This is a genomic window from Proteus sp. CA142267 (assembly GCF_003336825.1).
Taxonomy (GTDB): domain Bacteria; phylum Pseudomonadota; class Gammaproteobacteria; order Enterobacterales; family Enterobacteriaceae; genus Proteus; species Proteus terrae.
Genome location: NZ_QPMG01000005.1, coordinates 173,014 through 230,684 on the forward strand (window position 1 = coordinate 173,014; position 57,671 = coordinate 230,684).

Below are 57,671 nucleotides of genomic sequence, written 5' to 3' on the forward strand. Positions count from 1 at the left end.
AAACCAATAGTAATTTACAATTAACGGATACACTCTCAACCAGTTGGCAGGCATTAATTGCTAAAGACGGTAGTAACCGTAATATTTTTACTGCTAATTACTCCTTGCCTAAAGGAATTGGCGCATTATGGGTCAATCGAGAAAAAGGAAATATCAAAGATGATTTTCCTATGTATGACTCTGATAGCTACTCTTTTGGTACTACCCTGAATTTCTCTCAATTTTGGGAATATGCAGGCTCATTTACTTATTCTCACACTAAAGATTTAAGAGACAAAAATAAATCTAACAGTTTTGAATATGCAACTACACTTTATACGGGTCGTTACGGCAGTATGAGTTTGCGTACTGGTGTTCAACGCTATCACTACGATAACCAAAACAGCACCAACGAAAAATACATCACATTAGATTTCTCACTGCCGTTAGCAACATGGCTTAGTGCAGGTGTTTCTTCCAGCAATGGTAATCTGCGGGGCGAGTTATCTGCATCGAAAAGCTTTGAAGATTCCGCTATTCGTAATGCAGGCTTATCCATGTCCACTTTGTTACATGATAAAGATGGTACTGACAGTGATTTCTCTGTCAGCGGTTACGGCTCATTCGATACCAAATACAGCACCGGTACGTTAACCATGAGTCGCCCTAATAATGACCGTTTAAATACCACCTTAACGGCACGAGGCTCACTGGCTTATAGTGATATGAATTTCTCTGCCAGTGGAAAACAAGAAACATCAGGGGTAATTGTCAAAACTGGGATTGATGGTGAAGGCCAAATTGCCGCTAACGTCAATGGTCAACGCTTTGTGTTATCGGGTGGGAATAACTTTATTCCACTTTCCCCTTATGCCGAATATAAAGTCGAATTACTGAATGATAAGAACAGTGAAGATAGCTTTGACATTGCCTCGGGTCGTGTGAAAAACGTGGTGCTTTATCCGGGTAACGTGGCGGTGCATCAGCCTGAGTTAAAACAGATGGTTACCGTGTTTGGTCGAATGAAGTCACCTGACGGCACGCTGTTAGCCAGTGCACAAGTACGTAACCATATCGGGCGCACACAAACCGATACCCAAGGTCAGTTTGCGATGGATGTTGATAAACGTTATCCAGTGATTTCATTACAACAAGATGATAAACAAATTTGTGAAGCTGAATTAGATCTGTCGTCAGCTCGCGGTGTGCTGTGGGTAGGTGATGTAATTTGTGATCCGCAAACTACATTGGTAAACCGAAATTAAAGGAAAGCATATAATGTTTAAACATTATTTATTATTAATACTTACCCTTTTTGCTACATTTACTGCCAATGCAGCAACTTACACCAATGATATTGTTTTTATTGAAAACAATATTGATAATGAATATTTTATTACCCCACAAAAAACGGACCCTCGTTTTAGTGGTGCTAACGTTTTTACCAAATATAGTAGTGACCAACTTAGTTTAGGCTACATGGGATATACAGGTGCAGTTCCTCTCTACAATTATTTTGATATTTGGTTAGAAAACTCTCCAATTAAAATGCCATTTATTGGTAACCGTTGCTGGCGAACCTATAGAGATTGCCCTTCTGATGGTATACAAAGACCTGAACAAGTTTTAAATGACGGAATGTATCGTGCTTATATGAATACTCATGGCGGTGAAGCGGGTATTCCTAGAGCAATATTCTCTGATTCTTTTTATCAATATATGCAAAACTTGCCTGTTGGCAGTACTGAGAATTTTAGTTATTTTTTCTGCTATACAAAAAATGATTACAACCCTGCATTGGGTCAAACGTGCCGTTCTGTAAATGGTAAAGTAAATGAGCAAAGTTTTGCGATCACCAAAAATGGGCATATAAAGCTAAAATCAACCAATGCGTTACAAGAGATTTTTGTCGATAGCGAAGGTAATGCTGTTTTAGGCTTAGGGTCTAAGTTTTGCGAAATTGTAGGTGATAATGTTGTCTGTAAGATGGTCGATTATGAACTAAAAGGCGAAAACTTAAATGTTATGAGACTGGCGATGAAAGTCGATACAGCGACATTATCATTTACACCAACAGCGAGTGATATACTTCTTTCAGCAACACCTACATCAAGAACTTATTATTATTCATCAGCAACCATTGCTTCTTATTTAGTCACCCCTGGTAATGGTGGCGTTTATGTTCATTTTACAAAAAGTTTTTTTAAAAAATTAATTAAAAACAACGTAGATCTTTCTAAAAGCCAAGATTTATTTACCTTTAGTTTTACCAATGTTGCGGTACCTCAATCAGGGTTTTATGAATTTACGCCATCAAATACAATTATTATTAAACCTCGCGATTATGGCATTAGTATTGTTTCTAAAGACTTAACCAATAATCCGCATAGAGAAGGAAAAGTGGGCGATAAAGAGCCACCGCTAACCTTTGACTATATTGTAACCACCAGTGCATTTCGCCAAGCCAATAAAATTACAGCTGCCGTTGAAGGACCTAAAACAACAATCCGAGGTCAGTCTTACTGCTTATTTAGTTCTAAAGATAAAAAAATCAATGTGCCTTTTTCAGCCTATTTAATGTATACCGATGAAGGTGGCTCAAAAGTAAAAAGCCGTACTGCTTGCGATAATGTGCCTATCTCCATAAAAGAAGCATTATGGACAAAAACCACATGGCCTTACCCTTATCAGTTAGAAGGCAATTTCTATCGTACCGACTTACAATTAACCTTTCCTATGAATGAAAGTGCTTCTCTTTTCTCAATGGAAGGTGAAGACTGGATTGGTGTAGTAGAAGCTCGGGGCTATGTTAATGTCTTTGCAGAATGGTCAGGAACTGACATTCACTGAGTAAAATAAGAGCATCCTCTTTATATTAGGGATAATTTTCCTCTAATACATAAACAAAAAGTTGAAGATCAAGACAAGCATCCATGTTTGCTTGATCTTCGATTGCCGTTATTAACATCCGTTGTTCTAACGCTATATTGTCTCGATGCCATCCTTGAGCAATCCAACCCAAACTAAACGCCAGTAGTGCAATCCATGCATATAACGCTTGTGTGTTGAACATGACCGAATTCCTTAGTCATTCGAGACAAAACTGATTTTATCGACTTTTATTATGATGAAAATGTGTTGCACTTTTTACTTGGTATCATCTTTTCCTTTCCCTGAAAAAAATTGATTACCTCGTTTACGTAACCAGATTTCGACTAACTGATAGCCCACAATACCGAGCGCTGAGCCAATTCCCATTACTGCGACAGGATCAATTCCAGGCCATAAAATAAGCAGTGCACCAGCAACAACAGAAACCGCAGAGCCTAAAATAATTTTGCCGAAAAACAATCTTAATGTAATGGTTTCATTCGCAACGAGCATCTTTCCTAATGCAATAAAAGCGCCCACTATGACTAACGATATCAATGTGCTGTTATATTCATCCATGAATACACCTCATATCTGATTACACTTTTTTAACCGTAAAAAGAACTCTCACCTCCCAACATTCATCAGATAATCTGTAAAGAATTAGCAGTAAGCCACGACCCTGTGTAACTGAATAAATTCCCGATTGAGATAACGTAAGTTCCTTTTATTTCAACTACGCACAACATCCATTTGCGATAAACAACAGGCGATTCAGTTATATTACTGCTAACTTCCTTGTTAACTTGTAATAGACATCCTTATCTATTGCTTTCTACTTACACTGAAAATCAACAAAAGAATAAACAATAAATTCAATATCTTGCTTATCTCCGTATCATTTAACGTGAAGCTATTATCTACAAAGTTTGTATTTCAGGCTAGTAAGTTTGTTCGGTTAACGTCGGTTATCAATGCTTATCCGACAATAACCGAACTATTCACATCAATACAAACAAACAAACTTGTTTTAAGTATCTTTAAATAGCCTTAAAACAAGGATTTATATAAAAAAACAATAAATAGGCTGGTTATAATACAAATTTCAGCTAATATAGAAGCTATCTGATAGCCCATAGAAAAGAGAAAAACGATATGCGTGTCTTAACTATTTTTTGTCCTGAATGCGGTGAAAAAGCGCTTATAAAGAAAAGTAATCGTAAACACAAAGAGTTATCCGATCTCTATTGTGCTTGTCGTGATCCTGAATGCGGGCATACCTTTGTTTTAAACCTCACGTTTAGCCATACCCTTATGCCAAGTGCAAAAAACAAAGATACGTTGTTATTAGATGTGATTAAAAACCTTTCTCCAGAACAACGAGAGAAAGCACTCACTCTTTTGCAAGGCATGTAACCATCACTAACAGACACTCTTTTTTTCATTTATTTTTATGATCTTGCTCCCATTCTGACAGGTTATTTGACTAACCTATTCTTATAGAAAGATAAATGATGTAGATTCATTTTTAAGCTAAATAAAAATAATTCTTATGTTTTAAATAAAACAAACATGGCTTATTGATGCCCTGTTTGCCAATCCTTTAATAAATAATTTGTCAGCCACCCAAGCCAGAAAACCTATTTCTGGTTTGAAGACTAAACACAAATTTCAAATGGAGCATTTAAGATGAAAAAGCTGATTAATCGAGTTGATGATGTGTTATCTGAACAACTACAAGGCTTTGCAAAATCCCATCCTGAAATCAAACTTCATCCCTCCTCTTTTTATGTCACGCGAAAAGATGCTCCAATAAAAGGTAAAGTTGCTCTATTGTCCGGCGGTGGTAGCGGACATGAACCGATGCATGCAGGTTTTGTGGGCAAAGGAATGCTTGATGGTGCATGTCCGGGTGAAATATTTACGTCACCAACACCGGATAAAATGTATGACTGTGCCAAAGAGATCGATAGCGGTGAAGGTGTTTTAATGATCGTAAAAAACTACACCGGTGATGTGCTGAATTTTGAAACAGCAACAGAACTGCTTCATGACGATGGTATAAAAATTGCTACAATATTAGTTGATGATGATGTGGCAGTAAAAGATAGCTTATATACCGCAGGACGTCGTGGTGTTGCCAATACCGTATTAATTGAAAAACTACTGGGTGCGGCAGCTGAAAGAGGCGACTCTCTTGATGAACTGGTTAAATTAGGTCATCACATTAATAACAATGGTTTTTCTATCGGTATTGCCTTGGAAGCTTGTACAGTTCCAGCTGCAGGAAAACCCTCTTTTACTTTACCTGAAAATGAAATGGAGTTTGGCGTCGGTATTCACGGTGAACCAGGTATTGATCGTCGTAAATTTACTTCCCTGAATGATACCGTCGATGCCATGTTTAATACCTTAATTGAAAATGGCCACTATCAACGAGTGATCCGCAATTGGGATCGTGAAAACGGCACTTGGATTGATGAAAATCAAGAAAAACAGCCCTTAAAATCTGGTGATCGCGTCATTGTTTTAGTTAATAACTTGGGTGCCACACCACAATCTGAGCTTTATGGCGTTTATAACCGTTTAACTCAATGCTGTGAAAAATTTGGCTTAACCATCGAACGTTCCTTAATTGGTTCTTATTGTACTTCGCTCGATATGTCAGGGATCTCTATTACATTATTAAAAGTGGATAACGAATTACTTACCTTATGGGATGCCCCAGTGAATACACCTGCGATGGTGAAATAAGTCTTTAATAACAAGAAAAAGGAACAAAAAATGGCTTTAACTCACGCTCAAATTATTCTTTGGTTACAACAATGCGCACTGCTATTTGAACAAAAGAGTGATTATTTAACGGATTTAGATCGTGAAATTGGCGATGCTGACCATGGTTTAAATATGAACCGTGGCTTTAAAAAAGTGCAGGAAAAGTTACCTGAATTTGAAGGGCAAGATATTGGCACCATCCTCAAAACCACAGGCATGACATTGCTCTCAAATATTGGCGGAGCAAGTGGCCCTCTATTTGGCACCTTCTTTATTCGTGCTGCCAAACCCACTGCTTCATTGCAAAATCTAGAACTTAATCAACTCATTGAAATGGTAACAGAAGGTGTGGAAGGCATTGTAAGCCGAGGAAAAGCAGAGCCAAATGACAAAACAATGTGTGATGTTTGGTGGCCAGTAGTTGAGTCATTAAAACAATCTAATGAACAAAATCTTTCTATTAAAGAAACCCTCAACCAAGCACAAATTGTCGCTGAAAAAGCTGCTGAAAATACTATCCCGATGCAAGCTCGAAAAGGACGAGCAAGCTACTTAGGTGAGCGCAGTATCGGACATAAAGATCCCGGCAGTGCTTCTGTGGTACTGATGATACAAGCCCTTGCAAATAGTATTAATGCATAACTGACCAAACAACCAATACAAGCAACCAATAAAGGTCTACCATGATAAATATTGTTATTGTTTCTCATAGTAAACATCTCGCTGATGGTGTGGCAGAGCTTGCCAGTCAGATGCTTAATCCGGCTCATTGCCAACTTGCCGTTGCAGCAGGTATCAACGATGAAGAACATGCAATTGGTACTGATGCCGTTAAAATTATGACGGCGATAGAATCACTTTCTCAAGCACAATCTATTGTTGTGATGATGGATTTAGGCAGTGCAATATTAAGTGCAGAAACTGCGATTGAGTTACTTGATCCCGCTCTCGCTGAAAAAGTCACCCTCTGCTCTGCTCCCTTAGTTGAAGGTACGCTTGCTGCGGTTGTCGCCGCATCTTCAGGAGCGTCATTAGAGAAAGTGATTGAAGAAGCTTCAAATTCTTTATATCCAAAGAAAATCCAACTGGGTGAAAATTTCGTTCAGCCTAAAAATGATATTAATGCCTCTGTCAAAATTCACGGCAAAGAGGCAAGTTGGGTTGTTCGTAATCCTCATGGATTACATGTGAGACCGGCTGCAACTTTAGTTGAAGTACTTTCTGCTTTTCAGGTAGATTATCAACTCGTTAAAGGGGATAGACGTATTAATCCTCTCAGCTTAAATCAGCTTTCATTAATACAAATTCGCCAAGGTGATGAGATAACGCTAATTGCCTCTGGTGAGCAAGAAGATGAGGCGATTACCGCTTTTCTTGAACTTGCCAAAAATGGCTTTGGTGAAGAGCTACCTTCTGATTCTAATACCATCACATTAAAAGGTATTTTAGCCCCAGTGTCTCAAATTAAAGCCCCTGCTTTTATTTGGCATGAAATAGAGCTATCACCGATAGAAAACTTATCTGAACCGATTGATATCCATGCCCAAATTGGAAAACTTAATTTTGCAATAAAAGAGACGCTAAAAGCTCTAAAACAGACAGCCAATAAAGCGAGCCAGACATTAGGTGAGCATATTGGTGCTATTTTTAACGGCCATATCATGATGTTAGATGATGATGAGTTAATTACGAGTGTGGTTGATCGCATTAAAGAAGAGAAGATCAGCGCCCAACAAAGTTGGTCGGATGAAATGCAAGAAAGAACACAGCTGTATTGCGCCCTCACCGATCCTTATTTACGCGCACGTGAACTCGATCTTCGTGATCTACGTAATCAGGTGCTTTATCATTTACAAGATAAAACGCGCCCAAGTTTCACCCCTTCACAACCCGCTATTTTAGTCGCAAAAGAGCTTTTTCCTTCGACTTTAATTCAATTGGTTGATAGCCAATTAGTTGGTATTGCTTTAGCTAAAGGTGATAGTCGCTCTCACAGTGCCATTATCGCGGCAGAAATGCGCTTACCGATGTTAGTCAATTTAGGGCCTGCGTTATTAAAAGTCTCTGAATCTCAAAAGCTAAAATTAGATACAAATAAGGGTGAATTAGTTATTGAACCAACAACGTTATAAACCTCTTTTCACATTAACTGCATAAAAAAACCCGCACAATCATGTGCGGGCAAGTCAACGAAAAACGCTATCAATCTAGGTCATTATTGACTCTTCTAATTTTATTAAGGTATTGATAATACCAATGTCGTAGTACCACTGAAATTGCCTAAAGAAGGTGTACCATAAGTTTGGAGTTTGGATTTAATATTGACATACACATATTGATTTTTAATGGTGTCAACTCGAGTACCGATTGATGCAGGGGAACCATTTAAAGTTAAAAAAGAACGGATGCTACCATCTGGTTTTAAGTTTAAAAAATGATCATCCATTGAACTGGTAATTTTTACTGGCATATCTTCATTACAAATCAGTGCAAATTGCTCTTCGGCTTCATTGCCATTAACTTGAGTCACATCAAGAACACCATGTGAAATATTAAGATTACTAGAAACAAATGCACATTTGCCTTCTGGTGGTGGTGCAATGCCACAAACACCCCCTGGTACCATAAAACCACCACCATCATCAAATGACTTTGTCATAAAAAAAGCAATACACTCATCTACTTTAGGCTTTCCTAAATGGTCACTATAACCTGAGAATGGAAGAGACAATCCACATTGATTCATTGCTACATCACGAATTTCAGCCATACTATTTAAATGTTGTAAATCCACATTACATTTCCAAGCCACTCGTCGTTCTGTTTTTGTACCGCCAATATTAGGTAACCTATGGAAATGATTAATTTGAATATAACAACTTCTACTTAATCCTAAACTTTTACAAGGGTTTGGTGTATATCCTATTTCAGTCCAATATTCCATAACAAATTCATAACGAATATCACTATCCTTATCTGGTGATACTCCCGATTTAGTAATATAAGTAAAATAACCTGCCTGTGCGCTAAATAGCCAAAAACCATATACGACAATCAATAACTTTAAAATTTGCTGTATTCTTTTCATTATTTGTTACTCATATTTCAAAGAAAACACGGCGGTAGCAGAAAAATGCCCCGGTTTAATTGATTTATTTGCAATGGCAGCCGCCGTTGCTTGCAGATAAGCAATAAAATTAAGCTCAAAATTACCATTATTAGGAATATTATATAAACTGGTGTAATTCCCTAATATCACGGGTACACCTTCTTTAGTGGTAATTTTTATTCCTAGATCAGGGTTATTTGTACTGTCGTCCAATGCCAATAATCCAGCAAGTTCATTATGCGTTGCCCCTTCAAACTTAATTTTCACTTGCTTGGCAATAGAGATATCACACTCTGATAAAGTGATTTTGAAATCCTTTTTCTCAAATTCAAAATAACTTTTATAAATATCATCCAAGCGAATTTCATCAAATATCACATCAACCTGAGAGTGTTCAGGTAAGACTTTGCAAGGGGCGATAATTAATGAACCAAAAATATTAAGATTTTCAGCTGCAAAAACAGAAGAGGAAAATAATAAACAACTACCAATAATAGAGTGAAACACACTTAATCTATTCATTATTGGTACTCCACAAATAAAGTGCCACCTGAGGTAAAATTACCGGGCGTCAGTTCACTATTTTCTTTTTTAACCAGAACAGCCCAAATCTTTTCAGGATTATTTAAATTAACCGAATACTTTTTATTTAAATCAATAATAGAATCACCCATCATAAATTTTACGGCTAATTCATTAATATTGGTTCTCAATCCATTGGGATCGAAGCTGCTTTTTTTCCCATCTATTGATAAATACATATTCCAGTTATTTAAATTTTCTTCACAAGTAATTTGGTAATTAATCTCTCGTTTTTGGTCATAGCCTTTAATCGTTTTTATTGCCACAGGACCAAAATTCACCTCAATCATATTGCCATCATTCACTTTACAAGGAGGTGGAGTTAATAAATTACCTTTAATCAGTACCTGTGTTTCATTATCTTTTGCCAAACTGAGTGAAGAAAATACAGAAAATAAAAATAACATAATGAGGAATGGATAATAACGCATGTTGTTTATTCCTCCGTTAGTTGTAATAAATCTGCATAGTTGCAGTTGCAGTAAAAGCGCCTGTTGGTAACGTGGCACCACTTTTTTTCACGAGTACAGCATAAAGATCAGGTCTCGTTTTATAGTTAAACTTAAACGGTGTTGTCATATAGATATTGGTATCAGCGGTTTTAAATAACACCCCTAAATCTGTCACACTTGTTTTTAAATAACGTGTATCAAACCCTGCACCATCACCGGTAAATTTCAGCGACATACTCGGATCACCTGTTGTTTTACAATCCAAGGTGTAATCCATTTTTTGTTTATAATTTTCGTTTTCTATTCTTGTGGTCATCACATCATTAAAATTTACTTCGATAGGTTTACCATCGTTAATTTTGCAAGGACGTGATTCCACACTCCCGCTCACTGTCACTCTTAAAAAGCCAGAAACAGCCCATACAGAAGGAGCGAGAAAACTCATACAAAGAAAAAGTATTACACCTCGGAATATAAGCATAATATTACGCCTTCTTATCTTTGATATTTGCTGAACAAATATCTCCACGACATTGGAATGTTAATTCAACTAATCCACCAAAATCATTGAGATATTCAATGGCTGGCGTTATACCTAAATCACCTACTTTTGCCCCTAATGGACGTTGGCCAAAAGGCTCAATCATCACCGCTTCAAAGTCTTTTACTTCGGTATTGTTCTTTCTGACTTTGGTAATGGTTAAATAATAAGGTGAAGGATTTTTCACATTGTAATTAGCACCTTGTTTTTCAATCACAATGTCTTTTTCCATTGGATTAGCCTCTAAACGACTAGGTGCGACAATGCTTTTTGGTCGATAAAACACTTTAATTTTTGTCTGTAATGCAATTTGTAAAACATTAGGAGAATCACTACGAGGAGGAATTTCACGAACATTAAGGTAATAAATACTTTCTCTGTCTGTAGGTAACATATTGGTTGCAGGTAATGCCTGTATTTTAATTTGGCTTTTATTACCAGCTTCAATACGTTGAACTGGCGGTGTTACCACAAAAGGAGAATTAATTTTTTCATCTTTGCTATTCTCCAGCCAAGACTGTGCTAAATAAGGTTTAGATTCATTTTCATTTTCTAAAACCATACTGACTGAGCGCTCACCTTCATTATATAAAACGCGTGTTCTATCTAATGCGATAGCGGAATAAGCGGATTGAGAAAAAAGGCAAAGTGTAACGATAGCGCTTAATGTTTGTGTGTTGATATATTTCATTTCATTCACCGTTGACTTAAATTTAATCACTTACAAGGAAGCAACAACATGTTGCTTAAATTATTTTCTAGCACTTGAGGTAATTGGAATTGGCAAGTTTCGCCATTCCAAGCAAGATCTAAAGTTTCACCTGCTTTTACACCTGATAAATAAACAAAGCCTTCGTCTGAAATAATGCCTACTTCTAATTTATCTTTGTTATAAACACTGGCTCCAAAAGGAGGATGTTTCTTATCAGCCATGGTGATCACGGCTAAAACTTTCTCACCTTCAATCACATTAAATTTACGATAACCAATCGCTCCTTCGGTTAAAGTGGCATATTGTGACGATTGAACGGCATCGGCTTTTTCAGGAAGATTATTAATATCGATGGTGATATTGCTACGAGAGTAGTTTTGCACACCCATTAAAACCGCCTTACCATGTCGGTTAGTTTCAATGGGCGTTAAACCTGTTTTAATCGGAATATCTTGAACATTATTGGTATCAACCAATATGCGTGAATTTCCCATTGAAGTGATTCGGTGGAATGCGCCCCCTTCTGGAGTGACTGTTACTCCACCCATTAATTGCATTGATAATGCGCTTTGATTATTTTGGGTATAAGTACCACTTGTCGTCAGTTTTGCTAAATTACCGTCGTAATTATAGAAACCTGAAAGATTAACTTTATCGCTGTCCCATGTTCCCGCGGATAAATTATACGTACTACGATCATTAAGTCGTTCATAATAGCTAACGCTGTTATTAGTATTATGGCGATTAAACGATCCAGAATAACTAATATTGGCTTCATTACGCTCAAGTGGTACACCTAATGATACATAAACCCCTTCGTCATTATTGTGGCTCGATTCCACTTTATAAGCTGATAAGTTAATGGATAAATTTTTAAAATTAGCCCAATCAAAATAACTAGAAACCGTAAAGCTATAATTATCTGTTGAAGGTCGGTTCCAATAGGTTTGGCGAGAATAATTTAAGTAAGTATTGATATTATATTCAGGGAAAGCCGTACCAAAGATTGCGGTATAAAGCTCTTTACCGCTGTCAATATGGAGCCCTCTATAACGACCATCTAAAAACTGAGTCATGCTTAAATAGTCACGTTGAGAGAAACGATAACCCGCAAACGTAATCTGACTATTTATTTCATCGAATTGCTTTGAATAAGTAACGTTATAAGAAGTTCCTGATAGAGTTTTATCATCAAAGTTACTTCCCATTTCAGCCCGTGAAGCCGAAATATTAAAGGAGAGAACCCCGAATGGTGCTAAATCTTGCCCTAAACCTAAAGCTATATTTTGATATTCTGTTGAGGCTAATAACCCACCATAAATTGTGGTGTTATTCGCAGCCCCCCACGAGAAAGAACCTAAAGAAAATGCAGGACCGTCAGTATCGTGTTCATTTTTAGTGGGTTTACCCATCACCAACTTATATAAAAACTGTCCCGGTCTTGTTAGTGTGCCTAAACGCGATGTTTCCACTTTAAATGTTTGAACAGAACCATCTTGTTCTTCAATAGAAACATCTAAGGTACCACCACCAAATGTATTGACGTCTTGAATTCTAAATGGCCCTGGACTTACTTCATTTTGATAAACAATACGACCATCTTGACGCACAATAACTGTGGCATTAGTTCTTGCAACCCCCGCAATTTCAGGCGCATAGCCTTGTAAGCGAGGTGGGATCATCGCATTATCGCTCTCTAATGAAGCCCCTAAATAACGGAAGCTGTCAAAAAGCTCTGACGAGAGATATTGCTCACCTAAAGTTAATTTGGCACCCAAAGAACGAATCGCGCGGAAGATATAAAGCTGATTCCAACGCCATGATTTATCGTTATTATTTAAATTACCGCCAGAAGCTTGCCAATCGGAGCGAAAACGCCAAGCGCCCATATTAATGCCCATCACACCACTAATATTGGTACCCGTTTCAGTGCCTTTTCCATTATTTTCATATCGAATAAGGCGATTACTCATATTGTAATCAAGAAAAGATCCTGCAATACCATCATCCCAACGTGAAGGTGGATCCCAACTCGGATCTTGATATTCCATAAAAGCTTGAGGGACACTGATATTTAAAATACCGGTATAGAGATCACCCACTGCATTCATATTAGGAACAGAACGAAAATCAAGACACTGGGTATTATTAGTGGTTAACCAAGTGACTTTTTTTTCCCATTCAGACTTTAAACCTAAAATGGGATAAACCTCTGGGGTAATACAAGGAATAGATAATTCTGTGTTGTAATCTGGGGCAAAAAATAAAGTAGGCTCTTCGTTTCTTACTCTTTGTTTATTAACGTCGGTCGCCAGTAAATGAGTGCCCGGCTGAATATAGTTTGCGTAAGAAAATTTAGTAAAATCGGTATTTTCAATACCTTTATCTGTTAAGAAGTCGGTATTAAAATCGACTGCTTCTTCTGCAAAAATAGGCAACGAAAAAGGAACAAAGAATAAAAGCATTACTTTTGTGATCTTATTTATTTTCATGCTTTTCATTTTGCTATGCCATCCTCAGCATTATTAACAGAAGACAATATTGATGAGATGCATGGCGCCTAAACGCCACACATCTTATTAAAAAAACAACAATTATTCGTAGATAACCTTGAAGTTAGCTACTGTGTCGAAAGAACCAGTTGTTGCTTTCTTATCAACAGCTTCGTTACCTTTCACGTAAGCCGCGAATTGCAATGTCGTGATAGAACCGTCACCATTATTTAAAGCGTGGCCTGCTACTGGGAAGCCTTGACCAAAAGTAATTGGATTATTACCACGGTCAGTGATAACGATACCTGCGTTTTGTACTTTGCCACCTAAGCCCAGCAATTCGCCGGTATAACCATCAAAACCACTTACAGTTGCACCAGTGAATGATACTTTTGCAGTTTTGTAAGTTTCGGTTGAGCAGTTTTTCAGGATAATATCGAAGTTTTCGCTATCTGAACGGAATTTATTGCTAGTCAGTTCATGCAATGCGATTTCACCAAACTTAACAGTTTGATCTAAACTTTTGTCATCGATTGAGCATGGAACGTCATTGATAAAGCCAGTAAAACGTACTTTACCTTCACGGCTTTCCGCTGGATCTGCTGCAAAGCTAGGAGCAGCAACAACTAAAGACAACGCAACACCTAAAGCTAATTTAGTAAATTTCATAAAATTTCCTTTATATAAAATAAAGATATTGATGTTTCTTGGCTTCAGACTAAATAAGCGATAGGTAATAAAACCTCACCGCCTTTCTACAATTTAAATTTTACAGATCCATTGATATTGATTTATAAAACCAAGATAAGGGATATCCTACAAATGCGTCCTTTGTGCATTCATATTCAAATTAATTTATGGAATAAATTAATCGTATTCACTTTTTTAAACGTCAGTTTTAAATATTTTAAAAATTAAGTTCCTTAATTAATAAAAACATCTTAATTAGACATATAAATAAGTAATAAACTTTAATCAGAAAGTAAGAGTAAAAATTTAAAGCAAAAAAACAGATTTAAATTATGTTCTTTTACTTATTTTGCAATTAAATACTCGCAAAAGGCGTAAATTAAGTCAAAAGTCGAAAAATGATACCATTAGTAAAATCAAATGATAGTTATCAAATGAAATAAATCTTTAAAAGAGCAACTTAAGTTTTTAAATCTAAAATTTAATATTGATTGGATATTATTATCTAGGAAAGAAGATAGCCACCACAACTAACACTTTAAATAAGTAAATTAAACATAAAAACCAGATAAACAATCTCAACTGGTTTTTTATAATGCATTTTTAGTTATATGAGAAATATTATATATTGCTGGCACGATAAACCCAATATATACACAAAAACACCTAAGATTCATCTCAATTGAGAAATTATATTATATTCTCTAATTTATTTAAAATTTAGAGAATCCAATTTTGACAGTATATTTAAATATCGATAATTTATTTTTAATAAGAACTAAAAATAAATTACAAATAAAGATAAAATATGAGACTCTTTAAATGAGCACTCTTTATAATATAATCAATTATGGAATAAAATGACTTTTATCATAAATAAAAAAACAACCTCACAACAACCGAGATAATAACATTTATTAACTTTTTATTTACCTTTTATTTAAGTCATTTTATAAAAATACCAAGCTAGTTTATATACCAAAGAACACTATTATGACAGTCAAATAAAGACACTTCATTTTTATATTTAGCTCTTAATAAGATTTTAAGAAAAATAAATTAAAAATAGTTCATTACTTTGACTCATAAAAGGTGTAAATATCGAACATTTTAATAACAACGGAATTTTAAATAGCAGTAAAGTTTACGGGATGACTTATGGTAACAACTCATCATCTAAAGTTAATCATTCACAACTCTCACTCACTCCCATTACTGTTTTCTTACCTAGCGCAGGTGAAGTGCGTATTTATCGTGAAGGTAAGTTATTAAGCATTCAAAGTTTCCCAATGGGAAACTTTGAAGTCGATACCGCCCCGTTGCCTTTTGGTATTTATCAAGTTGAAGTTGAAGTGATGATTGATGGTAAAGTTCACGCCAAACAAACTCAAACCGTAAATAAAACCTTTAAAATGAAGGTACTTCTCTTTTCTCGATCGAAGGTGAAGACTGGATTGATGTCGTTGAAGCCAGCGGTTATGTCAATGTATTTGCTGAATGGTCTGGAACAGATGTTTACTAAAAATAGGATGAAGTAAGCAACGGGTATAAATTGAGTGTTTATACCCGTTTTATTATTCATAATACATGATGATTTTTGTATTGATGATATTATAGACTTTATTATTATCATTTATTAAAACAAGCTAATTAAAGAGATATAATGAAAAGAATATTAAAATTCATCAGTACATTAGCACTTTCAACACTGACATTTTCAGCTCATGCTCTTTATGTTGGTTCTGAAGTTTTTACCCTTGAATCTGATAAAACCTTTTTCTCTCGCACTTATCTTAATAATACAGACAGAACCAATCTTTATAAAATTCATGTTTATAAAATCGAAAAACCGGGAGGAAAAGAAAAAGATGAAAAACAACTTCCCATAGATGATGGTGAAATACTTTATACACCTTTGCAAAAAGTGTTATTACCAAATGAGCATGAATTTTTTAAATTATTTTATAAAGGTGCTAAAGATGATAAAGAGCGTTATTACCGTATTATTATTGAAGAAACCCCTGTTAACTTAGTACCTTACAAAGAAGACAGTAAACAGCCTTTGGTTGTTCCTACTGTTGGGTTAAATACTGTCATGGTGATCCGCCCTCGCGAAATGAAATTCACTTATGATCACAATAATATTGCTGGCACCATCAAAAATACTGGCAATACCTACTTCCGATTACTATTAAATGATCAGTGCGATTCTGACGAAGAAAATGCAAAAATATTACAACTCTTACCCGGTGAAAGTTACCAACATCCTTGGCTAAAGAAAGAGCATAAACAGTTTATTATCGCTTTTGATCGTTATATTGGATTAGAGAATAACTGCGCGAAAAACTAACCTAAATGCTAATTAAAAATATAAAGGTAGCCTAATCAGCTACCTTTTTATTATAAAATAAGTAATTCCACTTAATTTATAACCTTTCCTATTATTTCCTCTTATTTGAAAGAAAATATAACCTTGTTAAATATATAACTTTTATAAATACATAATTAATTAAATTAATTTATATTCTGTCATATTTATCATTTTTAACTTTTTAATATTAATCATAAAAAGATACACTAACAAATACAATTAACTGATAATAAACAAATTTACATTTTTAACGATAAAATTATTTTTATTACATTTTATTCCTATTTTTTTTCGATGTTTTAAATAAAATATTTTTTCAACTTACTCTATAATTTATCTAATGAGTAGTCGTTTTTAGATAGTCAAAATTTTATTTATAGACTCATGAAAAAGACTTTCTAGCCGATATTACTCTTAACATCGATAGACCCTATAGGAATATATAATGAAAAAATATCACGTCTTACTTAGCTTATTAATGACAGCTTTTACGGCAACTGTAGCCTTTGCTAATACCTCATCAATACAAACAGTCGCAAGTTGGCAAGCAACCGCAGTAAAAAAACCACAAAGTGAATTAGGTGTAACCCCTTTAAATGCCTTACGTTTTGAAGTCACAGAAAATAACCGTTTTAATGAGCAAAACGGTACATTTGATATCACCGTTAAAGATATTGAGGGCGCAACAGACTTTAAATTAACATCAAAAGTGATCAGTAATGAGCTTAGAAATACTGCTGATAATTCAGTATTAACGGTCAAAACAGACTGGAACGGTAAAACACTATCAAGCCATCAAGAAACAGTTATCCTTGATAATCAAAAAGGAATAAATAAAGGGCTGGTGGTTGAAACTAAAGCAACAGAAAAAAGTGAGCTAAAAAGCCTTCAAAGCGCATTTCTCTTTAATGTGATAAATGGCACACAACCAACAACATCCTTACCTGAAGGTTTATGGGAAGGTGTATTACGTATTGAATTTACTAGCAAATGGTCAGGTGACTTTGTGACTTTAGCGGCAAGATAATTCAAATGCTGTGACTTAAAAGAAAACCGTTAAAGAGCGCCAGTATGGCGCTTCTTTGTTATTTAATAGCGTGTAAATCAAACCTTCGGTTTATAGCTATCTTTATCGAGATCATGTTTTTTCATTCGTAAATACAGCTTTTTACGTGGAATACCCAAGTAATCTGCCACATCACTCACCCGCCCTGCAAATAAATATAATGCATCTTCAATTAACCGACGTTCATATTCATCAACTAAATTATCTAAAGGGCCTTCAGGTGGGATAATGGCTCGATGTTGTTCACTATCAACCATTTTCACAATGCCTACCGCATATAATTCAGCAACATTTCGTAGCTCACGAATATTACCCGGCCAATCGTAACGCTTTAAAATATCAAGATAATTGCGATCAATTTTCGGTACCGCAATACCAAGTCGCTGTGCACTTTGTCGTAAAAAAGCTCTAAATAGCGGAATAATATCGGGGCGTCTTGCACTTAACGGAGGCAATGAAAAAGTAATTTGTGAAAAATAGTAATAGAATTCAGGAATTAATTGCCCTTCTGTTACCAATTGCTGTGTATTATTTTCTAAAATTGCAATCGTTCTAAAATGACGCTTTCCTTGGCGTTCCATATCTAACAGATAAGAACTTAACCAGCGTTGTGCTTCTGAGGATAAATCATAAGGAGAACGTAAAATCAGAGTTCCTATTTCATCCGTTTCAATTTGAGCAATAACCTGTTTGATATCAGATAAATTTTGGCAATCCACAGTTTGGATCGCTTTATCGCTATGCGGACTTAATTCATGCAATAGTTGAGCGAGAAGGTGACGCCCTGTTCCCATCTCGCCTTCTATCATTAAGTCTTTATCGATATCGGCAATTTGTTGTACTTGCTCTCTGATCGCGGTGATTTGCGCACTCTCTCCGACTAGTCGCTCTTGTGTGGTGCTTATTACAGCATTTCTAAGAGAAAGAATAGATTGACGCTCTTTATGCGCTTTTGCCACTAGCTCTAAGAAAACAGGCGGATTAATCGGTTTTTCAATAAAATCATAAGCGCCTTTTTTTACTGCTTCCACCGCTAATGGTATATCGCCATGCCCTGTGATCATGATAACCGGAATGCGAACGTCAATTTGTTTAATACGCTCTAAAACTTCCATTCCATTCATTGCAGGCATATAGATATCAAGAACAACGGCACCCTGCCAAGCAGGTGTTAAAAGGCTTAATGCTTTTTCTGGTGAGTCGGTTACTCTAGCAACCATTCCCGCAAGATTGAGTAAATGGCGATAAGATTCAAGAATATCTTCATCGTCATCAATTAATAAAACATCGATATCAGGCATGTGTGATTGTGTCATCTGTAAACTCCAAAACAACCATGGCGCCACCATTTAATGTAGAGGCCAAGTAAATTTCATAACCAAACCGTTGCATAATTGAACGGCAAATGGATAACCCTAACCCAAGCCCCACATCTTTTGTGGTTGTAAATGGGGTAAATAGTTTTGGTAAAACGGCTGAATTAAACCCTTTTCCACTATCGGCGATCCCCACTAATTTTCGTTTAGGATCAACAGATAAAAGATCAATCGTGATCTGACTTTCACCAACGCCTGCAATGGCATCCATCGCATTAACAAACAAATTAACCAAGACTTGCTCAATTTGTGTCGGATCTGCACAAATGGTTAATTCATCTGGAATATTATTCGTAATGATGCACTGCTCTCGTTTAGAACGAGACTCCACCAGCACCATCGCGCTATCTACCAACTCTTTTAATGGCGCCGAAATAAAGCTAATTTCAGACGAAGATTTACGTGAGAAATTACGTAATGCTGTAATAATTCGATTCATTCGTGCGCATAGCTTTTCAATACGTTCGATAGAATCAGGTAACTGATCGTATTTTCCCATCTGTATAGTCAGTTTTGCACTGTACAGATAAGTGTTAATTGCAGAAAGTGGCTGATTAAGTTCATGCGCAAGACTAGTCATAGCCTGCCCTACGACCGCCATTTTAGCCGCTTGAACTAGCTCTTCTTGTGTCTGAATTAAGTGTTTTTGTGCCTGTTCACGGCGCAACATCTCTTCATTTAATTGCTGGTTTTTATCTTGTAAATCTTGTGTTTTTAATGCCACCAACCGTTGAAGCTCTAATCGGCTTAACTCTTGGCGCGTAATATCTGTGATAGTTACAATATATTTATGTTCATCTTTATGCGGATATTCTCGAATATTAAATTGTAAGAAATGAGGCTCACCTGCTTTTACCATGCGAATAGTGCATTCACTTTGCCCTAAGCGATAAAGTTGACTGCTTGAGCTAAATTGCGCTTTAAGCATTGTGCTCGCTTCACCACTAAACAGTAACCAAAGTGGTTTATTACTTTGCTCTTTTCCTGTTCCCAATAACATTGCCGCACTTGGATTGACCGTTTCCATTCTGCCATCGTGGTGACAGGTAATTAAACTCGCATCAGTATTATTGATAAGATTTAACGCATTACTGGTTTCAACTTCTTTCATTTGACGCCAAAATCGGCGAAGCCGCCGACTTAACAAACCAATTTCATCTTGCCCTTCAATCAGTACAGGCTCCGTTAAATTACCTTTGGCAACATGCGCTAAGTCATCACTGAGTTTATTCAATCTTGCGATAAGTCTTCTATCAATTAAGATTTTCATCACAATAATACTCAGCAATAGTGATGCAATAATAATCACAACAATAACGATTTTTCCCGTTGCCATTAGCTTACGGGTATTATCATTAAGCTTGTTTAGCGCTTCACTCGTGACCAAAACATTGCCTCTTACCGCATTATCAAACTGTGATAATTTTTCATTTAATTCAGGGGTTAATGCTTTGAGCTTTTTCTCGTTTTCTACATCATCAATCAGTGTCTGATAGATATCACCGTCATAACGAGTGATAGCGATAATCTCTTGTAATACCTGACGATGAGCAATGGTTGACGGGTAGCTTTTTAGCTTCTGATTTAAAGCGATAATTTCATCAATTTTAACGCTAATATAGTGGAAAGCGACATCAATATCACGGCTATAACGTTGATGCGCAATTTCCTCAACTAAACTGATTAACTCATTTTCTGTGGTGAATAATTCTTGTAACAGTGTCGATTCTAATAACAACTGTAAGCTATTTTCCTGTACATTTTTCTCATTAATCATTTGGCTGACATGCCACTCAATTTCATTAAGTAGTGGTTTAATATCTTCGCCAACGGCGTCATGCATCCACGCTAATTGCCCTAATAATTGAGCAAGACGATTCTCTAATTCACGCCGCTTATCCAGTAACACATCTTGTTTATTAATGAGTTCTGAAAGCTCATCGACAAGCTGAGTATAAAAATCACGTTGTGGTTTTTGCTCTATAGGAAACTCACGCAAATTATCTAATAACTGATGAATTTCCTGTTGTTGTTGCTCTGAAACTGATTTTCTCTGTGTCTGCTCTCGCTCTTTTAATAGCATTTGTAAATTGGTGCTATAACGCTCCATGTTGTAGCTGGTGGTTAACATCGGTAGAGATCCTCCCACTGACGCATTAATTTGTGTCGCCAGTTTTCCCCACATAAAAAAGATAACCACACCAATCAATAAGGTGAGTAAAGAACTAAAGATAAACGCCATATACAGGCGTCTACCTAGTTTGCCAAATTGTTTAGGCACTAATAATTTCATCCGTAATACCTTTCATAAAAACAGCGCTTCCTGCTGTATATTTGAACCACAAGGCGGTTAGGGTGATTTTGTCTCTTTCAATAAAACCAATGCCTGTTCAAGCCTTTCAGCTTCTAATGTACGCCATTGATACAACACAGCTAACGCTTGATCAGAGTACTCTCGCTGATCGGCTTCTTTCATAAATAATGCTTGTAATGTTGGTGAATTAGCCTCTTTTTCGCTAATAAGCACCGAACTTGCTATTTTTCGAGCTTTACTAATCGCAGAAATGCGTTCTGGGGTTTTATTTTCTTGTTTTTCTGCTTCATGGATATCATTCCAAACTTGGCGCATTAATGGGAAGTTATGGGTGATCATTTGATCAAATAACGCATTAACGACTTCACTACGACGATAAGCTTCATTGCTGTTTAAAATAAATTCCGTGTTATTAGCAAGTTCATCGTTATTACGTAAGATCTCTTTACTTAATGGGATCTTTGCCATATCACTTTTATAGATGATCTCTTGTCCTTCATCCGATAAAAGAAAGGCGATAAATTTGGCGGCTGTGTCTCTTTTACTGCTTTCTGCCACAATGGCGACATAAGCCGGTAAAATAATCGACTTATCAAAATAGCTAAACTCGACAAAATCAAAGCGTTTTTGATGGTTAAAAGCGTAGTTATCAATAATTGGCCCAGCGCCGACAATGCCTCTGGCAATAGCATCACTAACACGCGAACTACGTGCGGAAATGGAAGATAAATTGCCACTGGTTTCGAGTAAGATCTGCCATCCACGCTCCCAGCCATACTCTTGTAGCACATTTTCTACCATCAATTGCATCGTGCCAGAGTTTGCCGGCGTCGTCATGGTTAAGTGTCCTTGATAAATAGGATCACTTAAATCAACCCAACTTTTAGGTGCCGGAATACCGAGTTTTTGTAGATATTGTGTATTACTCATAATGCCAATGCCAGAATAGCCAACCGTAGTTATCTTATCGTTTAAGATATCACTATGACGTGTTAACCATTTTGGCGTTTCATACTTGACGGGTAATCGCGCTAGTAACCCTTCTCTATCTAGATGATGGAAAAAGTTAGCCGATGACGACATCACAATATCAACAGGCTGTGTTGGGTATTGTTTCATCATCCGTGTCGCAATCGCGACGCGACGATAAACCACTTGCACCTTAGTATCTGGATAACGCGCACTAAAGGCCTCAGTAAGTGGTCGCATTGGTGTATCTGAAAGTGTCGTCAGTATAACAAGTGGCTGCTCATCACTATGCACTGGTGTGATAAACAGCCAACTAAACAATAAACAGACGAGGCTTAGTGTTATTTTTATTCTCATGACATACCCCTGGTTTTGTTTTGAATAAACATAAAAATGTGTCGAACTTCAAACTTCTGATATTTAGCAATATTTATTATTTTGAGCTAATGAGTCCTTAGTGACCCATTTACAACAATGATACAGCGATATCTTCACTCATTTTTAAACCAACGCCTAATAGCGATGTTACAAATTTGACTCACCGATTCAGCAGAATGTGTCATCGATGACTCAAATTCCCTCTTTTGCACCAAGATGACCTAAATGAATAGCATCAGCTCTGAAAACCAAAATCAGCTTCAGACATGAATAATATTCGGAGTCATCTCTATGCTAAGTTTCTTTAAAACCAGAAAGGATCTGCCGCTAATAGAAGCGTCAAGTGAAAAGATCCGCGCAATATATAAAAAGCACCAATGGCAGGTCTTCTTTGGTCTTGTTCTTGGTTATGCCATGTTCTATGTGGTTCGTATGGCACTCGGTGTGGTGAAAAAACCTATGCTGGATGCAGGTATCGTAACCACCGCTGAACTCGGTTTAATGGGTTCTGCGTTCTTCTTTACCTACGCATTTGGTAAGTTCTCTAACGGCTTCTTGTCAGATTATGCCAATATTGGACGCTTTATGTCCATCTCGTTAATTGCCTCTTCCTTTGTTTGTATCTTCATGGGAATGTCAACGGCGAGCCTGTTCTTTATCCTGTTATGGGGTATTAACGGTTGGTTCCAATCTGTCGGTTCAGCACCTTCTTGTGTCTCTATCTTCCAGTGGTTCTCACCAAAACAGCGCGGTACGGTTTATTCCATCTGGGGTGGCTCGCGTAATATTGGTGAAGCAATTACATGGATCTTGACTGCAACCATAGTGAGCTTCTTTGGCTGGCGTGCAGGTTTTATCGGTGCCGGTATCGCAGGTATTGCTGCGGGTATCATCTTACTGATGATCTTAAAAGACCGTCCTCGTACTTATGGCTTACCTGATCCAGCAACTGCGTATGGCGAAGAGTCAGAAGCGGTTAAATCAAGTGATCCTAAAGAAACTCGTCGCGCTCAGTTATTCGTATTAAAACAACCAACAGTGTGGATCATCGCGGCAGCATGTGCGGCTATGTATATCTCTCGCTACGCAATCAGTTCATGGGCAGTTCTTTACCTACAAGGTTCAAAAGGTTACTCACTGATTGATGCAGGTTTCGCAATGTCTACTTACCCAATCGCTGGTTTCTTCGGCGCAATCTTAGCGGGTATGGCTTCTGACAAACTGTTTAACGCTAACCGTCATATTCCAACACTGATTTACGGTATCGCCAACATCGCTGGTTTTGCACTGATGTTCTGGGGTCCACAAAGCCGCGTTATGGATGCTGTTGCATTAAGTATGATTGGTTTTGCAATGGGTGGTCTGGTTGTGTTCTTAGCAGGCTTAACCGCTTGTGACCTGATGCCGAAAAACGCAGTAGGTGCAGTAAAAGGCTTTATCGGACTGTTTGCTTACATTGCAGCATCCGCTCAAGAACTGATTTCAGCATCACTGATTAAAGTGACTCAAGTAGGCGATATCACTAATTACGACTTCACCACAGTACAGTATTTCTGGATAGGTTCTGCCATCGTTTCCATGATTTTAGCGACGCTAGTCTGGAATGCGAAAAAAGTTACCATGGATTAATGAATTAATTAAGTTGTCATCAAGGGATACCATTAGGTATCCCTCTTTAAAAAGAGAATGTCATTATGCGTAAGACAAAAATTGTTGCGACTCTTGGCCCAGCTAGCTGTTCAGAACAGATGATTGAAAAGCTGATTATGGCGGGTGCTAACGTATTTCGTTTAAATTTTTCACATGGTACTCGCGAACAGCATCAGGCCACTGCCGCAACTATCCGTCAGGTCGCAGAAAAACATCGTGTATTTATCGGGATCTTAGCAGACCTACAGGGCCCGAAAATTCGTATCGCTAACTTTAAAAATGATTCAATTCAATTAAAACAAGGCGATAGCTTTATTCTAAATGCAGATTTAGACAGCACATTAGGCGACGAGCAACAAGTTGGTTTGGACTACCCACAACTTGTTCAAGAAGTCACACCAGGGAATATTCTTTTACTTGATGATGGCAATATTCAATTACAAGTCAGCGCTGTCAATAATAATAAAATAGAGACTGTCGTTACTGTTGGTGGAAAATTATCTAACCGTAAAGGCATTAACTTACTCGGTGGTGGTTTATCTGCACCTGCATTAACAGACAAAGATAAGCAAGACATACACACAGCAGCCGCTATTCAAGCAGACTATATCGCTGTTTCATTCCCGCGTAATGGTGCAGATATTGAATATGCCCGTGGTTTAGTGATTGCAGCAGGAAGTCACGCCAAAATCGTTGCTAAAGTTGAACGTGCAGAAGTGGTTTCTTGTGAAGAAAACATGGACGACATCATTAAAGCATCTGATGTCATTATGGTGGCACGAGGCGATTTAGCTGTAGAAATTGGTGATGCCAGCTTACCGGGCGCACAAAAACAATTGATTGCACGCTGTCGCGCATTAGGCTGCCCTGTGATCACGGCGACCCAAATGATGGAATCAATGATTGAAAGTCCAATGCCAACTCGTGCAGAAGTTATGGATATTGCGAATGCGGTCGGTGATGGAACAGATGCCGTCATGTTGTCAGCTGAAACGGCGGCAGGGAAATATCCAGTGGAAGCTGTTAGTGCAATGGCACGCGTAGCTGAAGGCGCAGAGCGCTCTTTTGCGGCTAATGCTGAAAATCCTTGGCAATCACCGTCTTACTATTCACAAACTGGGCGTTGGATTGCGCTAGCTGCTGCCACAACGGCTTTTCATGACGACAAGCATTTAAGCGTTGCCGCATTAACAGAAAACGGCAAATCAGTGACCTTATTGTCACGCTTTATGCCAAACAACAACGTATACGCATTAACGGATAATCCCGCGCTTGCTGGTCAATTGACTGTATTACGTGGTGTAATGCCTGTGGCTTATCAACGCCAAAACAACAATGACTGTGATGAAAGCATCATGAAAAAACTGCAAGCAGAGGGATTATTAACAGACATGAATTCACTCTTAATCACCCGTTTATCAACCTTTGAAAAAACCGGTGAAAGCGATTGTTGCCATCTTGTTCCTGTAAAACAAGTTGAAGTAGCAACGGCTTGAGTGTCTTCCATCAAGGGGCTTATGAGAGAGGCAACCTGAAGTAAATAACAAGAAAAAGAGCACACCAAAATCATTTTAGCCACAGGGACTGTGGCTATTTTTCGTTTAGAGACTTCCATCAGCATGGCAAGGATAGGCATCTTGTAATGCCAAAATATAAATTAACTCCAACGGCGTTTCTTTTTGTTTTTTCTTCACTTCAGGATTTTTATCTAAATAAGCATCGATGTGCTTAACCATAAAATCGCCATTTTGTTCTACTTTCGGAGGCGGACAATAAAGAGGTCGAAAATCATCGTTATTTTGATTCTCAATTTTTACGGCAACAGCATAAAAATTAAATCCATTCGCAATACCGTTTAAATACGCTTGTGTCACTGATTCTAGTTGTTTATTAGAAGGATGATCTAAAGCTAATAATCGTTTTACCTCAAGATAACCGCTTAATGTTACTGCCTGTGAATACAGTGGGAATAGCAATAACATTCCTATTAACCCTTTTAATAACATTCCTTTTTTCATGCTAATTTTCTCTTTAGTTCAATAGATATTGATTTCATTCTAGTCGTTTTATTACTCTAAGAATATGTGCAACAAATATATACATTGAAGATCTTTTGGACGATCTCATTATGCAAATCAGGCTCATCAAATTGTGATCACAAACGCATTTAGGATGGTTTCTAAACTAATTAGTCGTTTTATACTTTACAAAGTAAATAAAACGGTGCATAACTATCAAATACAGACGGTTTTATATAAAAAAAACATCTTTTAGTTTTGTTTCTAAACAAATGGAGTAGTAACGTGACACCGAACGTACCCAATACATTACGGCAAATGAATGCCTCGCTTGTATTAAATGTCATTCGTCATCAAGGTCCTTTGTCACGGGCTCAGATAGCCAAAATTAGTGGAATTACAAAAGCGACGGTGTCTGAAATTATTAACGATCTCCTTGAAGAAAAAATCGTTTATGAGAGCGGTGTCAGTTCACCAGCAGGACAAGGCAGAAAAGGTATTTTAGTTAACTTCGATCCTCAACATAGTTTAGGTGTCAGCATTGACTTAGGTGGAACCAAAATCGCTTATGCAGTTTTTAACTTAGATGCCGAATTGTTGTATGAATATCAAGAGCCTACCTTTGACACTGACGATCGTGATTACTTTATTACGCAATTTGCACAAAGTATTGAAAATGTGATCGAAAAAAGCGGCGTAGACCGTCATAAGATCAATGTTATCGGTGTCGCCACACCAGGGATCATCGATATCAAAAATGGTGTTGTACTAGAAGGCTCCCCTAACTTACCTCAGTGGGATAATTTACCTCTAGCACAACAGCTTACAGAAAAACTCAATGTACCCGTTGTACTCGAAAATGATATTCGTGCAGCACTTGTCGGTGAAATGTGGAAAGGCCGTTGCCGTCATACACACAGTTGTGCGCTGATTGGGATCGGCACAGGGTTGGGCTCCGCTTTGCTAATGGATGGAAAAGTTATTCGTGGCGCAAACAATGCAGCTGGTGAAATCGGCTATATGATGTTTGCTCGTGACCATCTCTTTCGCAATTGGCGTAATAAAGGATGCTTTGAGAGTTTCTGCTCTGGCTCAGGTTTAAGTGAGCGAATGGCAAACTTACGAGGGGAAAATCTTAGTGCAATTGAGATTATTCAAGCCTCACAACAAGGCGATCCGCTTGCTCAATCCTTAGTTGAAGAAATGGCTGATTATCTTGCTATCGGCATTATGAATTTAGTCGCCATTGCAAATTTGGAAAAAGTGGTATTAACAGGCGGGCTCACTCGCTCTGCTGACACCTTTTTACCGCGTGTTCAGGCAAATTTAGATAGACATTTATTTGCTAACACCAAAGTGAATATCGAGCTTTCTGAATTATGGGAAAAAGGCCCGCTTTATGGCATTGCTATTCTCGCCTTAGCCACGGTTTATCCATCAATTCAATTTATGCCCGAGATCCAATTGAGATAACCCTAATAAAAAAGTCTTTAAACGAGATGGGAGCAACTCATGGCAGGAATACATCTTCATCCACATGATATTTTAGACGAAGGCATGCCCGCTATTCTTCAACGCCTTGACGGTATGAAGCATGTTGAGCATTTATTTGTCGAAATTAATACAATTTTTGAACGTAACCCTTACCCTGTTGGCGATCTACCTCATAACCCTATTCATAATGTAGTTATGGGAACAGGTACACTACATATCAATACTCATACTGATTTTCCTCGTCTGAGCCAACGGGTCGATCCCACTATTTTAGCGGGTGCAGATCCACTAATGACGATAAAAAAAGCCACCGATGGTGGAAAATATAAAGTCATTCCGTGGGCAAATATTCTGAATGGCGATTTTATTGGTGATGTAGAAAACAATCAGGTTGTCGATTTTAAAGGCCGTCCACAAGCACATTGGCTCTGCCCTAATGCTCCTGATGTTGCTCAATTATGGCAAAAGACATTCACAGCATTAAAACAAAACTACGGTTATGACACCTTTCTAATTGACCGCATTCGTTTCCCTGATTGGGCAGGTAAAGAAGTCAATCCAGCGGGATTATTTACCTGTTTTTGCCCTCACTGTGAAAAGAAAATGGTGCAGCAAGGCTTACCTGTTAATGAAATCAAACATCGCCTCACGGCTTTAGCGGATTCATTAAAACAAGGGGATTTTGAAACACCTGTTACAGCATTAAAAGAGGAGCCTTTGTTAAAAGCATGGCAACTATTTCGCCAACAAAGTGTGACTCAGTTGGTTGAGAAATTACTGTCTGATGCCAAACAAACGGCGGGTGGAATTAAATTATGGCTCGATTTGTGGCCACCGGCTTACAGCTGGATCTTAGGTCAGAACTATCATGAATTAACGCGTTATTCATCAACACTTAAGCATTTCCCTTATCACAAATTAGGGGGTGGTGCGGATGTTCAAGGATTAATTAATCATTTTGCTCATGATAGTGAAAGCCAAGAGCGGGCATTCACTGCGTTTAAACGTTTATTTGAATTACCTTATGATATTTCATATGAAACCTTTAAACAGCAGGGGTTCCCTATTCACTTTGTTGCTGAACAAAATAATAAAGTTTGCCAGCTTTCACAGCCAAATACCTTTATTTATAGCGGTATTCAAATGTGGAATTTACCTGCCTCTCAATTAATTGAAGCTGTTATTGCCGCAGAAGAAAGTGCTTGTGATGACTTACTTTATTATTGCTATGGATGGGCGACTCAAGAATTATTTGATGCGATTGGTGAACACAATACACCTAATAATAACGCTTATAACAACAACACAATTAAAGAATAATACACCGCGGAAAATCAGGATCAAATTATGGCTAAACAACAAAAATGGAAAGTCTTTTTCCTTCTGTTTGTCACGATGTTTTTACTCGGTGGCATTCAAAATACAAAAGGGCTTATTCTCGAACAAGTTCAACATGATATTTCATTAAATATGAGCCAAGTCGGCTCATTAATTACCTTTTTCCAAATCGGCTTTTTAGTCGCCAGTTTATTAACGGGCTATTTTACCGATAAGAAAGGGTTAAAAGTCATGATGTTTATTGGCTCATTAATGATGGCTGTTGGTTTAACAGGAACCAGCCTTGCTTTCAACGTGATGCTATTTTTTGGCTTTTATCTGGTTATTGGTTTAGGGATTGGCTCAATGCTTGTCTCTATCGTTACGGTTATTCCAACTTTCTATAAAGAGAAAGCAGGAATGATGTTTAACGTCTCTAACGCCATGTTTGGTGTAGGGATGATTGTTACGCCTCTTATTTTACAATATTTATTCTCACACTCTATTTCATGGCGTACCTTTTATGTTGGTGTTGCCGTTATTGTTGCTGTAATTATTTTAGTATTAAGTACGTTAAAAATAGAAAGTAGCGCACAAGTTGATATGAAATTCAGTGACTTTTTAGAGTTGCTGACACAAAAATCACTGTTGCTGGTTATTTTATTTATCACTTTATATGTAGCAGCCGAAGCTGCGTTCTTAAACTTCTTCCCTATTTTCTATACTTCTATGGATATTGGGAATATGAGTAATGCACAAAAAGCAGAAACCGCCGCTTATGTTATTTCTAGTTTTGCATTCTTATTTACTATCGGTCGCTTTATTGGTGGCTTTATTAACCTTGCACTGGGTGATCGCAAAACATTGATTTTATTTTCACTGTTCTCGCTTATCGCCATTATCGTTAGTCGTATCTTTGTGCAAGATGTTGTTTATCTATTTATGGTATTTGGTTTTGCATTATCTGTGCTATTTCCAACAGCCGCAGCGGTTGCCACAAAATTAACCAGTAAAAGTGGCTCGGTGATGGGACTTATTTATGTAGCTTCAGGATTGGGCGGTGCGTTAGCAGGTTCATTAATCGGCCAGGTTTCAGAAAGCTATAATGTTTTTGTTGGCTTTAACCTAATTATCGTATTCGTCGCCCTCTTCTTTATCATTTCTCTGTTTATTAGAGAAAAAAAACAATAACAACGACGTATTATGCCTCTGAAATTTCCCCCTCTTTATGAGGGGGTTTTTATTTCTATCAGCCTATCTTCGCAATCTATTTTCTCTTTTACTCTGTTGATTTTTTCAACAGCGCCCTAATAATAGTATTCATATTCACTGTTAAAATAGGAGAATATAATGGCAAGTGGATGGGCTAATGATAGTGCAGTTCAAGAGCAAATAGATGCCACCATTGATGATGCAATTGCAAGAGCTCGCAATCAAATGGCACAAGGTGAAAGTGCAGAGTTTTGTGATGAATGTGGTGAGCCAATCTCTCCAGCTCGGCAAAAAGCCGTTCCTGGTGTACGTTATTGTTTAAATTGCCAAGAAGCGTTCGATAAAAAGAATAATGCGTTTAGTGGGTATAATCGTCGTGGTAGTAAAGATAGCCAACTCAGATAATCTGCAACTATTATCCCATAAAACAAAAACTGTACCTTAATATGAGTTTCCTCTATTAAAGTACAGTTTGTTTTATTTAATCAGACAATAATTTGATTAAATTTTTGCCACTTTCTTCGAGCTCAGATTTTGACTCATTTCAGTTAAAATCTTCATAAAATTATCAATATGCGCACGTTCAGTATTTGGGTTCATAAATACTGCTTTTTCACCCGGAAGATAAACATAACGGTTATTTTTCGCATATTTAGAGCAGGCAATAGAATCCACCCAGTTAGTAAACAACCCTTCTCTACCACGCTGTAAGAAAAGTTTTCTATGCCACTGTGTGTTATGAACCATAAAGTCATACGCTTCTTTATCAGTAGAACATGTCAGTTCTAAATCAAAGGCAACGTTAGGATCTTTTACTAAATTAGGATCATACAGTTTAAAACCAACACTTGGCCCTTGGTTTTGAGGAACGATGACTTTTGCGTTACCCATCTCTAATAGTTGGTGGCGCATGTAGTTCGCGTTTTGTAGGCAGTGAGCAATAATGGTTTGATAACCCTCAATTCCCATATAATGCATTGCAGAATAAGCGCCAAAAATACCCACACCACTACGTGTACATTCAATAGTAGATTGTAAGTGAGTTTGCCCTTCTAACTCATGCTCAAAATAGGTGAAGTTTTCAGGATCGTTTTCCAGTGCAACGAAGTCGTTACCGTTTTTCACCAGCACTAAACTTGAGGTGTAAGGAACATAGCCCCATTTGTGGAAGTCGATAGTGATAGAGTCGGCATATTTCAGATGTTTAAATTTCTCTACGTTCTGACGTAAACCTTCTAAAGTGACATCGTTAATTGCCAGTGGGTTACTGCTAAAATCATATTCTAAGAAGAAGATAATCGGCCAGCCCACTGCGGCATCTACGTGTACATGTGGCTTAACAGGGATCTCGAACTCTTCACATAAACGGTCACGTAACTCACAAACACCTTTCACATCATCCACACCAAAGGTATCTGTTGTTCCGGTGGTTAACATGATCGTTGGCACTTTGCACTTAACAGTAAAGCACGCTCTTAGTTCACGTTCTAAGTGTTCTAAATTAATGGTGTTATCTTCAGAGACTTTAATACGGATGGTTTTGTTATCAACATCAACGCCTAACAGTGCAAGGTTAGTCATATTTGAGTAGTGACCACCCTGAGAGTTAATGATGCGATAATCTTGATCTGCTGCCATACCTAAATGTTTAGAATTCGGCATAGATTTGCGTAAACCAAATAGATAACCATATAAGTTACACATGGTGCCACCTTGAGTGAACACACCAGATGCAACTTCAGGATCGTAACCAACCAATTTGGCGACTTTTTTGATTGTCACTTTTTCTAACGCATCAGCGACACCTGAATATTCACAATACACCATGTTAGGGTTGCCCATTAACCCTAAGATTGAACCATAAACACCCGGATCACTTGGCATTGCAATAACGTTTTCAACCGCTAATGGGTTTTCCCAGTTTTTACACAGTGTTGAAACTAACATAAGTAGCTCATTAGGATCATTTTCTGGGTAATTAATGTTTTGCTGGATTTGTGTATCCGCCATTAAACGATCGAATAGCTGTTGCCCATTTGAGTAACGCCGTAATTGGTCATTATCATTAGCTGTTGTTTTTCTAAACTGTGTAATCGATTGGATTGTTTTATCCTGAAATATCGGCCAATACTTCGGATCTCGGCTGAAAAAGTGAGCAATAACGTCGTGGTATTTCTTCTCAAATTCCTCATTCAGAATGTTAGCAGAAGATAGACCTAATAAATCTTGATTTTTCACTATATTCTCCAAATAGAAACCGACAAAAATTTAAATTGATTGCATAGCAATACTATACATTTTCTAATTAAATTAGTTAGTGCTTCATGCGATTACATAGATTCTGTTAGCAACCACATAAAACAAAATATATTATTTAATATCAATACAATAGAAATCTTCGGAAAGTTAAATTTACAGATGCTATTATTTCATTTATATGCTTATGTGACTGACATCACAGTGAAAATAATGCTATAAACAAAAATAATCATCTGCAATACTATTAACTATTTGAAATATAATCAAAATATAATAATAACAAGCTAACCAACTGATATTGCTTAATTCTTAATTTAATTAATTGAATTAATCTGTTATTTCCACAATTGGTACAGCAAAAATTACATTTAATTTAATTACAACGAATAAAATCAAACGAAAACACTACTATATTTTTCATAATCAGCAAATTAATTCTAATTTTAACCATAATTAGGTACAAAATATTGATTAAGACTAAGTTCATAGATAGTGCCCAATAAAAATATAAACAGTGAAATTATCACAGTTGATTGTTCTGTCAATAACGCAAATATTGGTTAGAATGAAAATTAGTAACTTAACTAAACAATCAGAATATTTACTCTACATATTTTGTGTTCTTTGCCGATACTTAAGGTAATAGAGTAGGTAATTAACGGAGAACAAAATATGAAAGCACATATCGCTGTTGCTGCTGTATTCGTATTATTATCCGCAAGTATCCATGCTGAAGAATTTACCTGCCAACTTGAAAATGGTAAGTATGTCAGCGTGTTCGTTGAACATGGAAAGCCTCCTGTTTATCGTTATGGCACACTTGCTAAAACAGAGATAACACTACCAGTACCTCAACAACCTAATAATAATGTCTTTTATGGGCATCAGATGTTTGTTGCAGGGGCATCGACCTATGTTCGTTTTAAGAATGGAAACTATAGCTACGTCGTTTATGACGGCGAAGGGAGAGGTTGGAATTTTAACGGCATTATTGTTTATAAAGACAATAACATTATCAGTAAGAAAGAGTGTAAAGAGCCGTTATCACCAAGTTTGGATAATATCAAAAATTATGCCATCAAAATGGATCCTTACTTAGAAACGTATATTTATGCTCCCTAGTTTCTAGCTTTATTAATTAGACATATAAAAACCCAATTTAAAAATTGGGTTTTTATTATTTTTAAGCAACGAAATGTATTGATTAATCTTCTAGTAACAGAACAGATTCTAATGCAATTTCAATCATTTCATTAAAGGTAGTTTGACGCTCTTCTGCTGTAGTCTGTGTACCTTTTTTGATGTGGTCAGATACAGTACAGATAGTCAGTGCTTTTGCGCCGTATTCAGCTGCAACACCGTAGATACCTGCTGCTTCCATTTCAACACCTAGGATGCCGTATTTTTCCATTACATCAAACATTTCTGGATCTGGAGAGTAGAACAGATCAGCAGAGAAGATATTACCAACGCGAACTTTAATATCTTTCGCTTTTGCTGCATCAACAGCATTTTGAACTAATTGGTAATCCGCGATAGCAGCGAAGTCTTGGTCTTTGAAACGCAGACGGTTAACTTTAGAGTCAGTACATGCGCCCATACCGATAACAACATCACGTAGTTCAACATCAGGTAATACTGCACCACATGAACCAACACGGATGATAACTTTCACTCCGAAATCTGTAATTAATTCTTTTGCGTAAATTGAGCAGGAAGGAATACCCATACCGTGACCCATTACAGAAACTTTACGGCCTTTATACGTACCTGTAAAACCTAACATACCACGAACATTGTTTACCTGACGCACGTCTTGTAAAAAAGTTTCAGCGATGTATTTAGCACGAAGCGGGTCGCCCGGCATTAAAACGACATCAGCAAAATCGCCCATTTCTGCGTTAATATGAGGGGTAGCCATAATTCTTCCTTTTAATTGATCTTTTTACTATTTAAATATAATTCGGTAGGCATATTGCTATACCTACCGAAGTAAAATTAAAACATTGCTTTACCGTAATCGACTGGAGATAAACCGAAGTATTTAACAACAGTTTGGCCGATATCAGCGAAGGTTTCACGATGACCTAATGAACCTGGTTTAACTTTTGGACCATAAACAAGAACAGGGATATGCTCACGAGTATGATCAGAACCTGGCCAAGTTGGGTCACAACCGTGGTCTGCTGTTAAGATAAGAATGTCATCTTCTTTTACCAGTTCCATTAATTCTGGTAAGCGACGGTCGAATAACTCAAGTGCTTCACCGTAACCTACAGCATCACGACGGTGGCCGTAAGAGGAGTCAAAGTCAACAAAGTTGGTGAATACAATTGTGTTGTCACCCGCGAGTTTCATTTCTTCAAGTGTCGCATCAAACAGGGCATTAATACCCGTTGCTTTCACTTTTTTAGTGATACCTACGTTTGCGTAGATGTCAGCAATTTTACCGATAGAAACAACGTGGCCTTGTTTTTCATCAACCAGTTTTTTCAACATAGTTGGTGCTGGTGGCTCAACCGCTAAATCATGACGGTTACCTGTACGAGCAAAGTTACCCGGTTTATCGCCGATAAATGGACGCGCAATAACACGGCCAATGTTGTAATCGCCTTTGTTTAGTTCATCACGAGCAAATTCACACAGCTCATATAATTCATCTAAACCGTAAGTTTCTTCATGACATGCAATTTGGAATACAGAGTCAGCAGAGGTATAGAAAATCGGCTTACCAGTTTTCATATGCTCTTCACCCAGTTCATCCAAAATGACTGTACCAGATGCGTGGCAGTTACCTAAATAACCCGGTAATTTTGCACGTTTAACGATGTTTTCTAACAGTTCTTGTGGGAATGAATTTTTCAGTTCTTTGAAGTATCCCCAATCAAACAGAACAGGAACACCTGCAATTTCCCAGTGGCCTGACGGAGTATCTTTACCAGAAGAGATTTCACTCGCGTAGCCATAAGCTCCGATAATATCTGCGTCTTTATCTAAACCAATAGGGAATTTACCTGTTGATTCTTCCGCAGCTTTACCTAAACCTAAACGGCAAAGATTAGGTAAATGAAGAGGGCCTTTACGACCTTCTCTATCTGCTTTACCGTCAGCAAACGCTTGTGCGATATGCCCTAAAGTGTCTGAACCTTGGTCACCGAATTTCTCCGCATCACCGGCAGCACCGATACCGAAGGAATCTAATACCATGATATGTACACGTTTCATAATTCTCTCTCCTGTGTCATTCTCCGTAGACCACGGATATGTCACTTATAAATCGTAATTGAGTTCTTATTCGCTGATTTGGCGGTACACCATTGGTGAAGCTTCGCGTTTGCTGTCACCAATTACCATCGCTTTACGGACTTCAGCCGCAGCTTCTTGCCATGATTTTTCACTGTTAGCATGGATCATCGCTAAAGGTGTATCTGTATTGATTTCAGCACCAAGCGCTACGATGTCGCTTAAGCCAACACTATAATCAATAGCATCAGTTGCTTTACGACGACCACCACCTAATGTCACAACTGACATACCTAATGCACGCGTATCCATTTCAGTGATAAATCCTGCTTTCTCAGCGAATACAGGTTTACTTAATACCGCAGTTGGCAGGTATTTATTGTAGTTTTCAACAAAATCAGATGGGCCTTTCTGTGCTGCAACCATACGACCAAAGACTTCTGCCGCTTTACCGTTATCCAACACATCTTGTAGTTTTTGACGAGCTTGTTGACGATCATCCGCTAAACGGCCTGATACTAACATTTCAACACACAGCGCCATAGTGACTTCAAATAGACGTGGATTACGATATTCGCCTGTTAAGAATTGAACTGCTTCACGAACTTCAACCGCATTACCTGCACTAGAAGCTAATACTTCATTCATATCAGTTAACAGTGCCGTGGTTTGACAGCCTGCGCCATTTGCTACTTGAACAATTGACTCAGCCAGCTCTTCAGATTTCTGATAAGTCGGCATAAAGGCACCTGAGCCCACTTTAACGTCCATCACTAATGCATCTAAGCCTTCAGCTAATTTTTTACCTAAAATAGATGCAGTGATAAGCGGGATTGAATCAACTGTAGCAGTAATATCACGGGTAGCGTAAAAGCGTTTGTCAGCAGGTGCTAATGAATTAGTCTGTCCGATAATAGCAACGCCGACATTGCGAATAATGTCGCGGAATTTCTCATCATCAGGGAAAATATCAAAGCTCGGAATTGCTTCAAGCTTATCTAATGTTCCACCTGTATGGCCTAATCCACGACCAGAGATCATAGGAACATAACCACCACAAGCCGCAACCATTGGCCCTAACATCAGTGAAGTTACATCGCCTACACCACCCGTTGAGTGTTTATCAACGATGGGGCCGTTTAAATTTAGGCTTTTCCAGTTCAGTACTGTACCGGAATCACGCATAGCTAATGTCAAAGCAACACGCTCTGGCATTGTCATATCGTGGAAATAAATAGTCATTGCTAATGCAGCAATTTGACCTTCAGAAACAGTATTATCTCTGACGCCATTAATGAAAAAACGAATTTCTTCCTCAGTTAAAGGATGACCATCACGCTTTTTACGAATAATCTCTTGGGCAAGAAACACTGCAACCTCCTGGTTTTATAGCATTGGTAACGCCCACAATAATGAATAGTGGGCGTAATTCACGAATGGATTAGTAACCACTAGACGATTTTTGTTCGCCATGACCTAAAGTGGCTAATAAATTACCTAACAGGCTTGACGCGCCAAAGCGGAAGTGACGGGCATCAACCCAGTTGTCACCCATAATGCGGTTAGCTAATGCAAGGTATTGAGCAGCTTCTTCAGCGGTACGTACACCACCCGCGGGTTTGAAACCAACTTCTTTGCCAACACCCATATCGTGGATCACTTGGATCATTAACTCAGCGCTTTCCAGTGTTGCATTTACAGGTACTTTACCTGTGGAAGTTTTAATAAAGTCAGCACCTGCTTTGATTGAAATTTCAGATGCTTTACGGATAAGTGCAGGATCTTTCAGCTCACCCGTTTCAATAATTACTTTCAGTAAAGAACCTGCTTCTGCACAAGCTTCTTTACATGCTTTAACGATATCAAAACCGATTTGCTCGTTACCTGCCATAAATGCACGGTAAGGGAAAACTACATCAACCTCATCTGCGCCATAAGCTAATGCCGCGTTGGTTTCTGCTAATGCGATATCTAAATCATCATTACCATGAGGGAAGTTAGTTACGGTTGCGATACGGACGTCTGGAGTACCTTGTTCACGTAACACTTTACGTGCTAATGGAATAAAACGTGGGTAGATACAAATAGCGGCTGTATTGCCTTCTGGGCTTTTAGCCTGATGACATAATGCAGTCACTTTTGCATCAGTGTCATCATCATTTAATGTAGTTAAATCCATCAAAGACAGCGCAAGGCGCGCTGCAGCGGTTAAATCTGTCATAAAACTCTCCAACGATGTTTCTCAAGCCCTTTTTGGGCGTACGCTTAAGGTTAGCGATTAAATTTGTTGGCGAGCGGACTTGGTTCCTTGAAGATGTTGTTGTAACTTGCACTACAACGACAGCTGAGCTCCCTCTCACCGCGCTATGCTCACTTCGGCGACCCGTCATTGAGCCTTCGCCATTCCATGAAGTTTCAGCACATCTTATTTGAACACGCTAAGGAACAATTAGATGTGCTTTACGTCACACTAATTAAATGCAACTTGCAAACAATAACATAAAAATGTGATAGGTATCACAATTAGGTCATTTTCTGGTTTAATGTTACTCGAATAGCGCCTTTAAGTCGTCTTTATAACGCAAAAAAAGCGTGAGCAATATCAAATGATATTGCTATTGACCCGACTCAATACAAATTGCGAAATGTCTCACACAATAAAAGTAGTTAACATTACAACAGAAAACAAACATAAAAGAGCAGATAGGCAAAACCCATCTGCTCTTCACAATAAAAATCAATTAAGCAGCAACAACTGCCATTGCCGTTAATGCAAAGAAGAATCCTGCAATCGTTGCACTCATTAAGTTAGAGAGTGTACCAGCTAACACGGCTTTCATTCCTAAACGAGCCACATCTTTACGACGGTTTGGCGCCATTCCACCTAAACCACCTAGCAGCACAGCAACAGAAGAGAGGTTAGCAAAACCACATAATGCAAAGGAGATAATAACCTTCGTTTGAGCAGATAACACCACTAATCCAGAACCTGCAACTAATGCATCTTCTTTTAGGTATTTACTAAATTCAGAGTAAGCATAGAACTCATTGATAACAATTTTTTGTCCAATAAATGAGCCTGCAATGGTTGCTTCACTCCAAGGTACACCAATCAGGAAGGCAATAGGTGCAAACACCCAGCCTAGCACTAGTTCTAATGAGAAATTCTCATAACCAAACCAGCCACCAATGCCACCGAGAATACCATTAACTAATGCAATTAATGCAACGAAGGCAAGTAACATAGCACCGACGTTAAGAGCAAGCTGTAAACCTGAAGAGGCACCCGCAGCAGCAGCATCGATAATATTGGCAGGTTTTTCGTCATCCGCCATTTTATCAAATGCATCTTTTTGATCATCTGGTGTTTCTGTTTCAGGGATCAGCAATTTAGCAAAGAGTAAACCACCAGGAGCCGCCATAAAGGATGCTGTGATCAGATACTCCAACGGTACGCCCATACTCGCGTATCCAGCAAGTACTGAACCCGCAACAGAGGCTAAACCACCACACATAACCGCAAAGAGCTCTGAAGTTGTCATTCTTGCGATATAAGGGCGAACAACAAGCGGAGCTTCGGTTTGTCCAACGAAAATATTTGCAGTTGCAGACATAGATTCTGTTCGTGATGTACCAAGTACTTTTTGTAAGCCACCACCGAGAATTTTAATAACTATTTGCATAATGCCGAGGTAATACAGCACTGCAATGAGTGAAGAGAAAAACACGATAACAGGCAGTACGCGTAGGGCGAATACGAAACCGCCACCACCAAACAACTCGAACATTTTATCGGATACTAAGCCTGCGAATAGAAAGCTCATCCCATTATTGCCGTAATCAATAACATTCTTTACACCATCAGAAATCGCAAGAAGCACCTCGCGACCACCGTCGGAATAAAGAACAAAGGCACCTAAGCCAATCTGAATAAGGAATGCGCCACCAACTGTACGTAGTCTAATTGCACGTCGATTGCTGGAAAACAGAATAGCTATCAATATTAATGTTGCCATTCCGACCAAGCTCATAATGAGTTGCATTGAAGGATCCCTGTTCACATAAAAATTTAATGGATTATCAATAATGCCCTTGCCAGAGCTTATTGACTCTTTTTGCCAGATAATTATACCTAGTCTAAGAAAAGAACCCTCAATATCCATCACAAATAGAGTCTGAAAAAAGTAACACAAAAGTCACAAATGAGAGGTTGATCACACAAATAAGAAAGAAAACGCATTTGTTGAACAGGCTAATTAGAAAAAATACTCTTGGGATTAACAAACCGTATTTTCAATCTTAAATCGAGGGAATAAACAAACGCCCTATTCATATTAATAAGATTAAAATAAGGGGAGTTTTTAACCTTTAGATAAACCGCATTTTCATTCAAGCACTAGGTAATATTGTTGAGCCCAAATAATTGTAGGCTATTGAGATAGAGTTGCTCTGCGATCACCTCCGGTGATCCTTGACGCAGCTCACAGAGTTGGGAAAAAACGTTCTGAATACGTTCTGGGCGATTAGGTTCACCTTGAAAACCACTTACAGGCATATCAGGAGCATCTGTTTCTAATAACAGATATTCTAGCGGTAACGAGGCAATTGCACGGCGAGTTTTTTGTGCTCGCTCATAAGTAATGGTTCCACCAACACCAATAAAATAGCCTAGCTGAATAAACTTTTCTGCCTGTTGCAGACTTCCGGCAAAACCATGAATCACCCCTTTGCGAGGCACATCATAACGGCGTAAAAGTGCACTTAGCTTATCGTGGGTTTTACGCGAATGCAGGATCACGGGCAAATCAAATTTAATTGCTAACTTAAGCTGTGCAATTAAAAACGCCTCTTGCTTCTCTGGCTGAGGGTTTTCCATATAATCATCAAGCCCAATTTCTCCAATGGCAACACAACGAGAAACTGTTTTTAATTTCTGTTCTAACGCCAATAAGTGCTGTTCAGCATGCTCTTCAATATATAAAGGGTGTAATCCTAAAGCACAATATAGTTGATGGTGATGATTAGCGAGCTCAGCAACAACATCAAAATTCCAACGGGCAACGGCAGGAATAATTATTTTTTCAACACGAGCTTGATGCGCTAACGATAAGCTGTTGGCAATATCATCATAAAAAACTGGGAAATCAAAATGGCAGTGAGTATCAATAAATTTATTCATTCTGAATCTGCCTCGCGTCAGGATGTACGCTGCGAGTTCCTTGTTGAATAATAGAAGTATTCTCTGCTTTATCAGCCTTCGCTTCTTGTTCAAACAAACTAAAGACTTTTTTATCATGCTGCTTGAATTTTTTCTTAGAAAAGTGCTGACCAATTGTTGCCAGAAAATAGCGCCCACAACGTCTGCCCACATGATAATCATGATTTAGTGCACTTAAACGACTTCCTAACGCGCTAGATTGCAATGTCGTTGGTGGATATATTTCAATAACCACAACATCTTCTGGGGGAGATTGGATAAATTTAATTGTCTCGGTATAGGTTTCGATATGCACTTGTGCCATCTCCATAAAGCGCTGTAAACGGCTATTTTCAAACCATTTTCCCATGCGCTCAACCCATTCTGTTGTGTATTGATATTCAGAAGGAACAGTACGAACGACGACGATAGTACGGCCGCCACGTCGATAAGCTTCTCTCACAGGAATAGCATCGCTAATCCCACCATCATGATAAACAACATCATGAAATAAGACACCATTACGATAAAAAGCAGGAATAGCACTGGATGCTTTGATTATCTCAAGCCAAGTCGGTTCATCGGGTTGAAAATAATTTGCCTGAAAATTATCAGAACGACTTGCCACCATATAAAATTCACGCCCCGTATCAAAACGACGTAGCGCTGTTGGCATATCAAGCGGCATTTCTTTGGCTGTTGTGTCTATATACCAATCAAGATCCAGTAAATTACCACCGCGGACAAAGCGAAGGGGATTAAAAAATTGATTATTAGTTGTATAACGATTAATAATTTTACGTGCATATCCACGCTGACCACAGGCAAAAGCAGATAAATTTTGCGCCCCCGCAGACACCCCAAGTAAAATATCAAAGGGATCAAATTGTGATCGCATAAATTCATCAAGGACACCCGCAGTAAAGATCCCACGTTGACCTCCGCCTTCACAAACTAAAGCGACTTTGCCTTGTGGTAGTGAGGATTGAAATTCGAGTGCAGTAATATTATTTAATGTGACAGGTATATACTTCCCCATAATGTCTCCTTTATACAACTTATCAAAGGATACCCGCACATTTTTTTGACGTCATTATTTTTACGTATTCATACAAATAAATCAGACAATATCTTCTTAAAATATGACGAATATAAAAGAAAATCATCTTTATGATTTGATATTTACATCTGAATCTACGCTTTTAACACCTTCAATTTTTTCAATAATTTGTAAGATTTTTTCTTCTTGCGCTTTACTATCAACAAAACCTGAAAGAAAAACATGTCCAAACTCAGTGCGAATAGAAATATTATCACTATCAATATCTTGCATTGGTAATAGCGTATCTTTAATTTTGTTCGAGATGGAAGTATCACTTAAATAATACCCCGTGTTATTCCCACTGTTATTAATTTCGCTATACCACGATGTTTCAGCTGATGCGCCCATACTGACAAAAGCCAAGCCCATTGACATTACTAACGCTAATTTCAGCGTTTTATATTGTTTCATTGCTCTCCCCCTAATCACAATAACTGCGATAGGAAATATGTGTATTTTAATATCTGTATTTTTATGAAGTACTACAAAATTTTAACAATCCAAGCTATTACACTAATAAGCTATTTGAGTTAAATAAAGTAAAAAATAACAAATAAAGACTAATCCTAATAATTTTATTCTAATAATAACAAATAAAACTATAAAAAATTTTACATATATTTATAAATAAGTATAAAAACGAGCATAATATTAACAGAAAAAAAAGAGAGTAATTCCAAATGAAGAAGGGCTTTTTGGCAGGATATTAGAGATATGCAGAGTAGATTTAATAAAAAAAGCTAAGAAACAAAAAAAGACCATATTAAAAAAACATAACCTTTTCATTAAGTTAAATACTCTAAATAATTCAAGATGTAGCTAGGCGACAAGTGAATAAGTCGCTAGGAGCATACATAAGTATGTGACTAGTGCGAATGAACGCCGTCAACAACGCTACACCTTGAAGCAGAAGAGTAGATACTCTAAATAATTCAAGATGTAGCTAGGCGACAAGTGAATAAGTCGCTAGGAGCATACATAAGTATGTGACTAATGCGAATGAACGCCGTCAACAACGCTACACCTTGAAGTATGACGAGTATCAGTGTTCACGCGTCTGATGAAACTCAACATCAGGATAACGCTCACGCGTTAAATTCAAGTTGACCATTGTTGGTGCGATATAAGTTAAGTTATCGCCGCCATCAAGTGCCAAGTTTTGTTCATTTTTACGTTTAAACTCTTCGAGTTTTTTCTCGTTATTACACTCAACCCAGCGAGCTGTTGAAACGTTAACAGATTCATAAATCGCTTCAACGTTATATTCACTCTTAAGTCTTGCAACAACCACATCAAACTGAAGTACACCCACTGCCCCTACGATTAAATCGTTATTTGCCAGTGGTCTAAAGACCTGTACAGCACCTTCTTCTGATAACTGTACCAATCCTTTAAGTAACTGTTTCTGTTTCAACGGATCACGTAAACGAATACGACGGAATAGCTCAGGCGCAAAGTTTGGAATACCGGTAAATTTCAGAATTTCACCTTGAGTGAAAGTATCACCAATTTGGATTGTACCGTGGTTATGAAGGCCGATAATATCCCCTGGATAAGCATGTTCAACGTGAGAACGATCGCCGGCCATAAAGGTTAATGCATCAGAAATCACCACATCTTTTTTGATTCGGACTTGGTGTAACTTCATGCCTTTATCATACATACCAGATACAACGCGCAGGAATGCAACACGGTCGCGATGTTTAGGATCCATATTGGCTTGGATCTTAAAGACGAAACCCGTGAACGTTTCTTCAGAAGCGGTAACTTCACGCATATCAGTTTGACGAGGCATTGGTGCTGGCGCCCATTTTACAAGGCCATCAAGCATATGATTAACACCAAAGTTACCTAATGCAGTACCAAAGAACACTGGAGTTAATTCGCCAGCTAAGAATGCTTCATGATCAAATTCATGAGATGCACCTAATACTAACTCTAATTCATCACGTAATTGGCTTGCTAAATCATCACCAATAGCTTCATCAAGCTCTGGGTTATCTAACCCTTTAATAACGCGAGAATCCTGAATAGTATGACCTTGGCCTGTTTGATAAAGATAAGTTTCATCTTTAAGAATGTGATAAACCCCTTTAAAAAGTTTTCCGCAACCAATAGGCCAAGTCACAGGGCTACACGCAATTTTTAATTCTGTTTCGACTTCATCCATGACTTCCATTGGGTCACGAATATCACGGTCGAGTTTATTCATAAAAGTCAGAATTGGTGTATCACGTAGACGCGTTACTTCCATTAACTTACGAGTACGATCTTCAACCCCTTTAGAGGAGTCAATTACCATTAAACAGCAGTCAACTGCGGTTAAAGTACGATAAGTATCTTCAGAGAAGTCTTCGTGCCCTGGGGTATCTAATAAGTTAACTAAGCAATCTGCATAAGGGAACTGCATGACTGAGGTTGTAATAGAAATACCACGTTGTTTTTCCATTTCCATCCAGTCAGATTTTGCATGCTGATTTGAACCACGGCCTTTTACGGTTCCTGCACGTTGAATTGCTTGTCCGAATAACAACACTTTTTCAGTGATGGTTGTTTTACCCGCATCGGGGTGGGAAATAATAGCAAAAGTTCTACGACGAGCAACTTCTTGCTGAAAAATAGGATTAGACATCAATGGTGATCTTCTAGTTGATAGACGAGAGAATGTAAGGCACTGATATATTGCTATAAGTAATAATTAAAGTGACTATAAAGACATTCAACCCGTAAGTTAATCTTAATTGGCGCTTATTTTCGCCTATCTTGTCTGTATAAACAATCAATGGTTACTATTTTATCTGCTTGAGGGAGTGATGCCTAGTGTTTGAAAAAATTAATCGTGCCGATTGCTTTATAAGGTAACGCTGTTTTCATTGATTCTCTCAAGATACTTATTTTGCTAAAAATTTTACAAACTGACTTTATGAGTTACTAATAAAGCCCTGAATTAGCCTATTTATTTTCGGTTAAAATCGGGATTGAATATAAGTTCCTAAATAAACACACCTTCATTTAGATTTAATTTTGTCTATATTTAGAGACTAATCACTTTATTTAAAACAAAAATAAATATTCAATTTACTTATTTTAAATACCATTCACCTTTTTAACACTGTTATAATCACCTAACGTTTTAAAATTAAACAATGACAAAAGTGAAATTAACTTGATAAATTTACATTAAGTAAAAATAAAGATAAATTTTAAATACAATTAATAAAAAATAAAATCTTCATACTTCAAATAAAATAAAAAAAACGCCTAATAGAAGGCGTTTTAAATTTAACTTAAATAAAGATTTAATTAGAAAGAAATAGGATAAGCCATGATAATCGCATCTTCATTCCCTGTCTTTGTTGGATAATAGTTTTTGCGTTTTGAAACGAAATTAAATCCTATAGATTCATAGAGATTGAACGCTTTTTCATTAGATTCCCTCACCTCTAACCACAGGGTGGTGATATTTTTTTTCTCAAGCGTTTCAATCAGTTCTAATAAAAGTGCTTTACCGTAACCTTTCCCCTGATAATCAGGATGGATTGCAATATTAAAAAGTGTTGCCTCATCTAATATTAATTGCGTAATTGCGAAACCTACAATAATATTATCAATGCAAATTTTCAGATTAAAATAATGACTTCCTTGGTTACTATAAAATGTTTCTTCACTCCAAGGGAATGAATGACTTAATTTTTCAATTTGCCATGCTAAAGGTAAATCAGCAGGGTTTAAGAGTGAAATGGTCTTCATATTGATAGATTTGTTTCCAAAGATCGCGTTTTGCATCAGCATCAAAATATAACTGATGTAATGAAGGGCTTCTCAGAGAAATATATTCAGAGGGAAGTATGAGATCAGTGCCTAATAACCAGCAGGGAAGATCAAATGATTCTGTGAGCATGCTCACATCATCTGTTGTAATACAATAGATTTCGTCTTTATCTATCCCCATGGCGCTAAAAATATCAGAGAAAAGCCCGTTATTTAGATCAACGGTATCATCAGTAATGATAAGTAAACGTGTTGTATCCGGAAATTGAACAGAATGCTCGCCTTTTAACACAGCAGGCTTACGAAGTACCCACTGACGAATTCCAAGTTGGGATAACATTCTGTCTTTACGGCTCATTATGCTTACCTATCAAGTGTAGAACAACGGTACATAGTATCAGAGGGCATAAACTACGCCAATAAATAGCGTCGGTTTCTTTATATCTGATATCATGCGTCTCATGTTTTTTAAGGAGTAATAATCATAATGTCCTCACTGTCCCCTGCTAGCGAAGTTATTCTTCGTCACCTAGATCATTTCGCAGACAGGCATGTACTTATTGCAGGTGATCTTCAAGATACTTTCGCAGCACAGATTCAGGCGAAAAGTGTCAGAGCATACACCAACCAATATCACCAGTGGCTACCATTACTAAAATCAATGGGTGATAACGCACTCTTCGGTTTAGTTGCAGATCAGTCCTTTGTGAAATATTGCAATACCTTGATCTATTTTTGGCCTAAAAATAAAAACGAAGCCACTTTCCAACTGCGTAGCCTTTGCTCTAACTTACAAGTGGGTACTGAAATCTTTATCGTCGGTGAAAACCGTAGCGGTGTTAAAAGTGCCACTGAATTAATGAACGGTATCGCTAAACTTAAAAAAATAGATTCAGCACGCCGTTGTAGCTTATTTTTTGGTACTCAAACATATCAAACACTGTTTGACCGTAATAACTGGTGGCAAACTTATCGCCATGATGATCTTACTGTAATGGCATTACCGGGTGTCTTTAGCCAAAACGCATTAGATGAGGGTAGCCGTTTATTACTTTCAACTTTTGATGATGCAATGGTTGGCGATTTGCTGGATATGGCATGCGGCTGTGGTGTACTTGCCACTGTACTCGGTAAGAAAAACCCAATGTTGAAACTGACACTGTGTGATGTGAATGCGGCAGCAATTTCTTCTAGTATCGCCACCTTAAACGTGAATGAATTAGAAGGTCGAGTGATTGCAAGTAATGTCTATTCAGCGGTTGAAGAAACTTATGATTGGATAATCTCAAACCCTCCTTTCCATGATGGTTTAGGCACAAGCTATACCGCTGCTGAAGATATTATTCGTCTTGCTCCAAACTATCTGAAAAGAGGTGGTAAATTGCGCATTGTGGCTAATTCGTTTATCCCTTATCCAGATATTTTGGATCATGTATTTGGCTCTCACGAAGTACTTGCATCAACAGGTAAATTCAAAGTTTACCAAGCAACCAAGAAAGACTAATCACAAGCCCTGTTATCTAAAACAGGGCTTTATTTTTGGGGCTGATTTTAAGTAATAATTCAAGGTGTTTTATTTTTCATCACCAAGATAATTTATTGATAAAAAATAATTGACGCCAAAAATAAAAGGCATAAAATTCGCTTCCTGTCTGAATGCGAGAGTGGCGGAATTGGTAGACGCGCTAGCTTCAGGTGTTAGTGTCCTTACGGACGTGGGGGTTCAAGTCCCCCCTTTCGCACCAAACAGACAATATCCAGAGTAAAATTAATTGAGTAAGACTGCGAGGATGGCGGAATTGGTAGACGCGCTAGCTTCAGGTGTTAGTGTTCTTACGGACGTGGGGGTTCAAGTCCCCCTCTTCGCACCACTCAATAACCCTTTTTTCGCCTTGTGATAATACCCCTCCAATTACACATCGAATATTCTCTATCCATAATATACGACTAAAAGTGTCATCAAACTGTAGGTCAATACAACACCTGCGGGGATCATCACCCACATCTGTAATTTTTTATGAAACAGCATCAAGGTGGATAACAGCATTGAAACCACTAAAACCAGTGTAAAGGCAGATGTTCCTGCAATAGAATGCGTGATCACTGTTAGCAAGGAAGAAACAGTCAACATTTCCCATAAACTAATGCGAGATGTCCAAGATGTCACTGGAGATATACGTGTTGGTTTAGCCATAATAACCACCATTAATGATAATGATTTTCATTATTATATATAACATCTATACTAAATCAACTTATATAAAGGAAAAAACTTATTTTATATCCTTATTTTTTAAAGGGTTATGTGTATATTCCAGTATAATAAATAAAAAACGTCTTACCATTTTCACGATAAGACGTTCAATTTTATTATGTTGTTGTCGTGGTCAATAAACGAAACTAAGCGTTATTTTGATTGATAAAATGAAAGACTAAATGAATATCTTCAGGCTCTCTTTCATAAAGTTCAGGATCAGGAATATCTACTAAACGACACCCTAAATGCTGATAAAAATTCACACTATTTTCAGAAGGTGTTGATGAGATATATAATCCACCGCCCCCTCTTTTCTTCGCATATTCCACACAATAATCAAATAATATTCGTGCTAAACCTTGCCCACGTTGCTGGTGGCTAACATGTAAAAAAGAGAGTTGAAGTAAAGTACCATTTTGACCACGTTTTTGTGGATCAACACTCGCAGCTGCAACCAATTGACCTTGTTTAAAAACCCCCCAGAAAGGTGCTCCTCGGTCAAAACTTTTCAGCAAAACAGGAGTATAATGCTCTGCCTCACCTTCTGGCCAACCTTTCATATCAAAGCGTTGTTCTGATAAATGCAACGTTCCTTCTTTTAATACATATAGCTTTTCAATAAGCTCAGTTCTATCAATTTCCCACACTTGTGGAATTTCATTTCTTGTTAATTGACGAATATTGTTTTTCATTATTAAAGATTAACCTGTTCTGATGATGATTCACTTCGTTCTAATGCGTGATAAGCCACTGCACAGAATAAGGAATTCAACCGTTTCATATCACCGAGCAAACTGGTATGCAGAGAACTGGTTTCAATACTTTGCATATTATGCAAATGAAGACGTTCTACATGAGCAAACGAGTAACGCTGGTTGAGTAAACGGAAACGATGTTTTGCTCGACGTAATTTTCGAGCATGTTCCATGTTGCCGGAAACAAATACCGACATCGCCAGATTCAGATTACTTTGCAGACGCTCAAGGAGTGTCTGTAATTCACGACGTCCTTCCTCCGATAAAAATAAGTGATGATTTAAACCTTTACTCACCACTTCAGCCGACATACGCGTAATGATAGCGGATGATTGTTGTAAATTCATCGCTGTATCAATAATTTCAGCCCAACGTCGAGAATCTTCAGTTCCTAGATCATGCTGTTGAATTTGTGCCATATACAATTTAATGCTGCTGTGGAGTAATTCGACCTCTTCTTCTAACTGGATAATTTCCCTTTTCTGCTGACGATCACCTTCCATTAATGCAGTAAATCGTTGCAACATTTGTTCGACAACATCACCTAATCGTAGTGATTCTCTAACCGCATTAGCGATAGCTAAAGAAGGCGTATCAATAGCAGATTGATCTAAATACCGAGGTGCCATTTCAGATTCAGTAGCTGGTAATTCAGGAATAAGCCGCTGACATAGTTTCGCCATTATGCCAACAAAAGGGATCATCAAAATACAGCGAGCTAGATTATAAATAACATGAAAATAGATAACGACTTCAGCCGGTGAAAATCCATATTGCTGAATTTTATTTGCAATAATGGTTATCCAAGGTAAAACCAATAGCGCACCAATCAATTTAAAAAATAGACTTCCTAGTACTACTTGGCGTGAAACAACACTTTGCCCTCGGCTACTCATTAACGCCAACAAACCACTACCAATATTAGAACCAATCACAATGCATAAACTGATGTATAAAGGCATTAGCCCAGTTGCACTTAATGTTGCAGTTAATAACACCGCAGCAAGACTTGAGTAGCTTACCATCGCAAATAAAGCACCCACGAGAAGTGCTAAAACAGTATCTCCACTTAATGAAGTGAAGATAGCTTGTACCGCACTGGCATGGGTAATTGGCTCTGCGGATGTCACGATAAGTTGCAAAGCGAGAATAATTAAACCAAGGCCAATTCCTACACGCCCTAATTGCCCGACACGCTCTTTTTTACGGCTTAGAAAAGTGATCACCCCGACGAGAATAAGCAGTGGAGATAACCAAGAGAGATCAAAAGTTAGCACTCGCGCCATAAGTGCAGTACCCACATCTGCACCTAACATAATAACCAGTGCCGGTGTAATCGAAATCAGCCCTTGCGTCACAAAAGAGATAACCAAAAGTGCCGTCGCATTACTGCTTTGGACTAATGCCGTTACCCCAACCCCTGCAAGGAAGGCGTTGGATTTCTTATTAATACTTTTACCTAAAACTCGGCGTAAATCAGAACCAAAGACACGCATAATGCCTGTACGAACAATATGTGTTCCCCAAACAAGAAGCGCAACTGATGAGAGTAAATGAAGCAGTGTCAGCATAAAAAGAATAACCTTATTTTTATCGTCGTTTGTTTGACTCTGTTCTCCTTCAATCTCATAAAAAAGAGAAAGACCACGAGCAGATAATCTATCTGAGAAAAGATTTTTTACGGGTAATGCCTTAATAACTTGAAGAGTTATTAGACAAAAAGATATTGCAACTTAAGTGCAATAATCAATGGAGAAATTGAGAATATTACATAGATTAATTTATAAATTCTGTTAATTATAGCAGAGAATGTGTAACTTTCAAAATCAGCCTGTAAATAACCTATTGATTTATTATCATTTTATTTTAAATGGACTAAATTATTAATAAAAAAACGCGACCAGAGGGTATCTCTCTAAGTCGCGCGAAAATACAACAATTTAGTAAGGCAATTCGACTACAAGTTCAGACAGACTATAAATTCAGCTTGAATTTATTTCAGACCCATCGCATCACGCATTGTGAAGAACAAGTCTGTTTGGTCAGTTAACCCAACCACATTGGCAGCGTGTGGACCATAAGCAGCAACACGTAACTGAGCCCCTGTATGTTCTTGGGATACTTCTTCTGAGTTACCGTAATTCACCACCATTACTGCACCATCTTTAGTGATAAGCGCTTGTGTTAACCCACTTGATTTCACATCCGCTTCAATAATTTGGCTTGAATGGGCATGGTCAGCTGTTACGATAATCAGAGTATCACCATTTTGCTTAGCGAAATCTAAGCCGATTTGTACGGCTTCATCTAATGCAACAGTTTCACCGATTTGTCCGCAAGGATTAGCATTATGATCTTGCTTATCAATAGAGGCACTTTCGACTTGTAAGAAAAAACCTTTTTCATTGGTCTTCAGTAAGTCAATCGCTTTTTTGGTCATTTGTGCTAGTGTTGGCGCATTTGGATCGAGTTTAGAGTTAGGTTTGCACTCTAATGGTGGATTGTTCAAATTACCATGATATGTCGCTTTAGGGCCTTCCCACGCCACGGCCATATTGCCCTCGTGGAACAAACCTAATACTGGTTTATCTTGGTTTGCCAGCGTAATCGCATCCAGTGATTTTGCATCCTTAACGATTTGATAACCACGTTCAATCGCTTGCTGTTCTAACGTTTTACCTTTGTACTCACCCGCAGCCGCAGTTTGAGCAAAACTTTTCGCTCCGCCCCCTAATGTAACGTCTGCTCGAGTCACTAAAAGCTGCTCAGAGATAGAGCCTCTACCGCCATTTTCTAATGCGTTTGTTGAGCATTTTTCTAAAGTCTCAACGGGGCCATAGCATTTACGTCCCGTCACATGCGAGAACAGTGCCGCAGGTGTCGCATCTTGAATTTCCGACGTTGTTACGTTCCCTGTTGCCTTTCCATTGGCTTTTGCTAATTCCAAAATAGTTTGGTGATCCTTACCAAACACATCAATTCCTAACGCACCATTATAGGTTTTCACACCCGAAGCCCATGCTGTCGCAGAAGCGGCGGAGTCTGTTACATAGTTAGGTTTTTGTGTTTTTCTATCTAAGGCATAGTGTGTGTATTGACCCGTAATAGGTAAGGCATCGATACCTTTAAAGAAACCACCTGCACCTTCCGCGTAGTTACGCGCAACAGTGATTTCAGAATCCCCCATACCATCACCAATAAAGAGGATCACATTTTTCGCTTGGTTATTATGTAAAGCAGCTTTTAATGCCTCAGTTTGATCCTGAGTCATACGGCGAGCACCGCCAAATTCCGTGATATTACCTTTTGCTGCGCGATCTTGTGCCAAAATTGCATCAGCAGCAACGGGAGCTGCAAAAGAAGAGAAACTCGCACCAGCCAATAGCGTTGTTACAATAACGGATAAAATAGAACGTTGGTAACGATGAGACATAGCTTTTTCCTTGCACTCTAAAGTAAAAAAACAGGATTAATGTTTTAAGTCAGGAAAAGCTTACGGCAGTTAAATGACAGAGAAATGAAGAGTAAAAGTGATTTCGATGACAGCTTTATGACAAGTTAATGACAAACAAAAGCTTATACCGCGAATGCGTGTATAAGCTTCTCTTGTATTGAGATCGGATTTTAAAATATTAATTTTCTTGTGTTAATGCTTTAGCCCCCAAATACAGGGTTTCACACCAAGAGATATAATCATGTCCGCTGGCCATTTCGAGTGATTTAACAGGATAGCCTTTTTGCTCTAAAACCTGCTTAAGGTGACGATTATTATTTAAAATCCCCCCTTTATCACCACGACTTTCAAATAGCCCAGCTTCTAAGAAAAACTGCAATGGCTTTTTATCTGCTTGCTCAAATTGTCGAATAAGCCATTCTGGCTCTTCATTTTCAGGTGCCCACCAATAAGAGCCAGACATACTCAGCACTTTACCAAAACGATCAGGACGATTGAATGCGACCCATGAAGACGCTAATCCGCCATAACTTGAGCCTGATACTATCGTTTCCTCTCCAGATACGTGAATACCCTTCTCTTTTTCTAGCCAAACAAATAGTTCATCTGCTAAGAAACGGTAAAAATCAGGGTTTGGCGGTAATTCAACACTACGGCGATCGCTATCAATGCTATCAACAAATAAGATCATCATAGGTGCCAATTTACCTTCCTCAATCTGTTTATCAAAAAACCGATCAATACCATATTGACGATGATAAGCTTGACCATCAAATAAGACCAAGATCCGTGGTATTTCCATTTTTTGGGCTGGCAGATAAAGTGCAATTTCGCGATCATTATTTAAGATCTCACTGTGAAAACGAACAATCTCCGTCTTACCTTTCATTGTTCTATCAAGAATATCGGGCAATTGGCATTCACGTTTACTGTCTAACGACAATAGCGAAAAGTGATTATAGATATCCTCAGACTGATTTGGAGAATTTTGGGAATTAAACGGATCGGCTTGTGCTGTGGTTAAGATCGCGCGACGTTGCTCAAAGGGTTCTGCATTCTCAATAACAGGCACATCAGGCGCTAATTTATATTGCATTAATGTGTCGTTAGGCACGATATAACTACGATACCAAATATCGCTATTGGCTAAATGCGTTAATGGATCATGATTACCATCGGGTGATCCCAACAAATAGACATTCTTTTTTGCGCCTCGCCATAAAAAAGTCACTCGCTTTTTATCATTATCATAAGGCTCAATCAGAGGAGCACCTTCCTGATGTATTTGTTGCCAAAATGCCTGAATATTTGGTTGATCAAGTTGTTTGGCGAGTATTTGTAAACGGGGGCTTATTGGTGCAATACCTGCATCTTTATCTAACGGTTGATAAGGCTGTGTTGTTAGCGTGAATTGCCATTGTTTTTTAACTTCACCTTGTGCAACCAATTGATAATTTGTCGTTTCAGGTAATAGAAAGCGTACTTTCTGTTGCCCATCAGAGGGAATATCCTTTAACAAGCTACGAATATGAGTGCCATCTTGTTTCTCTAGCCGTAAATTTTGTATCCCTTTTACGTTTAATTCAACATAACGTTGGCTGTCTAAATGAGCGGTAAAACACAACGTATTATTGTTATCAAACTGACCTGTCATTCCTTTATTTTCAGTTACTACTAAGCAACTGGCAAAACTGGGAAAAGAGGCCATCAATGCGCATATCATCAGAGGAATTCTCACTTTATTTCTCATTATTAACTATTGTGAGAATCAATAGTAATGATAACTGTTATCAATTCAATAAAAATTAAGCGTGTACAAATTTATAATAAATTTAGTACCTCAGTAAAAAATAATAAAAACCTCCTCAATCATTTTTGTTATTGAGGAGGCTTCTTTTCTAAGCTAATTAACGTTAAAACGCCCCCATTAACGCTCTTCTAATGGATAGCTACGGAAGCTCCATAATCCTAGCGCTTTTAAGCCATCACGATAGATACCTTGTATATCTGATTTACTTGCCTTTTGTAATTCAGCTAATGGCTTATCCGGTGCAACAACTGTTAGATAAGTAATGTCACTTGGGCCACTTTGCCAGCTTGCAAGCGTGAAAATCGCATCGGCACGACGCACATGACTACCAGAGCTAATAATAACGGCTGTTTTAATACGATGTTTGGTTAAGGCATAGCGGCTAAATAACGCATTCTCTACGGTTGTACGTGCATAGTTCTCTTGGAAAATACGCTCTGGTGCAATACCGTTTTTCACCAACCAATCCGCCATTAATTTACCTTCTGTTTGATGTGCTTTAGGCACACCACCCGTAACGACAATCATGGCTTCAGGTAATTGCTTAGCCACTTCTAAGGTTTTATTTAGACGTTCAATTAAGATTTTGTTCATTGTACCATCAGGATTTAATGCATAACCCAATGTCACGATCGCATTGTTATCTTTAGTTTTATTTAGTTTTGCCAAATCTGTTTGCGTTAATTTATCACTTAACGGCATTTTGCTGACACGATCTATCTCAGCAAAGAAACGTTTGAGTTCATCCGCTTTCGCCGGATTTAATGATTTCAATTTAGCGAAATACGCTTCGCTCTCTTTGTCTTGGCCTTCAAAACGAGTCCATGAAGTGACGTAAATTAACGCATCAATATCATCAGGAGCCGCTTCTAAAATCTGTTTATAAATCGTAATTGCGCGAGGAACATCATTGTTATAAATATAAGCGCTGGCAGTACTAAATAATAAATCGAGGCGGTAAGGCTCTAATTTATAAGCTTGTTGCAGTTTTTGTGCCACAATTTCCATATTTGATGGCAGTTTTCCCGTAAAACCAGCATCAGATACACGTGCTGGTGACTTAAAGGCATCTAATGCATCTTGGATCAAACTATCAACCGTTTGGCGCTGAGAGACATACTGCTGATAGCTATTATCAGGTTGATGAACTTTTTGATAAGCCAATGCATTTGATGAGACGGTAAAACCTAAAGCAGCAATCGCTAACGAAATGACTGTTTTCTTGATATGAAGTGAAACACGGGAAGGTTGCGCCATTATCTTGTCCTTTTACGAAAAATAGTCTGCTTCTTCATCTGAGCGAATGAAGATAGAGAGTGTGACTCCTCACACCTAATGGCAAAAGAAATACACACCGATAAATCTATACCTGTTATCTATAATAGAGATCCCTACATTAATTTTCAGTAACCTTTTTCACCTTATTGAAAAAAATAGCATTATTACGTAGATAGCTTATTTGACAGATTTTTTTATGTATTTTTATCTTTTGGTGAGTGATTTTGTTCTGATAGGGCATCAGTGATAAAGAATAATAAATAAAAGGAATTTACTCTGAGAGGAAAGCGTTGAGTTTTGAGAACCGTGATTATTTTTATTCTAAAATGTAAAAACGCCCCTTAAGGCGTTTTATGTTTATGTTTTTACTCAATATGCTTTGATTGCATCATCAATAATTCTCTGACTAATTCAACGCAACTTAAGAAACGTTCGTCATAATCAGGGGAGTTAACTTTGATATACTCAATATTGTTTTTATCGAGCATTTCCATTAGCAAGGTTTGGAAACGACGACGATCTTTATCACTCCCTAAACTACGCAAGCCATCGGCTACCCATGGCGTATTATTTTCTAGCAAAATAACTAAATCAAAACGGTATTCATCAATCAGAGCTTGAACAAAGGGATGCTCTTTACCTTCATAACGCAAACAGAATGCCTGCGTTGTGACAAAATCCGTATCAACAAAAGCGACTTTATTTGCATATTTAACAGCAAAATCAATATATTGAGCATGCCCTAATGCAATTTTATCGTAGTCGGAATATTGTAATGCCATTTCATCACCACCAAGGTGAGAAAACACATAATCACGACCATATTCCCATGCACTCGTCGTATTGAAAATATTAGCAAGCTTATTCACTAAAGTTGATTTACCGCTGGATTCGCCACCCAAAATCGCCACTGTGCGCACAAAGAAGGGTTTTACTTCTGTTGGAATATATTCCCAATATTTAAAAGGCGCTTGGCGGATTTGACTGCCACTGATATTCATAAATGAACGTTCAGGATCAATCAGAACTGTTTCAATACCCAAGAAAGCATTATATTGATCCGCATCTTCCCGTTCACTGGTATAGATAAAATCAGGGGTTATCTGCTTTTCACGCAAAAATGCTTTGATCCCTTCACTCCACATTTCCCAACCATGAGGCTGTGGCTCTATACCATGTTCATCAAACTCATGAATACGGATATTCTTTTGATATTTAAAGGTTTGTAATAACCAGCGCAATCTATCACTGACCGTAGGTTGTTGTGACATCGCACTGTTGATAAAGAGGTTTTTATCACGAGGCTCGTCATGACATAAAATGACATGCAATTCATCGACTTGACTACAAGCGCGTTGAATTAAATAAATATGTCCGGTGTGAAGAGGATAAAATTTGCCAAAAATCACACCGATAGTTTTCTTTTTCACTGGGTATTCTAACCCTAAAAATTGGTGTAATGCCGACATCTTTTGAGCACTGGGACTCTTGATTTTATTATTAATCAATTGGCTAAGATAGCCTTTCGTCATATCACTTTCATCAGCAACTTGTTGTAAAGTATATCCATTTTTTCTGATAGCCTGTTTGATATAATCAAAAGAGCCCATACTTTTCTCCTTTAGAAATCTTCCAAATCATCAAGGACAGATAACGCATCTGACAGCTTCTTCACACCATATACTTTCATATCAGGGGGATTCTTTTTCGGCATATTTGCACTCGGAACAATTGCCCGTTTAAATCCATGTTTTGCTGCTTCTGCAATACGCTCTTGTCCACTAGGTACAGGTCGAATTTCTCCCGCAAGCCCCACTTCACCAAATATCACTAAATCACGCGGTAAAGGACGATTACGAAAACTTGATACTAATGATAATAACAAGGCTAAATCTGCACTAGTTTCAGTGACTTTTACTCCACCAACTACATTCACAAAAACGTCTTGATCAGACATTTGTAACCCGCCATGTCGATGTAAAACGGCAAGTAAAATAGCAAGGCGATTTTGCTCTAATCCCACCGCAACACGCCGTGGATTAGACAACATTGAATGGTCAACTAACGCTTGGATTTCCACCAGCAAAGGTCTTGTACCTTCCCACACCACCATCACAGAACTGCCAGAGGTAATTTCATCACCTCGACTTAAAAAGATAGCAGAGGGATTGCTCACC

General features: G+C 37.9%; 49 protein-coding genes, 2 tRNA genes and 1 pseudogene (2 of these 52 only partly in view). 19 read left to right on the top strand and 33 right to left on the bottom strand.

Going from position 1 to position 57,671, the window contains the following annotated elements; genetic code table 11:
• Together C0T34_RS10815 and C0T34_RS10820 are read left to right on the top strand one after the other, a co-directional pair.
• Positions 1-1,244, top strand: partial view of a CS1-pili formation C-terminal domain-containing protein gene (locus C0T34_RS10815; protein WP_109850162.1) — the 3' end only. Its footprint begins 1,267 nt before the window's first position; only the last 1,244 of its 2,511 coding nucleotides appear in the window; its start codon lies beyond the left edge, outside the window; its stop codon occupies positions 1,242-1,244.
• Between the two features lie 13 nt (positions 1,245-1,257).
• Complete coding sequence (locus C0T34_RS10820; protein ID WP_098941921.1) at positions 1,258-2,829, top strand: fimbrial protein; 1,572 nt, start codon at positions 1,258-1,260, stop codon at positions 2,827-2,829.
• A gap of 25 nt (positions 2,830-2,854) precedes the next feature.
• Here C0T34_RS10820 and C0T34_RS10825 read toward each other — a convergent pair whose 3' ends face one another.
• Positions 2,855-3,052, bottom strand: a complete 198-nt coding sequence (locus C0T34_RS10825; RefSeq protein ID WP_098941920.1) for a hypothetical protein — start codon at positions 3,050-3,052, stop codon at positions 2,855-2,857.
• A 74-nt stretch (positions 3,053-3,126) separates the two neighbouring features.
• A complete protein-coding gene (locus C0T34_RS10830) occupies positions 3,127-3,429 on the bottom strand; it encodes a phage holin family protein (RefSeq protein WP_098941919.1) in 303 nt (100 codons plus the stop codon).
• A 576-nt stretch (positions 3,430-4,005) separates the two neighbouring features.
• On the opposite strand from C0T34_RS10830, the gene C0T34_RS10835 reads away from it, so the two are divergent.
• The 4 genes from C0T34_RS10835 (at position 4,006) to dhaM (ending at position 7,757) form a co-directional block, all read left to right on the top strand.
• On the top strand, positions 4,006-4,266 hold the full coding sequence (locus C0T34_RS10835; protein WP_023582814.1) for an ogr/Delta-like zinc finger family protein: 261 nt from the start codon (positions 4,006-4,008) through the stop codon (positions 4,264-4,266).
• Positions 4,267-4,539: 273 nt separating this feature from the next.
• Positions 4,540-5,604 carry a dihydroxyacetone kinase subunit DhaK gene (dhaK, locus tag C0T34_RS10840; RefSeq protein WP_098941918.1) on the top strand — a complete coding sequence of 355 codons (1,065 nt, stop codon included), beginning with the start codon at positions 4,540-4,542 and terminating at the stop codon, positions 5,602-5,604.
• Between the two features lie 30 nt (positions 5,605-5,634).
• Positions 5,635-6,267: a dihydroxyacetone kinase subunit DhaL gene (gene dhaL / locus C0T34_RS10845; RefSeq protein ID WP_109850163.1), complete on the top strand. Its 633-nt coding sequence runs from the start codon at positions 5,635-5,637 to the stop codon at positions 6,265-6,267.
• A gap of 41 nt (positions 6,268-6,308) precedes the next feature.
• Entirely contained in the window at positions 6,309-7,757 is a 1,449-nt protein-coding gene (gene dhaM / locus C0T34_RS10850; RefSeq protein ID WP_109850164.1) for a dihydroxyacetone kinase phosphoryl donor subunit DhaM, read from the top strand.
• 104 nt (positions 7,758-7,861) lie between these two features.
• Here the strand turns inward: dhaM and C0T34_RS10855 are convergent, their stop codons facing one another.
• The 7 genes from C0T34_RS10855 to C0T34_RS10885 all read right to left on the bottom strand — a co-directional run bounded on the left by C0T34_RS10855 (position 7,862) and on the right by C0T34_RS10885 (position 14,182).
• Positions 7,862-8,713, bottom strand: a complete 852-nt coding sequence (locus tag C0T34_RS10855) for a hypothetical protein (RefSeq protein WP_109850165.1) — start codon at positions 8,711-8,713, stop codon at positions 7,862-7,864.
• A 6-nt stretch (positions 8,714-8,719) separates the two neighbouring features.
• Complete coding sequence (locus C0T34_RS10860; protein WP_098941914.1) at positions 8,720-9,256, bottom strand: fimbrial protein; 537 nt, start codon at positions 9,254-9,256, stop codon at positions 8,720-8,722.
• Positions 9,256-9,747 carry a fimbrial protein gene (locus tag C0T34_RS10865; protein WP_098941913.1) on the bottom strand — a complete coding sequence of 164 codons (492 nt, stop codon included), beginning with the start codon at positions 9,745-9,747 and terminating at the stop codon, positions 9,256-9,258. The genes C0T34_RS10860 and C0T34_RS10865 overlap by 1 nt, the downstream gene beginning before the upstream one ends.
• A 16-nt stretch (positions 9,748-9,763) precedes the next feature.
• Positions 9,764-10,249, bottom strand: a complete 486-nt coding sequence (locus tag C0T34_RS10870; RefSeq protein WP_109850166.1) for a fimbrial protein — start codon at positions 10,247-10,249, stop codon at positions 9,764-9,766.
• A 4-nt stretch (positions 10,250-10,253) separates the two neighbouring features.
• Complete coding sequence (locus tag C0T34_RS10875; RefSeq protein WP_098941911.1) at positions 10,254-11,000, bottom strand: fimbria/pilus periplasmic chaperone; 747 nt, start codon at positions 10,998-11,000, stop codon at positions 10,254-10,256.
• A gap of 26 nt (positions 11,001-11,026) precedes the next feature.
• Complete coding sequence (locus C0T34_RS10880) at positions 11,027-13,522, bottom strand: fimbria/pilus outer membrane usher protein (RefSeq protein ID WP_098941910.1); 2,496 nt, start codon at positions 13,520-13,522, stop codon at positions 11,027-11,029.
• Between the two features lie 93 nt (positions 13,523-13,615).
• Positions 13,616-14,182, bottom strand: coding sequence for a fimbrial protein (locus tag C0T34_RS10885; protein ID WP_098941909.1), 567 nt, complete (start codon positions 14,180-14,182; stop codon positions 13,616-13,618).
• 1,148 nt (positions 14,183-15,330) lie between these two features.
• On the opposite strand from C0T34_RS10885, the pseudogene C0T34_RS10890 reads away from it, so the two are divergent.
• From C0T34_RS10890 to C0T34_RS10900, 3 genes and pseudogenes are all read left to right on the top strand, one after another.
• Positions 15,331-15,612 (top strand): annotated as a pseudogene (locus C0T34_RS10890) (TcfC E-set like domain-containing protein); the annotation flags it as partial.
• Between the two features lie 254 nt (positions 15,613-15,866).
• On the top strand, positions 15,867-16,553 hold the full coding sequence (locus C0T34_RS10895; protein WP_109850168.1) for a fimbrial protein: 687 nt from the start codon (positions 15,867-15,869) through the stop codon (positions 16,551-16,553).
• Between the two features lie 466 nt (positions 16,554-17,019).
• Complete coding sequence (locus C0T34_RS10900; protein WP_109850169.1) at positions 17,020-17,601, top strand: common pilus major fimbrillin subunit EcpA; 582 nt, start codon at positions 17,020-17,022, stop codon at positions 17,599-17,601.
• 77 nt (positions 17,602-17,678) lie between these two features.
• Here C0T34_RS10900 and C0T34_RS10905 read toward each other — a convergent pair whose 3' ends face one another.
• Genes C0T34_RS10905 through C0T34_RS10915 form a run of 3 tightly spaced genes read right to left on the bottom strand, consistent with a single transcriptional unit; the run spans position 17,679 to position 22,656 of the window.
• Entirely contained in the window at positions 17,679-18,956 is a 1,278-nt protein-coding gene (locus tag C0T34_RS10905) for a sigma-54 dependent transcriptional regulator (RefSeq protein ID WP_098941905.1), read from the bottom strand.
• Complete coding sequence (locus C0T34_RS10910; protein WP_098941904.1) at positions 18,934-21,309, bottom strand: ATP-binding protein; 2,376 nt, start codon at positions 21,307-21,309, stop codon at positions 18,934-18,936. Before C0T34_RS10910 ends, C0T34_RS10905 begins: the two co-directional genes overlap by 23 nt.
• 57 nt (positions 21,310-21,366) lie before the next feature.
• A complete protein-coding gene (locus tag C0T34_RS10915; protein WP_098941903.1) occupies positions 21,367-22,656 on the bottom strand; it encodes an ABC transporter substrate-binding protein in 1,290 nt (429 codons plus the stop codon).
• Positions 22,657-22,968: 312 nt separating this feature from the next.
• Here C0T34_RS10915 and C0T34_RS10920 point away from each other — a divergent pair, with 312 nt between their 5' ends.
• Complete coding sequence (locus tag C0T34_RS10920; RefSeq protein WP_098941902.1) at positions 22,969-24,306, top strand: MFS transporter; 1,338 nt, start codon at positions 22,969-22,971, stop codon at positions 24,304-24,306.
• 65 nt (positions 24,307-24,371) lie between these two features.
• A complete protein-coding gene (gene pyk, locus C0T34_RS10925) occupies positions 24,372-25,823 on the top strand; it encodes a pyruvate kinase (protein WP_109850170.1) in 1,452 nt (483 codons plus the stop codon).
• A 105-nt stretch (positions 25,824-25,928) separates the two neighbouring features.
• Here pyk and C0T34_RS10930 read toward each other — a convergent pair whose 3' ends face one another.
• The gene (locus tag C0T34_RS10930; RefSeq protein ID WP_098941900.1) at positions 25,929-26,345 is read right to left on the bottom strand and encodes a Rap1a/Tai family immunity protein; all 417 of its coding nucleotides are present in this window, start codon (positions 26,343-26,345) and stop codon (positions 25,929-25,931) included.
• 285 nt (positions 26,346-26,630) lie between these two features.
• Here C0T34_RS10930 and C0T34_RS10935 point away from each other — a divergent pair, with 285 nt between their 5' ends.
• From C0T34_RS10935 to C0T34_RS10950, 4 genes are all read left to right on the top strand, one after another.
• Entirely contained in the window at positions 26,631-27,818 is a 1,188-nt protein-coding gene (locus C0T34_RS10935; protein WP_235365298.1) for an ROK family transcriptional regulator, read from the top strand.
• Between the two features lie 39 nt (positions 27,819-27,857).
• A complete protein-coding gene (locus tag C0T34_RS10940) occupies positions 27,858-29,159 on the top strand; it encodes a hypothetical protein (protein WP_109850171.1) in 1,302 nt (433 codons plus the stop codon).
• Between the two features lie 27 nt (positions 29,160-29,186).
• The gene (locus C0T34_RS10945) at positions 29,187-30,347 is read left to right on the top strand and encodes an MFS transporter (protein WP_098941898.1); all 1,161 of its coding nucleotides are present in this window, start codon (positions 29,187-29,189) and stop codon (positions 30,345-30,347) included.
• A gap of 159 nt (positions 30,348-30,506) precedes the next feature.
• Positions 30,507-30,773, top strand: coding sequence for a DksA/TraR family C4-type zinc finger protein (locus tag C0T34_RS10950; RefSeq protein WP_098941897.1), 267 nt, complete (start codon positions 30,507-30,509; stop codon positions 30,771-30,773).
• Positions 30,774-30,869: 96 nt separating this feature from the next.
• Here the strand turns inward: C0T34_RS10950 and C0T34_RS10955 are convergent, their stop codons facing one another.
• Positions 30,870-32,606 carry a pyridoxal-dependent decarboxylase gene (locus C0T34_RS10955; protein WP_098941896.1) on the bottom strand — a complete coding sequence of 579 codons (1,737 nt, stop codon included), beginning with the start codon at positions 32,604-32,606 and terminating at the stop codon, positions 30,870-30,872.
• A 693-nt stretch (positions 32,607-33,299) separates the two neighbouring features.
• On the opposite strand from C0T34_RS10955, the gene C0T34_RS10960 reads away from it, so the two are divergent.
• Positions 33,300-33,749: a hypothetical protein gene (locus tag C0T34_RS10960; RefSeq protein ID WP_098941895.1), complete on the top strand. Its 450-nt coding sequence runs from the start codon at positions 33,300-33,302 to the stop codon at positions 33,747-33,749.
• 82 nt (positions 33,750-33,831) lie between these two features.
• Here the strand turns inward: C0T34_RS10960 and deoD are convergent, their stop codons facing one another.
• The 11 genes from deoD to C0T34_RS11015 all read right to left on the bottom strand — a co-directional run bounded on the left by deoD (position 33,832) and on the right by C0T34_RS11015 (position 46,298).
• Complete coding sequence (gene deoD, locus C0T34_RS10965; RefSeq protein ID WP_036934279.1) at positions 33,832-34,548, bottom strand: purine-nucleoside phosphorylase; 717 nt, start codon at positions 34,546-34,548, stop codon at positions 33,832-33,834.
• A 77-nt stretch (positions 34,549-34,625) separates the two neighbouring features.
• Positions 34,626-35,852 carry a phosphopentomutase gene (gene deoB / locus C0T34_RS10970; protein ID WP_109850172.1) on the bottom strand — a complete coding sequence of 409 codons (1,227 nt, stop codon included), beginning with the start codon at positions 35,850-35,852 and terminating at the stop codon, positions 34,626-34,628.
• Between the two features lie 66 nt (positions 35,853-35,918).
• On the bottom strand, positions 35,919-37,241 hold the full coding sequence (gene deoA / locus C0T34_RS10975) for a thymidine phosphorylase (protein ID WP_098941893.1): 1,323 nt from the start codon (positions 37,239-37,241) through the stop codon (positions 35,919-35,921).
• Positions 37,242-37,311: 70 nt separating this feature from the next.
• Positions 37,312-38,091 carry a deoxyribose-phosphate aldolase gene (deoC, locus tag C0T34_RS10980; RefSeq protein WP_064721106.1) on the bottom strand — a complete coding sequence of 260 codons (780 nt, stop codon included), beginning with the start codon at positions 38,089-38,091 and terminating at the stop codon, positions 37,312-37,314.
• Between the two features lie 520 nt (positions 38,092-38,611).
• Positions 38,612-39,913 (bottom strand): NupC/NupG family nucleoside CNT transporter, encoded by a 1,302-nt coding sequence (locus C0T34_RS10985; RefSeq protein ID WP_098941892.1) that lies wholly within the window; start codon positions 39,911-39,913, stop codon positions 38,612-38,614.
• Between the two features lie 353 nt (positions 39,914-40,266).
• Positions 40,267-41,049 carry a TatD family hydrolase gene (locus C0T34_RS10990; RefSeq protein WP_098941891.1) on the bottom strand — a complete coding sequence of 261 codons (783 nt, stop codon included), beginning with the start codon at positions 41,047-41,049 and terminating at the stop codon, positions 40,267-40,269.
• Positions 41,042-42,106, bottom strand: coding sequence for a DUF6363 domain-containing protein (locus tag C0T34_RS10995; protein WP_098941890.1), 1,065 nt, complete (start codon positions 42,104-42,106; stop codon positions 41,042-41,044). The genes C0T34_RS10990 and C0T34_RS10995 overlap by 8 nt, the downstream gene beginning before the upstream one ends.
• Positions 42,107-42,235: 129 nt before the next feature.
• Positions 42,236-42,580 carry a BON domain-containing protein gene (locus tag C0T34_RS11000; RefSeq protein ID WP_098941889.1) on the bottom strand — a complete coding sequence of 115 codons (345 nt, stop codon included), beginning with the start codon at positions 42,578-42,580 and terminating at the stop codon, positions 42,236-42,238.
• Between the two features lie 631 nt (positions 42,581-43,211).
• On the bottom strand, positions 43,212-44,801 hold the full coding sequence (prfC, locus tag C0T34_RS11005) for a peptide chain release factor 3 (RefSeq protein WP_098941888.1): 1,590 nt from the start codon (positions 44,799-44,801) through the stop codon (positions 43,212-43,214).
• 671 nt (positions 44,802-45,472) lie between these two features.
• On the bottom strand, positions 45,473-45,919 hold the full coding sequence (rimI, locus tag C0T34_RS11010) for a ribosomal protein S18-alanine N-acetyltransferase (RefSeq protein ID WP_023582914.1): 447 nt from the start codon (positions 45,917-45,919) through the stop codon (positions 45,473-45,475).
• On the bottom strand, positions 45,888-46,298 hold the full coding sequence (locus tag C0T34_RS11015) for a DNA polymerase III subunit psi (RefSeq protein ID WP_098941887.1): 411 nt from the start codon (positions 46,296-46,298) through the stop codon (positions 45,888-45,890). The genes rimI and C0T34_RS11015 overlap by 32 nt, the downstream gene beginning before the upstream one ends.
• A gap of 129 nt (positions 46,299-46,427) precedes the next feature.
• Here C0T34_RS11015 and rsmC point away from each other — a divergent pair, with 129 nt between their 5' ends.
• The 3 genes from rsmC (at position 46,428) to C0T34_RS11030 (ending at position 47,811) form a co-directional block, all read left to right on the top strand.
• A complete protein-coding gene (gene rsmC / locus C0T34_RS11020) occupies positions 46,428-47,444 on the top strand; it encodes a 16S rRNA (guanine(1207)-N(2))-methyltransferase RsmC (RefSeq protein ID WP_075672705.1) in 1,017 nt (338 codons plus the stop codon).
• A 154-nt stretch (positions 47,445-47,598) separates the two neighbouring features.
• Positions 47,599-47,685: transfer RNA gene (locus tag C0T34_RS11025), tRNA-Leu, on the top strand.
• Positions 47,686-47,724: 39 nt separating this feature from the next.
• Positions 47,725-47,811 (top strand) — tRNA-Leu (locus tag C0T34_RS11030).
• A 59-nt stretch (positions 47,812-47,870) separates the two neighbouring features.
• Here C0T34_RS11030 and C0T34_RS11035 read toward each other — a convergent pair.
• From C0T34_RS11035 to radA, 8 genes are all read right to left on the bottom strand, one after another.
• Positions 47,871-48,134 (bottom strand): DUF1435 family protein, encoded by a 264-nt coding sequence (locus C0T34_RS11035; RefSeq protein WP_098941886.1) that lies wholly within the window; start codon positions 48,132-48,134, stop codon positions 47,871-47,873.
• Between the two features lie 206 nt (positions 48,135-48,340).
• Complete coding sequence (locus C0T34_RS11040; protein ID WP_109850173.1) at positions 48,341-48,889, bottom strand: GNAT family N-acetyltransferase; 549 nt, start codon at positions 48,887-48,889, stop codon at positions 48,341-48,343.
• 2 nt (positions 48,890-48,891) lie between these two features.
• A complete protein-coding gene (locus C0T34_RS11045) occupies positions 48,892-50,523 on the bottom strand; it encodes a Na/Pi cotransporter family protein (protein WP_109850174.1) in 1,632 nt (543 codons plus the stop codon).
• A gap of 422 nt (positions 50,524-50,945) precedes the next feature.
• On the bottom strand, positions 50,946-52,385 hold the full coding sequence (gene phoA / locus C0T34_RS11050; protein WP_109850175.1) for an alkaline phosphatase: 1,440 nt from the start codon (positions 52,383-52,385) through the stop codon (positions 50,946-50,948).
• 199 nt (positions 52,386-52,584) lie between these two features.
• Positions 52,585-54,114, bottom strand: coding sequence for an alpha/beta hydrolase-fold protein (locus C0T34_RS11055; protein ID WP_226892348.1), 1,530 nt, complete (start codon positions 54,112-54,114; stop codon positions 52,585-52,587).
• Between the two features lie 219 nt (positions 54,115-54,333).
• Positions 54,334-55,473, bottom strand: coding sequence for an ElyC/SanA/YdcF family protein (locus C0T34_RS11060; RefSeq protein WP_109850176.1), 1,140 nt, complete (start codon positions 55,471-55,473; stop codon positions 54,334-54,336).
• A gap of 386 nt (positions 55,474-55,859) precedes the next feature.
• Positions 55,860-57,104 carry a multifunctional transcriptional regulator/nicotinamide-nucleotide adenylyltransferase/ribosylnicotinamide kinase NadR gene (gene nadR / locus C0T34_RS11065; protein ID WP_098941881.1) on the bottom strand — a complete coding sequence of 415 codons (1,245 nt, stop codon included), beginning with the start codon at positions 57,102-57,104 and terminating at the stop codon, positions 55,860-55,862.
• 11 nt (positions 57,105-57,115) lie between these two features.
• Positions 57,116-57,671, bottom strand: the end of a protein-coding gene (radA, locus tag C0T34_RS11070; protein WP_075672711.1) for a DNA repair protein RadA. It continues 836 nt past the right edge of the window; 556 of the gene's 1,392 nt are visible here — the last part of the coding sequence; its start codon lies beyond the right edge, outside the window; it ends in the stop codon at positions 57,116-57,118.

What these genes read in the sequence shown, in the direction of transcription:
- C0T34_RS11055 (WP_226892348.1), bottom strand. Translation starts at nt 54,114, where the DNA reads ATGGCCTCTTTTCCCAGTTTTGCCAGTTGCTTAGTAGTAACTGAAAAT.
- nadR (WP_098941881.1), bottom strand. Translation starts at nt 57,104, where the DNA reads ATGGGCTCTTTTGATTATATCAAACAGGCTATCAGAAAAAATGGATAT.
- C0T34_RS10990 (WP_098941891.1), bottom strand. Translation starts at nt 41,049, where the DNA reads ATGAATAAATTTATTGATACTCACTGCCATTTTGATTTCCCAGTTTTT.
- C0T34_RS10855 (WP_109850165.1), bottom strand. Translation starts at nt 8,713, where the DNA reads ATGAAAAGAATACAGCAAATTTTAAAGTTATTGATTGTCGTATATGGT.
- rimI (WP_023582914.1), bottom strand. Translation starts at nt 45,919, where the DNA reads ATGAAGACCATTTCACTCTTAAACCCTGCTGATTTACCTTTAGCATGG.
- C0T34_RS10835 (WP_023582814.1), top strand. Translation starts at nt 4,006, where the DNA reads ATGCGTGTCTTAACTATTTTTTGTCCTGAATGCGGTGAAAAAGCGCTT.
- C0T34_RS10885 (WP_098941909.1), bottom strand. Translation starts at nt 14,182, where the DNA reads ATGAAATTTACTAAATTAGCTTTAGGTGTTGCGTTGTCTTTAGTTGTT.
- C0T34_RS10830 (WP_098941919.1), bottom strand. Translation starts at nt 3,429, where the DNA reads ATGGATGAATATAACAGCACATTGATATCGTTAGTCATAGTGGGCGCT.
- C0T34_RS10825 (WP_098941920.1), bottom strand. Translation starts at nt 3,052, where the DNA reads ATGTTCAACACACAAGCGTTATATGCATGGATTGCACTACTGGCGTTT.
- prfC (WP_098941888.1), bottom strand. Translation starts at nt 44,801, where the DNA reads ATGTCTAATCCTATTTTTCAGCAAGAAGTTGCTCGTCGTAGAACTTTT.
- C0T34_RS11015 (WP_098941887.1), bottom strand. Translation starts at nt 46,298, where the DNA reads ATGAGCCGTAAAGACAGAATGTTATCCCAACTTGGAATTCGTCAGTGG.
- C0T34_RS10905 (WP_098941905.1), bottom strand. Translation starts at nt 18,956, where the DNA reads ATGACACAATCACACATGCCTGATATCGATGTTTTATTAATTGATGAC.
- C0T34_RS11060 (WP_109850176.1), bottom strand. Translation starts at nt 55,473, where the DNA reads ATGGCGCAACCTTCCCGTGTTTCACTTCATATCAAGAAAACAGTCATT.
- C0T34_RS10995 (WP_098941890.1), bottom strand. Translation starts at nt 42,106, where the DNA reads ATGGGGAAGTATATACCTGTCACATTAAATAATATTACTGCACTCGAA.
- C0T34_RS10960 (WP_098941895.1), top strand. Translation starts at nt 33,300, where the DNA reads ATGAAAGCACATATCGCTGTTGCTGCTGTATTCGTATTATTATCCGCA.
- C0T34_RS10985 (WP_098941892.1), bottom strand. Translation starts at nt 39,913, where the DNA reads ATGCAACTCATTATGAGCTTGGTCGGAATGGCAACATTAATATTGATA.
- phoA (WP_109850175.1), bottom strand. Translation starts at nt 52,385, where the DNA reads ATGTCTCATCGTTACCAACGTTCTATTTTATCCGTTATTGTAACAACG.
- deoB (WP_109850172.1), bottom strand. Translation starts at nt 35,852, where the DNA reads ATGAAACGTGTACATATCATGGTATTAGATTCCTTCGGTATCGGTGCT.
- C0T34_RS10940 (WP_109850171.1), top strand. Translation starts at nt 27,858, where the DNA reads ATGGCAGGAATACATCTTCATCCACATGATATTTTAGACGAAGGCATG.
- C0T34_RS10865 (WP_098941913.1), bottom strand. Translation starts at nt 9,747, where the DNA reads ATGCGTTATTATCCATTCCTCATTATGTTATTTTTATTTTCTGTATTT.
- pyk (WP_109850170.1), top strand. Translation starts at nt 24,372, where the DNA reads ATGCGTAAGACAAAAATTGTTGCGACTCTTGGCCCAGCTAGCTGTTCA.
- C0T34_RS10895 (WP_109850168.1), top strand. Translation starts at nt 15,867, where the DNA reads ATGAAAAGAATATTAAAATTCATCAGTACATTAGCACTTTCAACACTG.
- deoC (WP_064721106.1), bottom strand. Translation starts at nt 38,091, where the DNA reads ATGACAGATTTAACCGCTGCAGCGCGCCTTGCGCTGTCTTTGATGGAT.
- C0T34_RS11040 (WP_109850173.1), bottom strand. Translation starts at nt 48,889, where the DNA reads ATGAAAAACAATATTCGTCAATTAACAAGAAATGAAATTCCACAAGTG.
- C0T34_RS10875 (WP_098941911.1), bottom strand. Translation starts at nt 11,000, where the DNA reads ATGAAATATATCAACACACAAACATTAAGCGCTATCGTTACACTTTGC.
- C0T34_RS10820 (WP_098941921.1), top strand. Translation starts at nt 1,258, where the DNA reads ATGTTTAAACATTATTTATTATTAATACTTACCCTTTTTGCTACATTT.
- dhaL (WP_109850163.1), top strand. Translation starts at nt 5,635, where the DNA reads ATGGCTTTAACTCACGCTCAAATTATTCTTTGGTTACAACAATGCGCA.
- C0T34_RS10910 (WP_098941904.1), bottom strand. Translation starts at nt 21,309, where the DNA reads ATGAAATTATTAGTGCCTAAACAATTTGGCAAACTAGGTAGACGCCTG.
- C0T34_RS10920 (WP_098941902.1), top strand. Translation starts at nt 22,969, where the DNA reads ATGCTAAGTTTCTTTAAAACCAGAAAGGATCTGCCGCTAATAGAAGCG.
- rsmC (WP_075672705.1), top strand. Translation starts at nt 46,428, where the DNA reads ATGTCCTCACTGTCCCCTGCTAGCGAAGTTATTCTTCGTCACCTAGAT.
- C0T34_RS11045 (WP_109850174.1), bottom strand. Translation starts at nt 50,523, where the DNA reads ATGCTGACACTGCTTCATTTACTCTCATCAGTTGCGCTTCTTGTTTGG.
- C0T34_RS10915 (WP_098941903.1), bottom strand. Translation starts at nt 22,656, where the DNA reads ATGAGAATAAAAATAACACTAAGCCTCGTCTGTTTATTGTTTAGTTGG.
- C0T34_RS10880 (WP_098941910.1), bottom strand. Translation starts at nt 13,522, where the DNA reads ATGAAAAGCATGAAAATAAATAAGATCACAAAAGTAATGCTTTTATTC.
- dhaK (WP_098941918.1), top strand. Translation starts at nt 4,540, where the DNA reads ATGAAAAAGCTGATTAATCGAGTTGATGATGTGTTATCTGAACAACTA.
- C0T34_RS11000 (WP_098941889.1), bottom strand. Translation starts at nt 42,580, where the DNA reads ATGAAACAATATAAAACGCTGAAATTAGCGTTAGTAATGTCAATGGGC.
- dhaM (WP_109850164.1), top strand. Translation starts at nt 6,309, where the DNA reads ATGATAAATATTGTTATTGTTTCTCATAGTAAACATCTCGCTGATGGT.
- C0T34_RS10900 (WP_109850169.1), top strand. Translation starts at nt 17,020, where the DNA reads ATGAAAAAATATCACGTCTTACTTAGCTTATTAATGACAGCTTTTACG.
- C0T34_RS10950 (WP_098941897.1), top strand. Translation starts at nt 30,507, where the DNA reads ATGGCAAGTGGATGGGCTAATGATAGTGCAGTTCAAGAGCAAATAGAT.
- C0T34_RS10860 (WP_098941914.1), bottom strand. Translation starts at nt 9,256, where the DNA reads ATGAATAGATTAAGTGTGTTTCACTCTATTATTGGTAGTTGTTTATTA.
- C0T34_RS10945 (WP_098941898.1), top strand. Translation starts at nt 29,187, where the DNA reads ATGGCTAAACAACAAAAATGGAAAGTCTTTTTCCTTCTGTTTGTCACG.
- C0T34_RS11035 (WP_098941886.1), bottom strand. Translation starts at nt 48,134, where the DNA reads ATGGCTAAACCAACACGTATATCTCCAGTGACATCTTGGACATCTCGC.
- deoD (WP_036934279.1), bottom strand. Translation starts at nt 34,548, where the DNA reads ATGGCTACCCCTCATATTAACGCAGAAATGGGCGATTTTGCTGATGTC.
- C0T34_RS10870 (WP_109850166.1), bottom strand. Translation starts at nt 10,249, where the DNA reads ATGCTTATATTCCGAGGTGTAATACTTTTTCTTTGTATGAGTTTTCTC.
- C0T34_RS10930 (WP_098941900.1), bottom strand. Translation starts at nt 26,345, where the DNA reads ATGAAAAAAGGAATGTTATTAAAAGGGTTAATAGGAATGTTATTGCTA.